Annotated in this window: 59 protein-coding genes and 2 tRNA genes (2 of these 61 cut by a window edge); 52 read left to right on the top strand and 9 right to left on the bottom strand. The window is 39.2% G+C overall.

The genetic code is table 11. The annotated features are described in order from the left end of the window. The 11 genes from rpsF to AXE83_RS07625 all read left to right on the top strand — a co-directional run. Positions 1 to 262, top strand: the 3' portion of a protein-coding gene (rpsF, locus tag AXE83_RS07675; protein ID WP_049530661.1) for a 30S ribosomal protein S6. It extends 29 nt beyond the left edge of the window; 262 of the gene's 291 nt are visible here — the last part of the coding sequence; its start codon lies off the left edge, out of view; its stop codon occupies positions 260 to 262. 11 nt (positions 263 to 273) lie between these two features. Next, positions 274 to 744 carry a single-stranded DNA-binding protein SsbA gene (gene ssbA, locus AXE83_RS07670; RefSeq protein WP_049549356.1) on the top strand — a complete coding sequence of 157 codons (471 nt, stop codon included), beginning with the start codon at positions 274 to 276 and terminating at the stop codon, positions 742 to 744. Positions 745 to 775: 31 nt separating this feature from the next. After that, positions 776 to 1,015, top strand: coding sequence for a 30S ribosomal protein S18 (gene rpsR / locus AXE83_RS07665; RefSeq protein ID WP_000068664.1), 240 nt, complete (start codon positions 776 to 778; stop codon positions 1,013 to 1,015). A gap of 293 nt (positions 1,016 to 1,308) precedes the next feature. After that, entirely contained in the window at positions 1,309 to 1,812 is a 504-nt protein-coding gene (locus AXE83_RS07660) for a GNAT family N-acetyltransferase (RefSeq protein WP_060956393.1), read from the top strand. An 80-nt stretch (positions 1,813 to 1,892) separates the two neighbouring features. Then, positions 1,893 to 3,293: a bifunctional Cof-type HAD-IIB family hydrolase/peptidylprolyl isomerase gene (locus tag AXE83_RS07655; protein ID WP_060956021.1), complete on the top strand. Its 1,401-nt coding sequence runs from the start codon at positions 1,893 to 1,895 to the stop codon at positions 3,291 to 3,293. Between the two features lies 1 nt (position 3,294). Then, positions 3,295 to 3,657, top strand: coding sequence for a S1 RNA-binding domain-containing protein (locus AXE83_RS07650; RefSeq protein WP_060956020.1), 363 nt, complete (start codon positions 3,295 to 3,297; stop codon positions 3,655 to 3,657). Positions 3,658 to 3,706: 49 nt separating this feature from the next. Beyond that, a complete protein-coding gene (locus AXE83_RS07645; RefSeq protein ID WP_049549354.1) occupies positions 3,707 to 4,453 on the top strand; it encodes a tRNA1(Val) (adenine(37)-N6)-methyltransferase in 747 nt (248 codons plus the stop codon). Then, positions 4,443 to 4,727 (top strand): GIY-YIG nuclease family protein, encoded by a 285-nt coding sequence (locus AXE83_RS07640; RefSeq protein ID WP_060956019.1) that lies wholly within the window; start codon positions 4,443 to 4,445, stop codon positions 4,725 to 4,727. Before AXE83_RS07645 ends, AXE83_RS07640 begins: the two co-directional genes overlap by 11 nt. An 84-nt stretch (positions 4,728 to 4,811) precedes the next feature. Further along, positions 4,812 to 5,747 carry a manganese-dependent inorganic pyrophosphatase gene (locus tag AXE83_RS07635; RefSeq protein ID WP_060956018.1) on the top strand — a complete coding sequence of 312 codons (936 nt, stop codon included), beginning with the start codon at positions 4,812 to 4,814 and terminating at the stop codon, positions 5,745 to 5,747. A 63-nt stretch (positions 5,748 to 5,810) separates the two neighbouring features. Then, on the top strand, positions 5,811 to 6,323 hold the full coding sequence (locus AXE83_RS07630) for a YiiX/YebB-like N1pC/P60 family cysteine hydrolase (protein ID WP_060956017.1): 513 nt from the start codon (positions 5,811 to 5,813) through the stop codon (positions 6,321 to 6,323). Next, the gene (locus tag AXE83_RS07625; protein ID WP_060956016.1) at positions 6,307 to 6,954 is read left to right on the top strand and encodes a DUF1803 domain-containing protein; all 648 of its coding nucleotides are present in this window, start codon (positions 6,307 to 6,309) and stop codon (positions 6,952 to 6,954) included. The genes AXE83_RS07630 and AXE83_RS07625 overlap by 17 nt, the downstream gene beginning before the upstream one ends. A gap of 41 nt (positions 6,955 to 6,995) precedes the next feature. Here the strand turns inward: AXE83_RS07625 and AXE83_RS07620 are convergent, their stop codons facing one another. Continuing rightward, positions 6,996 to 8,441, bottom strand: a complete 1,446-nt coding sequence (locus AXE83_RS07620) for a UDP-N-acetylmuramoyl-L-alanyl-D-glutamate--L-lysine ligase (protein WP_060956015.1) — start codon at positions 8,439 to 8,441, stop codon at positions 6,996 to 6,998. Positions 8,442 to 8,544: 103 nt separating this feature from the next. Between AXE83_RS07620 and AXE83_RS07615 the strand changes: the two genes are divergently transcribed. From AXE83_RS07615 to AXE83_RS07530, 18 genes are all read left to right on the top strand, one after another. After that, positions 8,545 to 10,167, top strand: a complete 1,623-nt coding sequence (locus tag AXE83_RS07615) for a putative polysaccharide biosynthesis protein (protein ID WP_060956014.1) — start codon at positions 8,545 to 8,547, stop codon at positions 10,165 to 10,167. A 189-nt stretch (positions 10,168 to 10,356) separates the two neighbouring features. Further along, positions 10,357 to 12,315, top strand: a complete 1,959-nt coding sequence (locus AXE83_RS07610) for a peptide ABC transporter substrate-binding protein (protein WP_060956013.1) — start codon at positions 10,357 to 10,359, stop codon at positions 12,313 to 12,315. Between the two features lie 145 nt (positions 12,316 to 12,460). Further along, the gene (locus tag AXE83_RS07605; RefSeq protein WP_060956012.1) at positions 12,461 to 13,555 is read left to right on the top strand and encodes a cystathionine gamma-synthase; all 1,095 of its coding nucleotides are present in this window, start codon (positions 12,461 to 12,463) and stop codon (positions 13,553 to 13,555) included. A gap of 4 nt (positions 13,556 to 13,559) precedes the next feature. Then, on the top strand, positions 13,560 to 14,726 hold the full coding sequence (locus AXE83_RS07600; protein ID WP_060956011.1) for a MalY/PatB family protein: 1,167 nt from the start codon (positions 13,560 to 13,562) through the stop codon (positions 14,724 to 14,726). Positions 14,727 to 14,817: 91 nt separating this feature from the next. After that, the gene (locus AXE83_RS07595) at positions 14,818 to 17,904 is read left to right on the top strand and encodes a DEAD/DEAH box helicase (RefSeq protein WP_060956010.1); all 3,087 of its coding nucleotides are present in this window, start codon (positions 14,818 to 14,820) and stop codon (positions 17,902 to 17,904) included. Between the two features lie 58 nt (positions 17,905 to 17,962). Next, positions 17,963 to 18,559 (top strand): hypothetical protein, encoded by a 597-nt coding sequence (locus AXE83_RS07590; protein ID WP_060956009.1) that lies wholly within the window; start codon positions 17,963 to 17,965, stop codon positions 18,557 to 18,559. An 11-nt stretch (positions 18,560 to 18,570) separates the two neighbouring features. Further along, positions 18,571 to 19,905: a UDP-N-acetylmuramate--L-alanine ligase gene (gene murC / locus AXE83_RS07585; protein WP_060956008.1), complete on the top strand. Its 1,335-nt coding sequence runs from the start codon at positions 18,571 to 18,573 to the stop codon at positions 19,903 to 19,905. An 8-nt stretch (positions 19,906 to 19,913) separates the two neighbouring features. Then, a complete protein-coding gene (locus AXE83_RS07580; protein ID WP_060956007.1) occupies positions 19,914 to 20,429 on the top strand; it encodes a GNAT family N-acetyltransferase in 516 nt (171 codons plus the stop codon). After that, the gene (locus tag AXE83_RS07575) at positions 20,426 to 20,920 is read left to right on the top strand and encodes a GNAT family N-acetyltransferase (protein WP_060956006.1); all 495 of its coding nucleotides are present in this window, start codon (positions 20,426 to 20,428) and stop codon (positions 20,918 to 20,920) included. The genes AXE83_RS07580 and AXE83_RS07575 overlap by 4 nt, the downstream gene beginning before the upstream one ends. A gap of 81 nt (positions 20,921 to 21,001) precedes the next feature. Then, positions 21,002 to 22,726: an endolytic transglycosylase MltG gene (gene mltG / locus AXE83_RS07570; protein ID WP_060956005.1), complete on the top strand. Its 1,725-nt coding sequence runs from the start codon at positions 21,002 to 21,004 to the stop codon at positions 22,724 to 22,726. Between the two features lie 354 nt (positions 22,727 to 23,080). Further along, entirely contained in the window at positions 23,081 to 23,563 is a 483-nt protein-coding gene (greA, locus tag AXE83_RS07565; RefSeq protein ID WP_000818756.1) for a transcription elongation factor GreA, read from the top strand. 82 nt (positions 23,564 to 23,645) lie between these two features. Beyond that, complete coding sequence (locus tag AXE83_RS07560; protein ID WP_060956004.1) at positions 23,646 to 25,019, top strand: amino acid permease; 1,374 nt, start codon at positions 23,646 to 23,648, stop codon at positions 25,017 to 25,019. Positions 25,020 to 25,118: 99 nt separating this feature from the next. Next, entirely contained in the window at positions 25,119 to 25,529 is a 411-nt protein-coding gene (locus AXE83_RS07555) for a GNAT family N-acetyltransferase (protein ID WP_083501005.1), read from the top strand. A gap of 146 nt (positions 25,530 to 25,675) precedes the next feature. Then, entirely contained in the window at positions 25,676 to 25,885 is a 210-nt protein-coding gene (locus AXE83_RS07550) for a helix-turn-helix transcriptional regulator (RefSeq protein WP_001107501.1), read from the top strand. Beyond that, positions 25,875 to 26,363, top strand: a complete 489-nt coding sequence (locus tag AXE83_RS07545) for a DUF6773 family protein (RefSeq protein ID WP_060956003.1) — start codon at positions 25,875 to 25,877, stop codon at positions 26,361 to 26,363. Before AXE83_RS07550 ends, AXE83_RS07545 begins: the two co-directional genes overlap by 11 nt. 107 nt (positions 26,364 to 26,470) lie before the next feature. Continuing rightward, positions 26,471 to 27,931, top strand: a complete 1,461-nt coding sequence (locus AXE83_RS07540; protein WP_060956002.1) for a nicotinate phosphoribosyltransferase — start codon at positions 26,471 to 26,473, stop codon at positions 27,929 to 27,931. Beyond that, the gene (gene nadE / locus AXE83_RS07535; RefSeq protein WP_060956001.1) at positions 27,928 to 28,752 is read left to right on the top strand and encodes an ammonia-dependent NAD(+) synthetase; all 825 of its coding nucleotides are present in this window, start codon (positions 27,928 to 27,930) and stop codon (positions 28,750 to 28,752) included. Before AXE83_RS07540 ends, nadE begins: the two co-directional genes overlap by 4 nt. A gap of 207 nt (positions 28,753 to 28,959) precedes the next feature. Further along, positions 28,960 to 29,502, top strand: coding sequence for a GNAT family N-acetyltransferase (locus AXE83_RS07530; RefSeq protein ID WP_060956000.1), 543 nt, complete (start codon positions 28,960 to 28,962; stop codon positions 29,500 to 29,502). 46 nt (positions 29,503 to 29,548) lie between these two features. Here the strand turns inward: AXE83_RS07530 and AXE83_RS07525 are convergent, their stop codons facing one another. The 4 genes from AXE83_RS07525 to AXE83_RS07510 all read right to left on the bottom strand — a co-directional run bounded on the left by AXE83_RS07525 (position 29,549) and on the right by AXE83_RS07510 (position 34,287). Next, positions 29,549 to 30,631, bottom strand: coding sequence for a M24 family metallopeptidase (locus AXE83_RS07525; protein WP_060955999.1), 1,083 nt, complete (start codon positions 30,629 to 30,631; stop codon positions 29,549 to 29,551). Positions 30,632 to 30,746: 115 nt separating this feature from the next. Continuing rightward, on the bottom strand, positions 30,747 to 31,529 hold the full coding sequence (gatD, locus tag AXE83_RS07520; protein WP_060955998.1) for a lipid II isoglutaminyl synthase subunit GatD: 783 nt from the start codon (positions 31,527 to 31,529) through the stop codon (positions 30,747 to 30,749). Beyond that, positions 31,529 to 32,872, bottom strand: coding sequence for a lipid II isoglutaminyl synthase subunit MurT (murT, locus tag AXE83_RS07515; RefSeq protein ID WP_060955997.1), 1,344 nt, complete (start codon positions 32,870 to 32,872; stop codon positions 31,529 to 31,531). The genes gatD and murT overlap by 1 nt, the downstream gene beginning before the upstream one ends. Before the next feature lie 98 nt (positions 32,873 to 32,970). Next, entirely contained in the window at positions 32,971 to 34,287 is a 1,317-nt protein-coding gene (locus AXE83_RS07510) for an FAD-containing oxidoreductase (protein WP_060955996.1), read from the bottom strand. Positions 34,288 to 34,625: 338 nt separating this feature from the next. On the opposite strand from AXE83_RS07510, the gene AXE83_RS07505 reads away from it, so the two are divergent. From AXE83_RS07505 to AXE83_RS07405, 21 genes are all read left to right on the top strand, one after another. After that, a complete protein-coding gene (locus AXE83_RS07505) occupies positions 34,626 to 36,203 on the top strand; it encodes a DEAD/DEAH box helicase (RefSeq protein ID WP_060955995.1) in 1,578 nt (525 codons plus the stop codon). A gap of 270 nt (positions 36,204 to 36,473) precedes the next feature. Next, positions 36,474 to 37,262, top strand: a complete 789-nt coding sequence (gene codY / locus AXE83_RS07500; RefSeq protein WP_060955994.1) for a GTP-sensing pleiotropic transcriptional regulator CodY — start codon at positions 36,474 to 36,476, stop codon at positions 37,260 to 37,262. Beyond that, a complete protein-coding gene (locus AXE83_RS07495; protein WP_060955993.1) occupies positions 37,262 to 37,837 on the top strand; it encodes a cysteine hydrolase family protein in 576 nt (191 codons plus the stop codon). The genes codY and AXE83_RS07495 overlap by 1 nt, the downstream gene beginning before the upstream one ends. A gap of 80 nt (positions 37,838 to 37,917) precedes the next feature. After that, a tRNA-Leu gene (locus AXE83_RS07490) sits at positions 37,918 to 38,003 on the top strand. A gap of 133 nt (positions 38,004 to 38,136) precedes the next feature. Further along, the gene (locus AXE83_RS07485; RefSeq protein WP_060955992.1) at positions 38,137 to 39,414 is read left to right on the top strand and encodes an ABC transporter permease; all 1,278 of its coding nucleotides are present in this window, start codon (positions 38,137 to 38,139) and stop codon (positions 39,412 to 39,414) included. A 13-nt stretch (positions 39,415 to 39,427) separates the two neighbouring features. After that, positions 39,428 to 40,060, top strand: a complete 633-nt coding sequence (gene vex2 / locus AXE83_RS07480) for an ABC transporter ATP-binding subunit Vex2 (protein WP_060955991.1) — start codon at positions 39,428 to 39,430, stop codon at positions 40,058 to 40,060. Between the two features lie 258 nt (positions 40,061 to 40,318). Beyond that, positions 40,319 to 41,698, top strand: coding sequence for an ABC transporter permease subunit Vex3 (gene vex3, locus AXE83_RS07475; protein WP_060955990.1), 1,380 nt, complete (start codon positions 40,319 to 40,321; stop codon positions 41,696 to 41,698). A 70-nt stretch (positions 41,699 to 41,768) separates the two neighbouring features. After that, complete coding sequence (gene vncR, locus AXE83_RS07470) at positions 41,769 to 42,425, top strand: response regulator transcription factor VncR (protein ID WP_060955989.1); 657 nt, start codon at positions 41,769 to 41,771, stop codon at positions 42,423 to 42,425. Continuing rightward, positions 42,422 to 43,741, top strand: a complete 1,320-nt coding sequence (gene vncS / locus AXE83_RS07465; RefSeq protein ID WP_060955988.1) for a sensor histidine kinase VncS — start codon at positions 42,422 to 42,424, stop codon at positions 43,739 to 43,741. The genes vncR and vncS overlap by 4 nt, the downstream gene beginning before the upstream one ends. 147 nt (positions 43,742 to 43,888) lie before the next feature. Next, a complete protein-coding gene (locus tag AXE83_RS07460; protein WP_060955987.1) occupies positions 43,889 to 44,770 on the top strand; it encodes a class II fructose-bisphosphate aldolase in 882 nt (293 codons plus the stop codon). An 85-nt stretch (positions 44,771 to 44,855) separates the two neighbouring features. Next, the gene (locus AXE83_RS07455; protein WP_060955986.1) at positions 44,856 to 45,224 is read left to right on the top strand and encodes an inorganic diphosphatase; all 369 of its coding nucleotides are present in this window, start codon (positions 44,856 to 44,858) and stop codon (positions 45,222 to 45,224) included. 48 nt (positions 45,225 to 45,272) lie between these two features. Next, entirely contained in the window at positions 45,273 to 45,791 is a 519-nt protein-coding gene (locus AXE83_RS07450) for a hypothetical protein (RefSeq protein ID WP_223299855.1), read from the top strand. Between the two features lie 37 nt (positions 45,792 to 45,828). Next, on the top strand, positions 45,829 to 46,227 hold the full coding sequence (locus AXE83_RS07445; protein ID WP_021154464.1) for a hypothetical protein: 399 nt from the start codon (positions 45,829 to 45,831) through the stop codon (positions 46,225 to 46,227). A 53-nt stretch (positions 46,228 to 46,280) separates the two neighbouring features. Beyond that, positions 46,281 to 46,688 (top strand): hypothetical protein, encoded by a 408-nt coding sequence (locus tag AXE83_RS07440; RefSeq protein ID WP_060955984.1) that lies wholly within the window; start codon positions 46,281 to 46,283, stop codon positions 46,686 to 46,688. Positions 46,689 to 46,907: 219 nt separating this feature from the next. Next, a complete protein-coding gene (locus tag AXE83_RS07435; protein WP_060955983.1) occupies positions 46,908 to 47,900 on the top strand; it encodes an ABC transporter ATP-binding protein in 993 nt (330 codons plus the stop codon). Between the two features lies 1 nt (position 47,901). Continuing rightward, positions 47,902 to 48,720, top strand: coding sequence for an ABC transporter permease (locus AXE83_RS07430; RefSeq protein WP_060955982.1), 819 nt, complete (start codon positions 47,902 to 47,904; stop codon positions 48,718 to 48,720). 1 nt (position 48,721) lies between these two features. Then, positions 48,722 to 49,507, top strand: coding sequence for an ABC transporter permease (locus AXE83_RS07425; RefSeq protein ID WP_060955981.1), 786 nt, complete (start codon positions 48,722 to 48,724; stop codon positions 49,505 to 49,507). A gap of 37 nt (positions 49,508 to 49,544) precedes the next feature. After that, positions 49,545 to 50,006 (top strand): GNAT family N-acetyltransferase, encoded by a 462-nt coding sequence (locus tag AXE83_RS07420; RefSeq protein ID WP_060955980.1) that lies wholly within the window; start codon positions 49,545 to 49,547, stop codon positions 50,004 to 50,006. Positions 50,007 to 50,053: 47 nt separating this feature from the next. Beyond that, a tRNA-Thr gene (locus AXE83_RS07415) sits at positions 50,054 to 50,126 on the top strand. 340 nt (positions 50,127 to 50,466) lie between these two features. Beyond that, complete coding sequence (locus tag AXE83_RS07410; RefSeq protein ID WP_060955979.1) at positions 50,467 to 51,330, top strand: DUF6287 domain-containing protein; 864 nt, start codon at positions 50,467 to 50,469, stop codon at positions 51,328 to 51,330. Between the two features lie 168 nt (positions 51,331 to 51,498). Further along, the gene (locus AXE83_RS07405) at positions 51,499 to 51,804 is read left to right on the top strand and encodes a hypothetical protein (protein ID WP_060955978.1); all 306 of its coding nucleotides are present in this window, start codon (positions 51,499 to 51,501) and stop codon (positions 51,802 to 51,804) included. Between the two features lie 46 nt (positions 51,805 to 51,850). Here AXE83_RS07405 and AXE83_RS07400 read toward each other — a convergent pair whose 3' ends face one another. Beyond that, a complete protein-coding gene (locus AXE83_RS07400) occupies positions 51,851 to 53,512 on the bottom strand; it encodes an N-acetylmuramoyl-L-alanine amidase (protein ID WP_060955977.1) in 1,662 nt (553 codons plus the stop codon). A 110-nt stretch (positions 53,513 to 53,622) separates the two neighbouring features. Beyond that, entirely contained in the window at positions 53,623 to 53,976 is a 354-nt protein-coding gene (locus tag AXE83_RS07395) for a DUF3397 domain-containing protein (protein WP_060955976.1), read from the bottom strand. Between the two features lie 251 nt (positions 53,977 to 54,227). On the opposite strand from AXE83_RS07395, the gene AXE83_RS07390 reads away from it, so the two are divergent. Both AXE83_RS07390 and AXE83_RS07385 read left to right on the top strand, forming a co-directional pair. Then, a complete protein-coding gene (locus AXE83_RS07390) occupies positions 54,228 to 55,478 on the top strand; it encodes a dicarboxylate/amino acid:cation symporter (RefSeq protein ID WP_060955975.1) in 1,251 nt (416 codons plus the stop codon). Positions 55,479 to 55,492: 14 nt separating this feature from the next. Next, complete coding sequence (locus tag AXE83_RS07385) at positions 55,493 to 56,443, top strand: ATP-grasp domain-containing protein (protein ID WP_060955974.1); 951 nt, start codon at positions 55,493 to 55,495, stop codon at positions 56,441 to 56,443. A gap of 164 nt (positions 56,444 to 56,607) precedes the next feature. On the opposite strand, the gene AXE83_RS07380 is transcribed toward AXE83_RS07385, so the two are convergent. Both AXE83_RS07380 and AXE83_RS07375 read right to left on the bottom strand, forming a co-directional pair. Beyond that, a complete protein-coding gene (locus AXE83_RS07380) occupies positions 56,608 to 57,471 on the bottom strand; it encodes a YihY/virulence factor BrkB family protein (protein ID WP_060955973.1) in 864 nt (287 codons plus the stop codon). Between the two features lie 31 nt (positions 57,472 to 57,502). After that, positions 57,503 to 57,671: the 3' end of a cation:proton antiporter gene (locus AXE83_RS07375; protein WP_060955972.1), read on the bottom strand. 1,886 nt of this gene lie beyond the right edge of the window; the window shows 169 of its 2,055 coding nt (coding positions 1,887-2,055); its start codon lies off the right edge, out of view; it ends in the stop codon at positions 57,503 to 57,505.

The following is a 57,671-nucleotide window of genomic DNA, read 5'->3' as shown; positions in this document are numbered from 1 at the left end:
TCGTCCAAACATTGAAGAAGAAGCGAAAAACGCTTTGGTAGCACGTTTTGACTCTATCTTGACTGACAACGGTGCAACTGTTGTTGAATCAAAAACATGGGAAAAACGTCGTCTTGCATACGAAATCCAAGATTTCCGTGAAGGACTTTACCACATCGTTAACGTTGAAGCAAACGACGACGCAGCTCTTAAAGAGTTTGACCGTCTTTCAAAAATCAACGCTGACATTCTTCGTCACATGATCGTCAAACTTGACGCGTAAGAAGGTAGATTATGATTAACAATGTTGTACTTGTAGGGCGTATGACTCGTGACGCTGAGTTGCGTTATACCCCATCAAATGTAGCAGTTGCGACTTTTACTCTTGCAGTAAACCGTACATTTAAGAGTCAAAATGGTGAACGTGAGGCTGATTTTATCAATGTCGTTATGTGGCGCCAACAGGCTGAAAATCTTGCTAACTGGGCTAAAAAAGGCTCGCTTATCGGGGTGACAGGTCGTATCCAGACTCGTAGTTACGATAACCAGCAAGGACAACGTGTCTACGTAACAGAAGTCGTGGCTGAGAATTTCCAAATGTTGGAAAGCCGTAGTGTGCGTGAAGGACATACAGGTGGAGCTTATTCTGCACCAAGTTCAAACTACTCAGCACCTACACAATCAGTACCTGACTTTTCACGTGATGAAAATCCATTCGGAGCAACTAATCCTTTGGATATTTCAGATGATGATTTACCATTCTAATGGACAATTAATACTATAAAGGAGAAAAAACATGGCTCAACAACGTCGTGGCGGATTCAAACGCCGTAAAAAAGTTGATTACATCGCAGCAAACAAAATTGAATATGTTGATTACAAAGATACTGAGCTTCTTAGCCGTTTCGTTTCAGAACGTGGAAAAATCCTTCCTCGTCGTGTAACTGGAACTTCAGCGAAGAACCAACGTAAAGTAACAACAGCTATCAAACGCGCTCGCGTAATGGCTTTGATGCCTTTCGTAAACGAAGATTAAAAAAGAGGTCCGGGGGACCTCTTTTTCAGACCCCAATGGGTCTTTTTTTCACGAGCATGGAAATGGGATAGCGAGTTGAGGTCCAGTGGACCTCTTTTTCATGATCTTGAAAACAAGAAAGTGAATTAAGATCCCGACGGTTTTTTTTCACGAGCTTTGAAATGAGAGAGGGAGTTTGGGTCCGAGTGGACCTCTTTTTCAGACCCGAGTGGGTCTTTTTTCACGAGATAGTTTTTTTCTGACCTTGGCATGCTATAATGGTAATAGAAAGAGTAAAGGTGGGTAAGTCAAAGATGAATTGTACGATTAGAAATATGATTAAGTCTGATATTGAATCCTTATCTCATGGATTTATGAATCAAGGTTGGCCTGGTAGAGAGGAAATTTTGGCTAGATATTTTCTGGAACAGGAAAGTGGGGAGAGAGAAGTCTTAGTTGCAGAGATTGATGGTGCTGTAGCGGGCTACGTTACCATTTTGCCCTCTGCTAAACATGGTCCTTTTGCAGAAGTCTATCCAGAATTATCAGATTTTAATGTGTTTGAGCCTTTTCGAAATCAAGGAATTGGGAATCAACTGCTAGAAGAAGCAGAAAAACGAGTCAAGTTTGTTTCGAGTAAGGTCACTCTTGGTGTAGGTTTGCACTCAGGCTATGGACCTGCCCAGAGATTGTATATCAGAAGGGGCTACATTCCAGATGGTTCAGGTGTCTGGTATCGAAATCAACCCTTGGAAATGAATGCAACTAGCCAAAATAATGATGATTTGGTTTTGTATCTAGTAAAGGAATTCGGATAAGAGACAAGGATTTTATTGGGGATGTGGGATTTCTCTACTTTATGGTATAATGGAAAGAGTGAATTGAAGGAGGAAAGGTGATGGATGCGAAATTAAGATATAAGGCAAAAAAGATAAAGGTTATTTTTTTTGATATTGATGATACGTTGAGAAACTCAAAGACTGGTTTTATCCCCACCTCAATTTCAACAGTATTTCAACAATTGCGTGAAAAAGGTATTTTGACTGGGATTGCGACTGGTCGTGGGATTTTCGGTGTCGTGCCAGAGATTCGCGAGCTTAAACCTGACTTTTTTGTTACCTTGAATGGTGCCTATATTGAGGATAAAAAAGGCAATGTGATTGATAGTAACAAAATCGCTAAAGATAAGGTTGAAACCTATATTGCTTGGACTAAGGAAGTGGGGATTGACTATGGTTTAGTTGGTAGTCATACTGCTAAACTCTCCACTAGAACTGAGTTGATTAGTGAGGCCATTGATCCAATTTATCCTGACTTGGATGTTGATCCTGATTTTTATGAAAAAGAAGACATCTATCAGATGTGGACTTTTGAGGATCAGGGAGATGACCTGACTTTGCCTGAAAGTTTAGCATCGACTTTGCGTATGGTACGCTGGCATGAACATTCGTCAGATGTGGTACCAATTTCAGGTTCAAAAGCAGCTGGTGTAGCAAAAGTTGTAGAATATTTAGGTCTTAAACCTGAGAACGTGATGGTTTTTGGGGACGGACTTAACGATTTAGAGCTCTTTGATTATGCAGGCATTAGTATTGCTATGGGCATTTCTCATGACAAAATCAAAGAAAAAGCAGATTATATTACAAAAACATTAGAAGAAGATGGCATTTTCGATGCCTTAGAAGGATTTGGTATGGTAGAAAAAGAATTACAGTTTCCACAAGTAGACATTGAAGCAGTAGAAGGTCCGATTGCGACTATTAAGACCAATCACGGAGACTTGCGTATTAAGCTCTTCCCTGAACATGCTCCTAAAACAGTAGCTAACTTTGTAGCTCTTTCAAAAGATGGTTACTATGATGGTGTCATTTTCCATCGTATTATCAAGGACTTTATGATTCAAGGTGGAGATCCAACTGGTACTGGTATGGGTGGCGAATCAATCTATGGTGAGTCATTTGAGGACGAGTTTTCAGAAGAACTTTACAATATCCGCGGAGCCCTTTCTATGGCTAATGCTGGACCAAATACAAACGGTAGCCAGTTCTTTATCGTGCAAAATCAACACTTGCCATACTCTAAGAAAGAAATTGCTCGTGGTGGTTGGCCAGAACCAATTGCGGAAATTTATGCAGAACAAGGTGGAACTCCTCATCTAGACCGTCGTCATACTGTATTCGGTCAACTTGCGGATGAAGCTTCTTATGAAGTTCTGGATGCAATTGCAGGTGTAGAAACAGGTGCAATGGACAAGCCAGTTGAAGATGTCGTTATCGAAACGATTGAAATCGAGGACTAGGATGAAAATAGGTGATAAGCTAACAGGGCGAATTACAGGGATTCAGTCTTATGGAGCCTTTGTGGAGTTAGAGACTGGTATTACAGGCTTGATTCATATTTCTGAAATTCGTACAGGATTTATTGAGAATATCTATGATATACTGAAAATCGGTGAAGAAGTTCAAGTCCAAGTTGTCGATTTGGACGAATATACAGGGAAAGCAAGTCTTTCTATTCGGACTTTGGAAGAAGAGAAACATCAATTACCGAGACGGAGACGTTTTTCAAGTGACCGTGTCAAATACGGATTTGCTCCTTTGGCTCGCATGATGCCTATCTGGACCAAGGAAGCTATCTCTAATCTAAATAAGAAAAAGTCTTAATTGATTTTTTCTCTCTTGAAATGTTAATATAGTTTGTTATAATAGAAGTATGGTAGAAGAATTATTAAAATCAGGAGAGAGAATCAATCAGCTCTTTTCTACAGATATCAAGATTATTCAAAATAGAGAGGTTTTTAGCTATTCGGTGGATAGTGTACTTTTGTCACGCTTTCCTCGCTTTCCTAAAAATGGCTTGATAGTGGATTTTTGTGCGGGTAATGGAGCTGTTGGACTTTTTGCCAGTAGTCGTACTAAGGCGAAAATTCTGTCTGTTGAAATCCAGGAACGATTGGCGGATATGGCAGACCGGTCAGTCCGATTAAATGGCTTAGAAGAACAGATGCAGGTCATTTGTGATGATTTGAAAAATATGCCTGCTTACATTCAGGGGAGTAAGGTTGATTTGATTTTATGCAACCCTCCCTATTTTAAAGTGGATCCAAATTCTAATCTGAACGAGAGTGAGCACTATTTGTTGGCTCGGCACGAAATTACGACCAATCTTAAGGAAATCTGCCGTAGTGCCCAAAGTATTCTCAAATCCAATGGGCGTTTAGCCATGGTTCATCGTCCAGATCGATTGTTAGATATTTTAGAAACGCTTCAACAACACAATTTGGCTCCAAAGCGTCTGCAATTTGTTTACCCTAAACGGGAGAAAGAAGCCAATATGCTTTTGATCGAGGCTATCAAGGACGGCTCCACTAGTGGTTTTAAGGTTTTACCACCACTCATTGTTCATAATAGTGATGGTACTTATACACCAGAAATTCAAGAGATTTACTATGGATCATAAGGCTTATATGTATGTGGTAGAGTGCCGTGATGGTTCCTACTATACAGGCTATACAACAGATGTGAAGAAACGGATTGCCGTTCACAATAGTGGTAAGGGAGCCAAGTACACACGAGCTCGGTTGCCAGTAAAACTTATTTATGCAGAAGGTTTCGATAGTAAAGAAGAAGCCATGTCAGCCGAAGCGCTTCTAAAACGTAAGAAGAGGCCACAGAAGGAAAGATTTTTATCTGACAACCAAGAAAAAAATTTAATCAATCATTTTGAAGAGTAGAGGGGAGTTCTTTGACTCCTCTTACTTTTGTCAAAAATTGAAAAAAATGCTACAATAGAGTGAATAAAGAAACGAGGTATTATCATGTCTAAGATTCTAGTATTTGGACACCAAAATCCAGATTCAGATGCTATTGGTTCATCTGTAGCCTTTGCTTATCTTGCAAAAGAAGCTTATGGTTTGGATACAGAAGCGGTGGCTCTAGGAACTCCAAATGAAGAAACAGCTTTCGTATTGAACTATTTTGGTGTGGAAGCACCGCGCGTGATCACATCTGCTAAAGCGGAAGGTGCAGAACAAGTTATCTTGACTGACCACAATGAATTCCAACAATCAGTTTCAGATATTGCTGAAGTAGAAGTTTACGGTGTGGTGGACCACCACCGTGTGGCTAACTTTGAAACTGCAAGCCCACTTTACATGCGTTTGGAACCAGTTGGATCAGCATCTTCTATCGTTTACCGCATGTTCAAAGAACACGGTGTAGCTGTTCCAAAAGAAATTGCAGGTTTGATGCTTTCAGGTTTGATTTCAGATACCCTTCTTTTGAAATCTCCAACAACACACCCATCTGATAAGGTGATTGCGCCTGAATTGGCTGAATTAGCTGGTGTGAACTTGGAAGAATACGGTCTTGCCATGCTCAAGGCTGGTACAAATTTGGCAAGCAAATCTGCTGAAGAATTGATTGATATCGATGCAAAGACTTTTGAATTGAACGGTAACAACGTACGTGTTGCCCAAGTGAATACAGTTGATATTGCTGAAGTCTTGGAACGCCAAGCTGAAATCGAAGCAGCCATCCAAGCCGCAAATACAGCAAATGGCTACTCTGACTTTGTCTTGATGATCACAGATATCGTTAACTCAAACTCAGAAATCCTTGCTCTTGGATCAAACATGGACAAGGTAGAAGTAGCTTTCAACTTCAAACTTGAAAACAACCACGCTTTCCTTCCAGGTGCTGTTTCACGTAAGAAACAAGTAGTGCCTCAATTGACAGAAAGCTTTAATGCATAATCATAGATGGGGAAACCCATTGTTAAAAAGGAGTCTTGACTCCTTTTTTGCTAGGAGAGAAAGATGTTAGAAATTGGCGATTTGATTTTTGTGAAAGATGATTCGGATATAGGACAGGCCATCCAGGAATCTACTGGTAACTATAGCCATGTGGCCATCTTTTTGGACGGACAGGTCTATCATGCTACGGTGGAAGGTGGTGTCCTTGCCCAGTCCCCTGAAGATTTCTTTGAAGCTGAGAAAGTATATGACCTTTATCGCTATCCAAAAATGGATCAAAAAGAAGTCAAAAAGCTGGCAGAGAGCCTTTTAGGGGCTCCCTACAATGCTTCCTTTTATCCCGACGGAGCTGGTTTTTACTGTTCTCAGTTCATTACTGAACTACTCCCTATTTTTGAGACCATTCCCATGAAGTTTGGGGATGGGACGAAGGAGATTAGTGATTTCTGGAGAGAATATTATCGAGATTTGGGGCTTCCTGTACCTCTGAATCAGCCTGGCACTAACCCGAGTCAATTAGCAGCATCACCACTTTTAGTTTGTAAAGAAAGGAATCTTCATGATTCAGATTTTTAATCCATCTCGTTTGACGCGACAACCATTCTTTAGAGATTTGGTAGACTATCTTTATCAGCATGATGATGTTATCCTCCGTGAAATCAAGGCTCAGTTTACAGAGGTCGCAGTTGACAAGCTCTTGGAGGAATACATTAAGGCGGGTTTGATTTTGAGAGAAAATAAACGCTATTATCTCAATCTTCCCTTTCTAGAATCTACAGAATCTCTTGAACTGGACCAAGAAGTCTTTGTGAGAGATAATAGCCCAATCTATCAAGAAATCCTGGAGAAACATTTTCAGACCGAATTGCGCAATCAAACCAATGCAGCAATCTTAAAAGAATATACCGATTTTGCAAGAGAAAAGATGACACTGTCTAATTATTTTTATAAGGTCAAGCATCAGTATCCTTTGACGGAAGAACAGCAGGCGCTCTACGGAATTTTAGGGGATGTCAATCCTGAGTATGCCCTCAAGTACATGACTACCTTTTTACTCAAGTTCCTCAAAAAAGATCAACTCATGCAGAAACGACGTGATATCTTTGTTGATAGTTTAGTCTTATTAGGTTATATCGTTCAAAATGAAGATGGAAAATATGAGTTGACTGTAGAATTTGATAAAGAAAGACTCATCTTTATAAAATAATAGAAGAAGACTAGGAAATTTCCTAGCCTTCTTTAAATTTACTATAGATAACGTTCAGCGATGGCTGCATCACCTGGATAGTCTTCTTTCTTACCTTGGATGATTTGGTAGCAGTCAGCTCCTTTACCAGCGATAATGACAGCATCCAGTTCTTGATTTGTGATAGACATCGCAGCCTTGATAGCTTGCTCACGGTCAGCAATCTTTTCAACAGGATGATGGATATAGCTACTGATTTCATCTGCAATGGCCATCGGATCTTCATAGTTTGGATCATCAGCTGTTAGAAAGACTTGAATTTCAGGATGTTGATCGAGGAGAAGTCCGAAGTCCTTACGACGGCTTTCTCCCTTGTTTCCAGTTGAACCAAGTACTAAAGCAATCTTTCCAGTTTGATGAGTTTCAACGACAGAAATAAGTTTTTTAAGACTGTCACCATTGTGGGCGTAGTCGATGAAAACTTTTGCACCATTTTTCTGAGTGAGAACTTCCATACGACCAGGTACGCGAGTAGTCGCAATCCCTTTTTTGATGTCTTCAAGACTAGCACCTAGACGAAGACAAGCAAGTCCTGCAGCAACAGCATTCTCTTGGTTGAAATGTCCAATTAGTTGGATGTCATAATCTCCTGCTAATTTACCAGTAGCTGAGAAGTTAAAGGCTTTGGAGTTTTCAATCTGGTTATTTGACTGGCTACCGTAGAAGTCATGCTCTTGGTTCACAACTTGTTCTTTCAGAATAGAGAAGTGGTCCATATCGCTATTAATGACAACTGCTCGGCTATTTTTCATTAAGAGGCGTTTATGATAGAAGTAATCTTCAAAAGTCGGATGTTCAATAGGACCAATATGGTCTGGTGTGATGTTGAGAAAAACTCCCACGTCGAAAGTTAAACCATACACTCGATTTACCAGATATGCTTGGCTGGAAACTTCCATTACCAGATGGGTTCTTCCATTCTTAACTGCTTGAGCCATCATATCAAAGAGGTCGATATTTTCAGGTGTTGAGAAGGAAGATTTGAAGAAAGTCTTGCCATCTAAAGTGGTATTCATTGTCGATAAGAGGGCTGTTGGGTAGCGTTGGGACAAGATATGATAGGCAAAGTAAGCCGCTGTTGTTTTTCCTTTAGTGCCAGTGAAAGCAAGGATTTTCAGTTTCTCCTGAGGGTTGCCATAAAATTCCATGGCAATCAAACTCATGGCCTTTTTGATATTGTTAACAACAATAACAGGAATACCAACTTCATAATCCTGTTCAGCCACGTACCAATTAAGCCCTTGTGCGATAGCTGAAAATAGATATTCTTTTTTAAAGGCAGCTCCTTTTGCAAAAAATAGAGTATTTTCTTTGGTTGTTCGGCTATCGTAACTGATGCTGTCAAAAATAACATCGTTGTAGTTGTAGTGGTAATGTCCTTGGTCGATAATCTCACGGAAGAGACCATCTTTCTTTAAAATATCTAATATAGTTTCAATCTTTATCATACTTTCTATTGTAAACCGAAAGTCTGAATTTTACAAGTAACAAGGAAAAGTTTATAATGGAAGATAAGGAACATTTCCGTTATTAAAATTAAATGAGGAAGTTATGTCTAACGAAAATAATCATCAGCAGGCCCAGATGTTACGCGGAACTGCCTGGCTAACGGCTAGTAACTTTATCAGTCGCCTGCTCGGGGCCATTTACATCATCCCTTGGTATATCTGGATGGGGACTTATGCTGCTAAGGCTAATGGTCTCTTTACTATGGGTTACAATATCTATGCTTGGTTCTTGTTAATTTCGACAGCGGGTATTCCTGTTGCAGTCGCTAAGCAGGTCGCTAAATACAATACCATGCATGAGGAAGAGCATAGTTTTGCCCTGATTCGAAGCTTCTTAGGCTTTATGACGGTATTGGGACTTGCCTTTGCTTTGATCTTATATCTCTTTGCACCTTGGTTGGCAGATCTTTCGGGTGTCGGGAAGGATTTGATTCCCATTATGCAGAGTCTAGCTTGGGCTGTCTTGATTTTCCCGTCTATGAGTGTTATCCGTGGATTTTTCCAAGGGATGAATAATCTCAAGCCTTATGCCATGAGTCAAATCGCTGAGCAAGTTATCCGAGTTATTTGGATGCTCTTAGCAACCTTTATCATCATGAAGCTTGGTTCGGGAGACTATCTAGCAGCAGTCACCCAGTCTACCTTTGCAGCCTTTGTGGGAATGGTAGCTAGTTTTGCAGTCTTACTTTATTTCCTCTATAAAGAAGGAATGCTTCAAAAAGTCTTTGAAACACGAGATAAGATTGATAGCAAACATCTGTTACTGGATACGATTAAGGAAGCTATTCCTTTTATCATAACAGGTTCAGCTATTCAACTCTTCCAAATCTTAGACCAGATGACCTTTATCAATAGTATGAAGTGGTTTACCAACTACAATAATGAAGATTTAGTTGTCATGTTTTCTTATTTCTCTGCCAATCCTAATAAAATCACCATGATTCTCATTTCTGTTGGAGTTTCGATTGGTAGTGTGGGATTACCACTTTTAACTGAGAACTATGTCAAGGGGGATTTGCCAGCAGCTTCTCGCTTAGTGCAAGATAGTATTACCATGCTTTTCCTATTCCTCTTACCTGCAACGGTTGGAGTAGTCATGGTAGGTGAACCACTCTATACAGTCTTTTACGGTAAGCCAGATGGCTTGGCTATGGGCTTATTTATCTTTGCGGTCTTGCAATCAACAATTCTAGGCTTGTACATGGTCTTGTCACCAATGCTTCAGGCTATGTTCCGTAACCGTAAGGCAGTCTTGTATTTTGTTTATGGCTCAATTGCTAAGATTGTTTTACAATTACCATCAATAGCGCTTTTTCATAGTTATGGTCCTCTCATTTCAACGACTATCGGTCTTATCATTCCAATTGTTTTGATGTATCGCGAAATCTGTCAGATTACAGGAGTTCGTCGAAAGATCATCCTTAAACGAACCATCCTAGTGACTATTTTAACTCTTGTCATGTTTATTCTGGTAGGCTTCTTACAATGGATGATAGGATTTGTCTTCCAACCAACTGGACGTTTCTGGAGTTTCATTTATGTCGCTCTAATCGGAACAATCGGTGGAGGACTCTACGGATTCATGAGTCTCTATACTCGTCTCTTAGATAAGGTTATTGGACAGGCAAAAGCTGACCAGTTACGAGCACGATTAAAATTATCATAATGCTTTATAAATAAAATGAACAGTTTGAACTTTTAAGGGAAAAAAGTTTAAATTGTTCATTTTTTATTTAAAAAAGAGAGAAAAAAATAAAAATTGTAGAAAAATATAAATTTTTAACACATAAACGCTTGACTAAAAAAAACTTTAACTGTATAATGATACAAATATTTAATTTTGGAGGTTCTGGAAATGAAAAAGTCTAAGGCAAAATATCTGACGCTAGCAGGCCTTGCCCTAAGTGCCGGTCTACTATTGGCGGCTTGTAGCAACTCAGCTAGTTCAACTAAAACATACAACTATGTCTATTCTAGCGATCCGTCTAGTTTGAACTATCTTGCAGAAAACCGTGCAACAACCAATGACATCGTTACCAATTTGGTAGATGGGTTGATGGAAAATGACCAATACGGTAACTACGTTCCATCCTTGGCAGAAGATTGGACTGTTTCTCAGGACGGTTTGACATACACTTATAAACTTCGTAAAGATGCTAAGTGGTATACCTCTGAAGGTGAAGAATATGCTCCAGTAACTGCCCAAGATTTTGTAACTGGTTTGAAATATGCTGCTGATAAAAAATCCGAAGCTTTGTACCTGGTTCAAGATTCTGTAGCAGGTTTGGATGACTATATCAACGGGAAAACAACTGACTTTTCAACTGTCGGTGTTAAGGCGATTGACGACCAAACAGTTCAGTACACTTTGACACGACCAGAATCTTATTGGAATTCTAAAACAACATCAACCATTCTCTTCCCTGTCAATGCAGACTTCCTGAAATCAAAAGGGGATGATTTTGGTAAGGTAGACCCTTCTAGTATTTTGTACAATGGACCTTTCTTAATGAAATCTTTTGTTTCAAAATCTGTTATCGAATTCAAGAAAAATCCCAACTACTGGGATGAAAAAAATGTCTTTGTGGATGATGTGAAATTGGCCTATTATGATGGTAGTGACCAAGATGCACTAGCACGTAACTTTGTAGAAGGAGTCTATAGCTACGCGCGTCTCTATCCAAATAGCTCAAGCTTTGAAGGAATTAAAGAGAAGAACAAGGATAACATCATCTATAGTATGCAAAATGCAACTTCTTATTACTTGAACTTCAACTTGGACAGAAAATCTTATAACTTCACGTCTAAGTCCTCAGATATCGAAAAGAAATCAACCCAAGAAGCAGTTCTGAATAAAAACTTCCGTCAAGCCTTCAACTATGCATACAACCGTACAGCCTATGGAGCACAATCTCAAGGGGAGGACGGAGCAACGAAGATTATTCGTAACCTAGTTGTACCTCCAACATTTGTAAGTATCAACGGAAAAGACTTTGGCGATGTTGTTTCAGAAAAGATGGTCAACTATGGCCAAGAATGGCAAGGAATCAACTTTGCAGATGCGCAAGACCCATACTACAATCCTGACAAGGCTAAGGCTAAATTTGCGGAAGCCAAGAAAGAATTGGAAGCTAAGGGTGTGCAATTCCCAATCCACTTGGATGTAACAGTTGACCAATCAGCTAAAAAAGGTGTACTTGAAGCAAGCTCTTTGAAACAATCCATCGAATCTGTTCTAGGAGCTGAGAATGTGGTGATTGATATCCAACAATTATCAACAGACGATTACGATAATTCTGGCTACCTCGCTCAAACTGCAGCCCAAAAAGACTTTGATATCTATAATGGTGGTTGGAGTGCAGACTACTTAGATCCGTCAAGCTATCTTGATATCTTAAATGTCAATAACGGTGGTATGTTGCAAAACATTGGTCTAGAACCAGGTGAGGTCAATGACAAGGCTAAGGAAGTTGGTCTGGATACTTACACTCAAATGTTGGAAGAAGCGAACAAGGAGCAAGATCCAGCAAAACGTTATGAAAAATATGCTGAAGTTCAAGCTTGGCTCGTTGATAGCGCCCTTGCTATTCCAAACGTTTCTCAAGGTGGAACACCGACCTTGAGAAAGACAGTTCCATTCTCATCGCCATTCTCACAAGCTGGAAATAAGGGTGTCGAATCATACAAATATCTCAAGTTGCAAGATAAAACTGTAACGGCTGATGAGTATGAAAAAGCTAAAGAAAAATGGTTAAAAGAAAAAGAAGCATCTAATAAAAAAGCCCAAGAAGAATTAGCAAAACATGTTAAATAATCAGTCTATTCAACAGGAAAAACGATAGTTTCTCAGGAAGCTATCGTTTTTATATAGTTTGAAACTATAACTAGCTCTTGAAAACAAGAAAACGAAGGATACAAAATAAGTGGTACAATAGTTACTATAGATTTGGAGGTATTGTATGAGTAAATCATTTCACATCAACACAATTTTAGCACAAGCAGGGATTAAGTCTGATGAGGCAACAGGTGCTTTGGTTACACCAATTCACTTTTCAACGACTTATCAGCACCCAGAATTTGGTCAATCAACGGGATTTGACTATACCCGTACCAAAAACCCAACTCGTAGCAAGGCAGAGGAAGTCTTAGCAGCTATTGAATCAGCCCATTATGCTCTAGCAACTAGTTCAGGTATGTCTGCGATTGTGTTGGCCTTTAGCATTTTTCCAGTAGGAAGTAAGGTTTTGGCTGTCCGTGACCTTTATGGTGGTTCTTTCCGTTGGTTCAATCAAGTTGAGCAGGAAGGACGTTTCCACTTTACCTATGCTAACACAGAAGAAGAACTAATTGCCGAGCTAGAAAAGGATGTGGATGTACTCTATATCGAAACGCCAACCAACCCTTTGATGTTGGAATTTGATATTGAAAAATTGGCTCAATTAGCTCATGCTAAGGGTGCTAAAGTTGTCGTCGACAATACCTTCTATAGCCCGATTTACCAACGTCCAATTGAAGATGGAGCAGATATTGTCCTTCATTCGGCGACAAAATACCTTGCAGGCCATAATGATGTTCTAGCTGGTGTAGTTGTGACAGATAATGCTGATTTGTACGAAAAACTCTTTTACAATCTCAACACGACAGGGGCTGTCTTGTCACCATTTGATAGTTATCAATTGATTCGTGGTCTCAAGACCTTGTCACTTCGTATGGAGCGCTCAACAGCTAATGCTCAGGAAATCGTAGCCTTTTTGGAACAATCACCTGCAGTCAAAGAAGTTTTGTATACAGGTCGTGGGGGAATGATTTCCTTTAAAGTGGCAGATGAGAAGCGCATCCCTCATATCTTAAATACTTTGAAAGTATTCTCTTTTGCTGAAAGTCTGGGTGGTGTAGAAAGTCTAATTACATATCCAACCACTCAAACCCATGCAGACATTCCTGCAGAGGTTCGTCATTCTTATGGACTGACCGATGACCTCTTGCGCTTGTCTATTGGTATTGAGGATGCTAGAGATTTGATTGAAGATTTGCGTCAAGCCTTGGAAGGATAAGACTATGGGAAGATATGATTTTACGACCTTGCCCAATCGTTTTGGACATCATACTTATAAATGGAAAGAAGCAGAGACTGACCGAGAAGTATTACCAGCCTGGATTGCTGATATGGACTTTGAAGTGTTACCTGAGATTCGTCAGACTGTCCATGACTATGCGGAGCAATTAGTTTATGGCTATACCTATGCTAGTGATGGCTTGATTGAAGCTGTTCAAAACTGGGAGGAAAAACACCATGGTTATCGCTTTGAAAAGGATGCTATAGTCTTTATCGAAGGAGTAGTGCCAGCTATTTCAACAGCCATTCAAGCCTTTACCAAAGAGGGTGAAGCAGTACTCATTAATACACCCGTTTATCCACCTTTTGCTCGGAGCATTAAGCTCAACAATCGTCGATTAATCACCAACTCTCTAGTAGAAAAAGATGGACTTTTTGAGATTGACTTTGTCCAACTAGAAAAAGACTTTGTCGAAGAAGATGTGAAGCTCTACGTTCTCTGCAATCCTCATAATCCTGGTGGACGCGTTTGGGAAAAGGAAGTCTTAGAGAAGATTGGACAACTGTGTCAAAAACATGGAGTCTTGCTGGTATCTGATGAGATTCACCAAGATTTAGCTCTATTTGGAAACAAGCACCAGTCATTCAACACGGTAAATGAAGATTTTAAAGAATTTTCACTAGTTTTAAGCAGTGCGACCAAGACCTTTAACATTGCTGGAACGAAAAATTCTTACGCCATTATCGAAAATCCCAAGTTGAGAGTGGCTTTCCAAAAACGCCAGCTGGCTAATAATCAACATGAAATCTCAGGTTTGGGATATTTAGCAACAGAAACTGCCTATCGCTATGGGGAGGATTGGTTGACAGAACTCAAAGAACTGATTGAGAAACACATCAATTATGTAGTGGATGTATTTGGCAAAGAAACTAAAATCAAGGTCATGAAACCTCAAGGGACCTATCTCATTTGGCTTGATTTTTCAGCCTATGATATTAGCGATGAAGAATTAAAAGGACTCTTAAGAAATGAAGCCAAGGTTATCCTTAATAGAGGCTTAGACTTTGGTGAAGAAGGAGCTCTACATGCTCGCTTAAATGTAGCTATGCCGACATCTGTCTTGGAAGAAGTTTGCCAACGAATTCTAACCACTTTCGCTAACCTTTAACAAGCTAGCCTTCTGGGGGAAAAGTACCCTAGAAGGCTATTTTCATAGGAAGAAATGTGGTATAATTAGGAGATAAAGAAAAGGGGAACATATGGCTAAATTGATTCCAGGGAAACTTCGGATGGAGGGAGCTCAACTCTACGAAACTAGTCAGATTGAAATTATCAAAGAGAAAGACCATCGTCTCTATGCGCGTGTAGCAGATGAAGAAATTCGCTATAGCCTGGATGATGATTTGGTTTTTTGTGCTTGTGATTTTTTCCAAAAAAGAGGGTTTTGTGTACATTTGGCAGCACTAGAACATTACCTTAAAAATGATCCGATTGGTCAGGAACTCTTAGGAAATCTGGAAAATGTGCACGAAAAGAAAGAAGAAGTTGAAACTCAGGTTACTTTTGGAGGAAAGTTTTTAGAATCCGTCCAAATTCCGAAACTTTCTGAAATCTATCAGTTGTCTGCTCAAGGGCAGGTTGAAGCAGGGACTAATCGTATTATTTGGACTTTGAGAGTCGGTCTTATTCAGACACAGAAATTCTATGTAATCCGAGATATACCCCTTTTTCTGAAGGTTTTAGAAACTAGCAAACCCTATATGATTGGGAAGTTATATGAAACTTCCTTGAATATTCGTCAGTTTGATGAAAGTAGCCAATTTGTTCTAAATTTCCTTCAGGGAATTGTAGAAGATGAGGCTGAAAATGCCCTCTTTTTCCAGAATCAAGGTCGTCATCTCTATTTCCCGTTGTCTTTTTTTGAGCAGGGTGTTAGTTTGCTGATGGGTTTAGATGAATTTCAATTTGACCATCAGATTTCGAATTATCACCACCTTGTATTTCAAGATTTTGATGGTCAAGCAGGTTTGTTTACCTTTCAAATTGAAGAAAAGTCCAACTATTTTGAGATGGAAATTGTTCAACAGGTAGGGCTTAATTCGTTTTATAAGGGGCAAGTCTTGTTTACTAAAGGTACATTTTATCTTCTGTCTAAAGAACAAGCTAGACTTATAGAAAAATTAAAAAAAGTAACTATCGATAAAAGTGGTAGAAAGATTTTACAATTTGATACCAGTGATCGAGATCTTCTAGCTTCGACCTTATCCCAGTTCAAAAACGTAGGAAATGTAGAGGCTCCTGATGGGCTTCGAATTCAGTCTTTCCGTCCTTCTTTCTACATGGAAGGAGAAGAGGATGGCTCTATTCGCTTGGATATGCAGTTTCAGTATGAAACTTGCCTAGTAAGGAATCGTAATGAACTAGAGAATCTTCCTTTTGCTAGCGATATTCAACTAGAGAAAGAGATTTTTCAACTAGCTCTATCAGCTGGATTTGAAGCAGATTTTCGTTCATGGCGTCAAAGTTTGAAAGCTGATGCAGTCCATGCCTTCTTCCATGAAGTTTTGCCAGCCTTTGCAGCACTTGGAGAATTAAAGATTTCTGAAAGCTTGCAAGACCTTTATCAGGTTCAGAAGCCTCAAGTTCACATCTCATCCAAGGGAAGCCTATTAGAAATTCAATTTGATTTTCAAGATATAGATCAAGAAGAAATCGATCGAGCGATGAAAGCGCTAGTTGAGAAGCAGGATTATTATATTTCGTCCTCTAACCAGGTTTACTATTTTGATGATCAGACCAAGCGTATCCGTCAGGATTTAGAAGAATTAGGGATAGAGGACCTACAAGATGGAGCTTTTCGAGCTCGTAAATCCCTAGCTTATACCCTATCTCATCTATTTAAGGACCAGGATCAAATTTCTTTCACCGAAGAATTTCGCAATTTGGCCCATGATTTGACGCATCCAGAAGATTTTCCGATGAAAGTGCTGAATATCAAAGCAGATCTCAGGGATTATCAGAAAAAGGGAATTCAGTGGTTTCAGATGCTTCACCATTATGGATTTGGTGGGATTTTAGCAGACGATATGGGACTTGGGAAGACCTTGCAAACCATCGCCTTTTTAAGTAGTCAGGTTCAAACAGATACTAGTGTCCTGATCCTTGCTCCATCTGGCTTAATCTATAACTGGGCTGATGAATTTCAAAAGTTTGCTCCAGATTTGGATGTAGCGGTTGTGCATGGCTTAAAATCTCATCGAGAGTCAATTTTGGCAGAAAATCATCAGATTTATGTTACAAGCTATGCAACTTTCCGTCAGGACAGTGAGATTTATCGAAACCTATCTTTTGATTTTCTTTTTCTAGATGAAGCTCAAGTGATGAAAAATGCACAAACGAAGATTGCTCAAAGTTTGCGACGATTTGTGGTTCCATCTGTCTTTGCACTATCAGGAACACCGATTGAAAACCATCTGGGAGAACTATGGTCGATTTTTCAGATTGTCTTACCAGGCCTCTTACCTGCTAAGAAGGAGTTTATGAAACTATCAACTGAGAGAGTGGCTCAATTTATCAAACCCTTTGTCATGAGACGCAAGAAAGAAGAGGTTTTGACAGAGTTGCCTGACTTGATTGAAGTCGTCTATAAGAATGAACTGGAGGATCAACAAAAAGCTATCTATCTTGCTCAACTGCAACAGATGCAGGAGCGTCTGGGACAGGTAAGCGATTCGGAATTTCAACGAAATCGCGTCGAAATTTTGACTGGTCTCATGCGTCTGCGTCAGATTTGTGATACACCTGCGCTCTTTATGGATGACTACCAAGGAGAGAGCGGGAAGCTGGATAGTTTACGAGATTTGCTGGTTCAGATTGCTGAAGGTAGACACCGTGTACTTATCTTCTCACAATTTAGAGGTATGTTGGATCGGATTGAGCAAGAGCTACCTGACTTAGGCTTGACTTCCTTTAAAATTACGGGCTCAACTCCTTCTCAAGAACGTCAGGAAATGACTAAGGCTTTTAACCAAGGAGAGCGCGATGTATTCTTGATTTCTCTAAAAGCTGGTGGGGTTGGACTAAATCTCACTGGTGCGGATACGGTCATTCTAGTAGACTTATGGTGGAATCCTGCAGTTGAATCTCAGGCTATCGGTCGAGCTCATCGTATGGGACAAGAGCAGGCTGTTGAAGTTTATCGCCTTGTGACTCGAGGTACAATTGAAGAAAAGATTCAAGAATTACAAGAGAAAAAGAAAAATCTTGTTTCTGAAATCTTGGATGGAACAGAGTCTCGAGGAAGTCTGAGTCTAGCTGAAATACGAGAAATTTTAGGGATTTCATGAGCCTATACTTGAAAAATCAAGACATTACGCTATAATGGAGTATTGAAAGGAAATAAATATGACACAAAAACGATTTCCAATAGTGGCAGATGATGAAGTCATGTTGACAGAAATGCCAGTTATGAATCTCTACGATGAGTCTGATTTCATCAGTAATATCAAAGGTGATTATCAAGATAAAAACTACTTAGAATGGTCTCCAATCACTGAAGAAAAAAAGCAAGAGAAAGCCAAGCCTCTTGTAAAACCGATTGAGAAAAAAGAAAAATCCTATGCTGAATTAGCGCGTGAAGAAGCTCGTGCGGATTTGAAAAAGAAGCGCTCGGCTCGATATTTGACTCAGGATGTGAGTCATACGAGACGTCAAACGAAAACAAGCCAGGTGCGTTCAGCAAATCAACCGACAGCACCTTTTCAAAAAGAAAATCCAGGAGAATTTGCGAAATATAGTCAGAAGTTAGGTCAATCTCACTATATTTTGGCAGAAACAGTTTCTCAAGTGGAACATCCAATTTCAGACGGTGAAACAAGTCGTTCCAAGAAAAACAATTATGACTTTTTAAAGAAAAGTCAAATTTATAACAAAAAAAGTAAACAAAAAGAACAAGAACGTCAAGTGGCCCAAGAGCTTAACTTGACTAGAATGAGCGAATAGAGGGGAAGAAAATGGCAAAAACCTATCATTTTATCGGAATCAAAGGATCAGGTATGAGTGCCTTGGCTTTGATGTTGCATCAAATGGGGCACAAGGTGCAAGGTTCTGATGTTGAAAAGTACTACTTTACACAACGTGGACTAGAGCAAGCAGGAATTACAATTTTACCTTTTGATGAAAAAAATCTTCAAGGTGATTTAGAAATTATCGCTGGTAATGCCTTCCGTCCAGATAACAATGTTGAAATTGCTTATGCAGACCAAAATGGTATCAGCTACAAACGTTACCATGAGTTTCTTGGTAGCTTTATGCGTGACTTTATCAGTATGGGAGTTGCAGGTGCACACGGTAAGACGTCAACGACAGGGATGCTTTCTCACGTCTTGTCACACATCACTGATACAAGCTACTTGATCGGAGATGGTACAGGTCGTGGTTCTGAAAATGCCAAGTATTTTGTCTTTGAATCAGACGAGTATGAGCGCCATTTCATGCCGTATCACCCAGAATATTCTATTATTACGAACATTGACTTTGACCATCCTGACTATTTCACAAGCTTGGAAGATGTCTTCAACGCCTTCAATGATTATGCTAAACAAATTACCAAAGGTTTGTTTGTCTATGGTGAAGATGCTGAGTTGCGTAAGATTACAGCAAATGCCCCAATCTATTATTACGGTTTTGAAGCAGACAACAATGACTTTGTAGCCAGCGATTTACTTCGTTCTAGTACAGGTTCAACCTTCACCATTCACTTCCGTGGTCAAGAGTTGGGCCAATTCCACATTCCAACTTTCGGCCGTCACAATATCATGAATGCCACTGCAGTAATTGGTTTGCTTTATACTGCTGGCTTTGATTTGAATTTGGTGCGTGAACACTTGAAGACTTTTGGAGGAGTGAAACGTCGCTTTACAGAAAAGATTGTCAATAACACGGTTATCATCGATGACTTTGCGCATCACCCAACTGAAATCGTAGCGACTCTTGATGCTGCACGTCAGAAATATCCAAGCAAGGAAATCGTGGCTATCTTCCAACCGCATACTTTTACTCGTACAATCGCCTTGTTGGACGATTTTGCCCAAGCCTTGAATCAGGCTGATGCAGTTTATCTAGCACAAATCTATGGATCTGCTCGTGAGGTGGACCATGGTGATGTCAAAGTAGAAGACCTTGCCAATAAAATCAACAAGAAACATCAAGTTATCACAGTTGAAAATGTTTCTCCACTCCTAGACCATGACAATGCTGTCTATGTCTTCATGGGAGCTGGCGACATCCAAACGTATGAATATTCATTCGAACGTCTCTTGTCTAATTTGACAAGCAATGTTCAGTAAGGAAGATCATGGAATTTCCAATTAAAATCAGGGAAGCTCAGCAATCAGATATTGATCAGATTTGCTTGATACAAGAAAGTATTTCAAGCTCCCTAGAAATAATGAATAAAGAAATAATAGAAGAACGTATCCGCAACCATGCGGGTACGTTTCTCTTAGCTAGCCTGGATGATCAGGTGATTGCTTATATTTTAGCGACAGATTTTGCTACATCCTCAGTAAGTAGATGGATAGTAGAGATGGCAGATGGAGAAGCTATTAGTAATAGAAATCTCGTTATTGATGCTTTATCTGTTCATCCGAATTATCAGAGGCAAGGGTTTGGAACCTTGTTGCTAGCAGCTTTGAAGGAAGTTACTCGTCAGCAAGATAGACCAGGTATTTATCTGCTTTGTGAGGATGAGTTGCTGGCCTACTTTGAAATGAATGGATTTGTAGAACAGGGGATCGTAGATGGAGAAAGGGGCAGTGAAGTTGCCTTTCTCATGCGTTGGCAGAATCCCTATTTTCAGGAGGAAATATGATTATTAGACCAGCGAGATTGACAGATTTAGATCGTATCTTTGAAATTGAACTAGAGAACTTTTCAATTGAAGAAGCCATTCCTCGCCCTGTTTTTGAAGCTCATCTGAAGGAAATTAAGACTAGTTTTTTAGTGGCTGAAAAAGAGGGGGAAATACTAGGCTATATTGAGGGACCAGTAGTCCCTCATAGACATTTACAAGACCAGTCCTTTACAGAAGACATTAAAGATTATAGCCATCAAAAAGGTGGCTATATCTCTGTGACTTGTCTATCCATTGCTAAGAAAGCTCAAGCTTTAGGTATCGGACGAAAATTATTGACCGCCTTAAAAGAGATCGCTCTTGAGCATGAGCGTGAGGGAATCAATCTGACCTGTCATGACTATCTCATTGGTTATTATGAGAAACATGGTTTTGTGAATGAAGGAAAATCTAAGTCGACTTTTGCTGGGGAAGAATGGTATGATATGATCTGGGAAAACACGAATTAGGCATCAGAAAGGCATCTATGGTTGCTTTTCTTTAGTTTTTAAGATATAATATTATGGATTATCAACAAGGAGGTAACACCTTTGAGCGAAAATTCTCGAGAAGAAGAAAAGTTAAGTTTTAAAGAACAAATTTTAAGAGATTTAGAAAGATTAAAAAGAGAAGACGGCATCGCGAATACTAAAAGTAGTAACGATGATTTGTTTTCAAATTTAAGTAATAGTTCAGAAGCGGAAAAACCAGTGGAAGAACCTTCTGTAGAAGACTTGATGGCCAATTCTGTTTCACTAGTGGATGAATTGCTTGCTAATGCTCCAGCAGTTCCACCACGTCCAGTTTTACAAGATGATTCAGTTGAAACTTCTGTAGCTTCAGAGCCAACTGTAGCTCCAGATCCTCTACCATCAACGGAAGCTGTTGAATCCGTCAAGCCTCTTGAACCTGCTCAACCAGCGGAAGAAGAGAAAGAGTTCAATGCTATTTCGACAAGGATTCCAGTTTCTTATCGTACGAATCAGGCCAAACCAAGTCCTGCTAGAAAGAATATTAAACCTCAACCGAAACCAACAGTTCTTGCAAAAGAAACTCCAAGTCAAGAACCAGTTGCTCCAGTTGAAACTGGAACTGAACTTCCTAGAAGAAGTCGTAAAGAGTCAGTGAAACCAATCAAGAAAAAGAAAAAATCACGCTTGAAAGGATTTTTCGTAACAGTATTTGTTTTATTGGTTTTACTAGGTGTGGGTGGTTTCTTTGGTTACCGTTATGTCGAATCTGCACTCCAACCAGTTGATGCAAATTCAAAACAGTATGTCACGGTTCAGATTCCAGAAGGAGCTAATCTTCAGCAAATTGGTGATACATTAGAGAACTCTGGATTGGTAAAACACGGGTTTATCTTTAGCCTTTATGCTAAGTATAAAGACTATTCTGATTTAAAATCTGGTTACTACAATTTGCAAAAGAGCATGAGTACAGATGATATCATCAAAGAATTACAAAAGGGTGGAACTCCTCAACCTCAAGAGGTTGCACTTGCAAATCTTACAATCCCTGAAGGTTATACCCTTGATCAAATCGCACAAACGGTTGGTCAGCTTCAAGGAGAGTTTAAAGAACCCTTGACTGCGGATGCCTTCCTGGCAAAAGTTCAAGATGAAACCTTCATCTCTCAATTAGTTGCTAAATATCCAACCCTTCTCGAAAGTCTACCAACTAAAGAAAGTGGTGTTCGTTACCGTTTAGAAGGTTATCTTTTCCCAGCAACATATAGCATCAAAGAAAGCACAACTGTTGAAAGCTTGATTGATGAAATGGTGGCAGCTATGGACCAAAACTTGTCAGGGCATTATACTGCAATCAAAGAAAAGAATTTGACAGTGAATGAACTCCTCACCATTGCATCACTTGTGGAAAAAGAAGGGTTGAAAACTGATGATCGTAAGCTAATTGCTGGAGTTTTCTATAATCGTTTGAACCTTGGTATGCCACTTCAGAGTAATATTGCTATTCTCTATGCAGAAGGTAAGCTAGGACAAAATATTAGCTTGGCAGATGATGCAGCAATTGATACAACAATCAATTCACCATATAATGTTTATACAAACCTTGGCTTAATGCCTGGCCCAGTAGACAGTCCAAGTCTTGATGCAATTGAAGCAAGTATCAATCAAACTAAGAGTGACAATCTCTACTTTGTAGCCAACGTACAAGATGGCAAGGTTTACTTTGCAACGACACGAGAAGAACATGATCGAAACGTTGCAGAGCATGTCAACAGTAAACTAACACAATCAAGTAGTTCAAACTAACTCTTGGAACAAGATTTGCTATTAAAGCCGTGAATGTAGAAGAGAATCTCTTCTTTTTACAGGAATAGCAAGTCACACCAGTCTTTCCTCTATGATCAGAAACGCCTGAAATCTATAAGTTTTAGGCGTTCGGAAATTGCGAAAGTAAAAACTTACCTCTTATTTGAACCTGAGTCTAGAAGTGATAGAATCATTAGGTTTAGGCACAGGTTTTAAAAGATCGATACTGACTAAAATCATTTAAGGAAAGCTCTAAAAAGACTTTGTCTTCATTGTAAAATTATGTGGTTTACCACATAATTTTGCTTTACTACCTAAAGAAATTTAAATTTATTCAAAAGAAAGTTGAGAAAAATGGCAGAAAAAACATATCCAATGACCCTTGAAGAAAAGGAAAAACTCGAAAAAGAATTAGAAGAGTTGAAACTAGTTCGTCGTCCAGAAGTTGTAGAACGCATCAAGATTGCGCGTTCATACGGTGACTTGTCAGAAAATAGTGAGTATGAAGCAGCTAAGGACGAGCAAGCCTTCGTTGAAGGACAAATCTCTAGCTTGGAAACAAAAATTCGTTATGCTGAAATTGTCAATAGCGATGCGGTTGCTCAAGATGAAGTTGCTATCGGGAAAACAGTCACTATCCAAGAAATTGGTGAAGACGACGAAGAAGTATATATCATCGTGGGATCAGCGGGTGCCGATGCCTTTGCAGGTAAAGTATCAAATGAAAGCCCAATTGGGCAAGCCTTGATTGGTAAGAAAACAGGTGATACTGCTACAATTGAAACACCTGTAGGAAGCTATGATGTTAAAATCTTAAAAGTAGAAAAAACAGTTTAATAGGAATGAAAAGAAGGAGTAGATATAGGGAAAGCGCTTCCCATCGCTCCTTTTCTTAATTCTAAAAACTAGAGGAGACTATATGAATTCAGAAAATAAGTACAAAAAGAAAAATAAAATGGAACGTGGGTTAACCAATCGCCATGTTCAGGTTATGGCCATTGCTGGTACAATCGGGACAGGATTATTTCTCGGGGCAGGTCGCTCCATTAGTTTAACAGGACCCTCGATTGTATTGGTATATATGATTACGGGTGGCTTCATGTATCTTATGATGCGCGCTATCGGGGAAATGTTGTACCAAGATCCGGAGCAACACACCTTTATCAACTTTATTACGCGTTATCTTGGTCAGGGATGGGGTTACTTCTCAGTCTGGTCATATTGGCTCTCAGTAGTCTTTATAGGAATGGCCGAGATTACGGCTATTGCTCACTATGTTCAGTTTTGGTTTCCATCTTGGCCATCTTGGTTGATTCAGGTTGTATTTCTGACAATACTCGGATTGGTGAACTTGATTGCTGTTAAAATCTTTGGTGAGGTGGAATTTTGGTTTGCTATGATTAAAATTGTGGCCATTCTTGCCATGATTGCAACAGGTGTTTTTCTAGTTTTGACTGGCTTTGAAACGCCTTATGGTTCAGCAAGCCTTGCCAATATCAGTGATCATTTCTCCCTTTTCCCAAATGGAGGTATGAACTTTGTCATGGCCTTTCAAATGGTTTTCTTTGCTTACTTGATGATTGAGTTTATCGGTGTTACAACATCTGAAACCAAGGATCCTCGAAAAGTATTGCCTAAGGCTGTTAAGGAAATTCCTTTGCGAATTATCTTTTTCTACGGTGGAGCTCTCTTAGCCATCATGTCTATTATTCCTTGGCGTGAACTTTCTGCAACAGATTCACCATTTGTGACAGTGTTTGAACTTGTTGGTCTTAAGTGGGCTGCAGCTTTAATTAACTTTGTAGTTTTGACTTCAGCAGCGTCAGCCTTGAATTCAACCCTTTACTCAACAGGTCGTCACTTGTACCAAATTGCCCATGATTCACCAAATCGTTTCTTGAAAGCTATTAAGGCAGATACACTTTCACGCCACAACGTTCCTCAGAATGCTATCATTGCTTCTGCCGTATTGATTGGTTTTGCTGCCTTCATCAATGTACTTCCTGGCGTATCAGACGCCTTTGCTTTGATTACAGCTTCTTCATCAGGTGTTTATATCGCCATCTACATCTTGATTATGGTAGCCCATCTCAAGTATCGCAAGTCTAAAGACTTTATGGCAAATGGCTATCTCATGCCTCAATACCGCTTGCTAAATCCTCTGACCATGCTCTTCTTTATCTTTGTATTCGGAACACTCTTCTTACAAGAATCAACTGTAATGGGAGCTAGAGGTTCAGCTATCTGGATTGTCGCATTTGGTATTTATAGCCAATGGAAATTTAGAAAATAAGTTTTACTCTCATCAACCTAGGTTGGTGAGTTTTTTTAGTTTGACAGTTCTTCAAAATAGGAATATAATCAAGGCGTGAGTGTCTTTGAGGAGGTTTTGATGCACATTAGATTGGATAATACAGAGTCTCAGAAAGCGCAGGAAATAGGGGATTTGATTCGCTCCTATAATCGTTCTAAGAGAGAAGCAGCTGATAGTGAGCCACTAAACCTTTATGTCGAAAATGATCATGGTCAACTTATGGCTGGCTTAGTAGCAGAGACTTTCGGGAATTGGTTAGAAATTGAGTATTTATTTGTGAAAGAGGATTTGCGAGGACAAGGAATCGGCTCCCAACTATTGCAGCAAGCAGAGAGTGAAGCTAAGAAGAGAAACTGTCGCTTTGCTTTTGTGAATACATATCAGTTTCAAGCGCCAGCCTTTTATCAAAAGCAGGGCTACAAGGAAGTCTTTACCTTAAAAGATTATCCCTACACTGGACAAAGACACTATTATCAAAAAGATTTGTAAACATAGAACTCTCTATCATGTAAGTGGTAGAGTTTTTTTGTAAAAAAAAACACAAAATGACATATATATATTGCATAATGTAAAATATATGATATAATAAAGTTGAAAAAGAAGCGCGACTTTTAAAATTAAGGAGGAGGTAAGAAGTGGCTAAGAATTTAAAATTAAAACTCGCTCGAGTAGAGCTTGATATGACACAAGGTGACTTGGCAGAAGCTGTGGGTGTCACTAGGCAGACTATCGGCTTGATAGAAGCTGGAAAGTACAATCCTTCGCTTTCACTTTGCCAATCCATTTGTAGATGCTTAGGGAAAACTCTAGATCAATTATTTTGGGAGGAAGAAGATGAAAAATAGATTTTATTATTATCAATTACTAGACGAAAGAGAAGAACAACTGATGAATAAAGCATGGGCAGAGAGTTTTCATATCTCTATCGGATTGTTGTTTCTAGCTTATATCATATCGGTGTTAGCACCAAGCCTTTTTAATCCCAGCATGCTTCTCGTTATTATCATCATAGGGAATTTTTACTTTTTCGGCCGTGCTCGAGATTTGGGTGTGACCTACTATAGTCGCTTTCATTTTAGGATTTTGGGATGCCTGTTATTAACTCTAGTGATTACAGCTATCTTAATGCTACAAAACTACCAGTTCAACATAGAAATTTATCAGCACAATCCTTTGAACGTTAAATACCTTTCTGCTTGGGTATTTACTTATATCTTTTATCTTCCTTGGGTCTTTATTGGAAATTTAGGCTTGAAAAGCTATGGTCAATGGGCTCAGAAGAAGTATGAAAAAGATATGGATGAGCTCGAGAGCATAGAGTAGCTTGTTAGCTTTTTATCAATATCGATAAAATGTGTTATAATAGTACTAATTTATGAGAAAAGAAGAAACATTTTCATCTTTTTACAAATAAGGAAGAAGGACAGTATATGTACCCAGATGACAGTTTAACATTGCACACAGATTTGTATCAGATTAACATGATGCAGGTTTACTTCGACCAAGGAATTCATAACAAGAAAGCAGTTTTTGAAGTTTATTTCCGCCAACAACCGTTTAAAAATGGTTATGCTGTATTTGCAGGTTTGGAACGAATTGTAAAATACCTTGAAAACTTGCGTTTCTCAGATAGCGATATAGCTTATTTGGAATCACTTGGTTATCATGGCGCCTTCTTGGAATATCTGCGTAGTCTCAAGTTGGAGTTGACGGTACGTTCTGCTCAGGAAGGGGACTTAGTATTTGCTAATGAACCGATTGTTCAAGTGGAAGGACCTTTGGCGCAGTGTCAGTTGGTTGAAACAGCACTTTTAAATATCGTCAACTTTCAAACCTTGATTGCGACCAAGGCTGCTCGTATTCGTTCAGTCATTGAAGATGAACCTTTGATGGAGTTTGGTACACGTCGTGCGCAAGAGATGGATGCAGCTATCTGGGGAACTCGTGCCGCTGTCATTGGTGGTGCCAATGGAACTAGTAATGTACGTGCTGGTAAGCTCTTTGGAATTCCGGTTTTAGGGACTCATGCTCATGCTTTAGTTCAAGTTTATGGCAATGATTATCAGGCTTTCAAGGCATATGCCTCAACTCACAAAAACTGTGTCTTCCTAGTGGATACCTACGATACTCTTCGGATCGGTGTTCCAGCAGCAATTCAGGTTGCGCGTGAACTTGGTGACAAGATTAATTTTCTTGGTGTTCGTATTGACTCTGGAGATATCGCCTATATTTCTAAAAAAGTTCGTCAACAACTGGACGAGGCAGGATTTACTGATGCTAAGATTTACGCATCAAATGACCTTGATGAAAATACCATTCTTAACCTCAAGATGCAAAAAGCTAAGATTGATGTCTGGGGTGTAGGAACTAAGCTCATCACAGCCTACGACCAACCAGCACTTGGGGCAGTATATAAGGTTGTTGCCATCGAAGATGAGAATGGTCATATGCGCAATACAATTAAACTTTCAAACAATGCAGAGAAGGTTTCAACACCAGGTAAGAAACAAGTTTGGCGCATCACCAGCCGTGAAAAAGGCAAGTCTGAAGGTGACTACATTACATACGATGGTGTAGATGTTACTAGTATGACAGAGATTAAGATGTTCCATCCGACCTATACTTACATCAAGAAAACTGTCCGTAATTTTGATGCTGTTCCTCTCTTGGTAGACATTTTCAAGGAAGGTAAGCTAGTCTATGATTTACCAAGTTTACCTGAAATTCAAGCCTATGCTCGTAAGGAATTTGACAAGCTTTGGGACGAATACAAACGTGTTCTTAACCCACAACATTATCCTGTCGACTTGGCTCGTGATGTATGGCAAGATAAGATGGACTTGATTGATAAAATGCGTAAGGAAGCTCTAGGTGAAGGAGAAGAAGAATGACCTTACAAGAAAGTATTATTCAACAATTAGGAGTAAAACCTGTGATTGATCCACAGGAGGAAATTCGTCGTTCTGTTGATTTTTTAAAGCGATATCTAAAAAAGCATCCCTTCCTTAAAAGTTTTGTATTGGGCATTTCTGGTGGTCAAGACTCGACTTTAGCTGGTCGCCTTGCCCAACTAGCTATGGAAGAAATGCGAGCAGAAACTGGAGATGATTCTTATAAATTTATCGCTGTTCGCCTGCCGTATGGAGTGCAAGCTGACGAGGATGATGCGCAAAAAGCACTAGCTTTTATCCGACCAGATGTGAGCTTGGTCGTTAATATCAAGGAATCTGCTGATGCTATGACAACAGCAGTGGAAGCAACAGGCAGTCCTGTTTCAGATTTTAACAAGGGAAATATCAAGGCTCGTAGTCGTATGATTGCCCAATATGCACTCGCAGGAGCTCATAGTGGAGCAGTTATCGGGACTGACCATGCTGCGGAAAATATCACAGGTTTCTTTACCAAATTTGGTGACGGTGGTGCAGATATTCTCCCACTTTATCGCCTCAATAAACGCCAAGGAAAACAACTTTTGAAGGAGCTTGGAGCTGATCCAGCCCTCTATGAAAAAATCCCAACAGCAGATTTGGAAGAAGAAAAACCAGGTATTGCAGACGAAGTAGCATTAGGAGTTACTTACGCAGAAATTGATGACTACCTCGAAGGTAAACAAGTCAGCCCAGAAGCCCAAGCAACCATTGAAAAATGGTGGCACAAAGGCCAACACAAACGCCATCTACCAATCACAGTGTTTGATACGTTTTGGGAGTAAAAAGGTCCGGGGGACCTTTTTACCTTCTTGCCTAGAAATTAGAAAGCAAGAATAACCTCTGGGGGAGGTTTTTACCCCGAGCCTGAAAATAGAAAAGCGAGGAGAGTCCAGTGGACCTTTTTACCCTCTCATCTAGAAATGAGAAAGAGAAGAAGGTCCAGTGGACCTTCTTAGCTTGAACATTCAAATAGAAAGCGAGTTACGATTATGAAAGCACTAGGTACACAAACTATAGAAACTGAACGATTGATCTTGAGGAGATTTGTGGAAGGTGATGCTCGAGCCATGTTTGATAATTGGGCTTCACGCTCAGAAAATCTAACTTATGTGACTTGGAATCCACACCTGAATATCGAACAGACTCGAAACTCTATTGGCAATTGGGTAGCATCCTATGACAATCCTAACTATTACAAATGGGCCATTTGTCTCAAAGAAAATCCAGACTATGTCATTGGAGATATTAGTCTGGTCAGTGTGGATGAAGAAAACTCTAGCTGTGAGATTGGATATATCTTAGGGATGGACTACTGGGGACGAGGACTCATAACAGAAGCTTTGAAGGCAGTTTTATCATACTGTCTAGATGAGATTGGATTTGAAGAGGTTGATGCTTGCTATGTAAGTCTAAACCCAGCATCTGGTCGTGTTATGGAAAAGGTGGGTATGACTTTTTGGAAGACGATTCCAAATGCAGTTGAACGAAAAGATTATATAGCTGATAAAATTTATTATCAAATCAAAAAATAAGATGGAAAAGAATAACTTTTCCATCTTATTTTTTATAATATACTTTTTAATCAAAATAAAGCAAATCTTTGCTGGTACTTGTAAAGAGGTCGAAGCCATCCTTAGTTACAACACCACAATCTTCGATGCGGACACCAACTTTACCAGGAATGTAGATACCAGGTTCAACTGAGAAGCACATGCCTTCTTCGATGACCATGTCGTTTCCTTCCATGATAGATGGGAATTCGTGGACATCCATACCGATCCCATGACCGAGACGGTGGTTGAAGTACTCACCGTAGCCAGCTTTTTCAATCACTTCACGAGCTGCACGGTCAACCTCATGGGCTGTTACGCCAGGTTTGATAAAGTCAAGAGCTGCTTGTTGGGCCTCAAGAGTTAGGTTGTAGATATCCTTCTTGAACTGGTCAGGTTTACCAACAGCGACTGTACGAGTCATATCTGATGCATAGCCGTTGACCATAACTCCGAGGTCAAAGAGGAGAAGGGCATCTTTTTCAACCTTGTTAGCTCCAGGGATACCATGCGGATTTGCAGCGTTATCTCCTGTTAAGACCATGGTGTCAAAGCTCATTTCATAACCTTCACGTTTCATAGTAAAGTCAATCTGCGCGATGATATCTGTTTCCGTATTATCAAGAGAGATATTGTCAAAACCAACCTTGACAGACTTATCAGCATAGACACCTGCAACCATCATCTTTTGCACTTCATCTGCTGATTTGATCAAGCGCATGCGTTGGATCAATGGAGTTAAGTTCTCAAACTCAGCACTTTCAAAGACAGTTTTCAAACCGTGGTATTTAGTCAAGATGAGATTGTCAAACTCAACTGCTACACGTTTGAAATCAAGCTGTGGCAAGGCGTTTTGGATCTTCTTCCAAGGATTTTCAGAGTCCACGTAGCCCACTACTGGGAAAGAGACAGTGCTAGTCGCACGTTCAACCTCAAGTGCTGGAACGAAGAGAAGCGGTTCCTGATCTGCAAGGACAAAAAGGAACATTTGACGTTCGTGTGGATCACTGTAAAAGCCAGTGAGGTAATTAATAGTGACGGGGTCAGATACGACAGCGACGTCTAGCTTTTCTGATTCAAGATAAGTTAAGATTTGTTGTAATTTAGACATATGCTACCTTCTTTCTACCCCTCTATTTTTGCAAAAATTAGTAGAAAATGCAAGGGAGAAGGGGAAAAGAGCCTAAAAAAATTCCAACAGCTAATAGCATGTTGGAAATGGAAGTTTAGTTAAATTCTGCCTTGCTTTTCACATCGCTGTATTCTTCAGCGACTTCTTGGCTCAGAATATCCTCATAAGCTGGAAGGACGATGTCCTGACCGTATTTTTTCTTGAGGGCAGTAGTGACCAAACGATAGGCAAGGTTGGCATTACGAGATAGGATAGGCCCGTGGAAATAAGAACCGAAAACATTTTTATAGTGAACACCTTCACCGACCTTTTCTTCGTTGTTGCCATTTCCATAGACAACCTGGCCGAGTGGTTTTTGGTCATCTGAGAGGAAGGTGCGGCCTTGGTGATTTTCAAATCCATAATAAGTTTCATTAAACTCTTCATTATGAATCTTAATGTCACCGATAAAGCGGTTGTTGGTTTGATTAAGGGTATAGTGTCCCATGACACCTAGACCTTCTATGCGTCTTCCGGAAGCTTCAATATAATACTGACCCAATAGTTGGAAACCACCACAGATAGCAAGGACGACACCATCATTTTGGATAAAGTTGTTAATGCTTTCTTTTTTTGCAGGCAAATCACCAGCAATGATACTTTGTTCAAAGTCTTGGCCACCACCGAAAAAGGCGATATCGTAATGATTTTCATCGAAATCATCATGAAGTGAAACGATATCAACTGTTACATGGGCCCCAAGTTTTTCAGCTACGTACTTGAGCATAAGGATATTCCCGTTATCTCCGTAGGTATTCATGAGGTTACCATAGAGGTGGGCGATATTTAGCTGGTAAGGATAGTTGCCGTCTTTTGAGGAAAGTGAAGTATAAACCATTAATTCATCTCCTTTCTAACAAGCTGACGATTGGCTAGTAATTCTCGGAATTCCAGCATGGCCGTATAAGTCGCAAGGATATAAGCATGCTTGCAGTCTTGAGCTTCAATCGTTTTAAGAACTTGTTCCAGACTGCTTGTTTCAGTGATTTTATCAGCTGGATAACCAGTTACTCGAAGACGACGAGCAATTTCAGAATGACGAACGCCACCGGCGTTGATTTCTGGGATATCCATCTCAGTAATTTGTTCAAAATCAGCATCCCAAATCCAGCTGGTATCAATCCCGTCTGCATAATTCGCATTGAGGAGAACAGATAGAATAAATGGATAAGGAGCTAGTTTTATCATTTCAATAGCTTGGGTAGCACCAACAGGATTCTTGATGAGAACCAGTGTGCATTCCTTGTCACCGATATGGAATGTTTCTTGGCGTCCAAAAACAGCTCGACTCTTGTCAAAACCTTGTTTGATCAGTTGAGAATCAGCGCCTAGGTAACGGGCGATAGCAACTGCAGCCAGAGCATTGTAGATGTTGTAGAGACCACCGATTTGAATACCATATTCCTGACCATCGATAACGAAGCGAGAACGATTGTTGGTTAACTCAACCAATTCTGTCAGACGGTAGTCCAAGTCAGGACGTTTACATCCACAGTTTTCGCAGATATAAGCTCCTAAGTTGGCATATGTATTTAGCTCATATTTCAAAATACTTTGACATTCAGGGCAGAGGATACCTTCAGTATTGTAGTGAGCAAGCTTTGCTGGACCTTTTTCTAGATCAAAACCAAAATACTGAACAGGATTTGGAATTGTAGGTTTGTAGAAAAGAGGACTGTCACCATTCAGCAGAACAGTAGCAGTAGGAACTTTTCGAATAGCGTCCAAAATCATGTTGTAGGTCGTATAGATCTCACCGTAGCGGTCCATTTGGTCACGGAAGATATTGGTGATGACGAAAAGGCTAGGCTGGATATAGTCACAGATACGAGATAGACTGGCTTCGTCGATTTCTAGAACGGCAATATTTTTTCCAGTTTTTGAAGATTTTGCAGTCAAAAAGGTAGTTGTAATCCCTGTGATCATGTTGGCACCACTTGGATTGGTCAAAACTTGACCATAAATTTCCTTTAGGATACCAACAGTGAGAGCGGTCGTCAAGGTTTTTCCATTGGTACCAGTTACTACAACAATCTCGTAGTTCTTCGCTAAATGTTGTAAAATATCTTTATCAAATTGAAGGGCAAGTTTTCCAGGGAGCGTACTTCCACGTCCAAGACGACTCAAAATAAAATGAGAAGAACGCCCAGCAAGAAGACCCAAAGTAGTTTTTAATTTCATGTTTCTATTATATCATAAAAGCTGAAAAAGACAGATTTGAGATTTTAGAAAAAGAAAAACAGCCCAAGGAGGGCTGTTTGATGCGATGAAATTTCAACTTAAATCGCAAACAAGTCATTCAAGTTCTCAGCCAAGGTTGGGTGAGTGAAGATTTGTTTTGTGAAGTAAGTGTATGGGATTTTGTTGTCCATAGCAACAGTAATAATGTTGATGATTTCTTGTGATCCTTCAGAGAAGATAGTTGCACCGAGAATTTCTTTGGTTTCAGTATTAACCACAGCTTTGAAAGCTCCACGAAGGTCACCATTTACATGACCACGAGGCATAGCAGCAACAGGGATTTCCTTGACAGCGTATGGAAGTTTCAAATCAGCTGCTTGGCTTTCAGTCAAACCAACTTGTGAAAGTGCAGGTGTGATGAACATGGTGTTTGGAACATTGAGACGGTTTTCAAGTGTGTAGCTGCCATCACCAGCAAGGTAGCTGTAGACAACACGGAAGTCATCAAGTGAAATGTAAGTGAATTGAAGTCCACCATTGACATCTCCAACTGCAAAGACACCAGGAACGTTTGTTTGACAGTGTTTGTCCACCTTAATCGCACCACGTTCAGTTAGTTCAATATCTGTATTTTCAAGTTGAAGTGGTTCAACATTTGGTTTACGTCCTGTTGCATAGAGAAGGGCATCGAAACGATAGGTTTCATTTTCAGTCACAACAAGAACTTGGTCACCATCGTTTTTGATTTCAGTAGTATGGATGTTTTGAAGTAATTCGATGCCGTCTTCTTCCATGTATTGTTTAGCAAGAGCTGCGATGGAAGGTTCTGCACGAGGTAAGAAGGTGTCCATTGCATCTAAGACTGTTACCTTGCTTCCGAGTTTATTGTAGAGACCAGCAAACTCAAGACCGATATTTCCACCACCAAGAATTCCAAGTTTTTCTGGCAATTGTTCCAAGTTTTGGATGCCTGTTGAGTCAAAGACATTCTTACTAGTTGCAAGACCTGGAATTGGCAAAACGTTTGAAACAGCACCAGTATTGATAACGATAGTTTCAGCAGTTAGTTCTTGTTTTTCATCTCCAGCTTGAATTTCGATTACCTTGTTTGAAACAAAGTGGGCTTCGGCATCAATGATATCAACTCCAGTACCAGCGATCGTAGCATAGTTTTTACCATTGAGGCGGCTGGTAATCGTATTTTTTGTTGCCATAACCTCGTCAAATGACAAGTCCTTTTCTGCAGCAACTAACAAGGTTTTAGTTGGAATACAACCGATGTTGATACAAGTTCCACCGTACATTGCTTTGTTGCGTTCGATAAGGGCAACTTTTTTACCAGCTGAAGCTAGTTTGGCAGCAAGAGTTTTACCTGCCTTACCAAATCCAATAACAATTAAATCGTATGTTAACATTTTTAAATCCTCCTGTTTGATTTCATTCTAGCATAAGAAAAAATTTTTTTCACAATTCTGCTACGGAAAAAAATATTGGACTAAATTAGTCTCACGAAGCTTTTGAGAATTAAGTTCAAAAAATAGAAAAATCGTTTACATGATTTAATCAAGTGGTTAGACTATCTTTTGGTCCTCTCTTGTGTTATACTAGATAAGTTGCAAAGAAAGCAGTACTTTTCTTTAGTGGAAAAGAAGCAACACGGTCTTTCATAAAAACTGAAAGTACGTCATGACAAGAAAAGTATAAACTAAGCGCTATAGGATGGCTTCGCACCATCTTTAGAAAGAAGAATAACGTGAAATTTAATGAATTTAATCTTTCTGCTGATTTGTTAGCAGAAATTGAAAAAGCAGGATTTGTAGAAGCAAGTCCTATCCAAGAGCAAACTATTCCTTTGGCTCTTGAAGGAAAAGATGTTATCGGTCAAGCACAGACTGGTACAGGGAAAACAGCAGCCTTTGGCTTACCAACCCTTGAAAAAATTCGTACAGAAGAAGCAACTATCCAAGCTTTGGTAATTGCCCCAACTCGTGAACTGGCTGTTCAAAGCCAAGAAGAGCTTTTCCGCTTTGGTCGAAGCAAGGGTGTAAAAGTTCGTTCAGTCTATGGTGGTTCAAGTATTGAAAAACAAATCAAGGCTCTTAAATCAGGAGCTCATATCGTAGTAGGAACACCAGGACGACTTCTTGACCTCATTAAACGCAAGGCCTTGAAATTGCAGGACATTGAAACTCTTATCCTTGACGAAGCAGATGAAATGCTCAACATGGGATTCCTTGAAGACATCGAAGCAATCATCTCTCGTGTACCAGAAAATCGTCAAACCTTGCTCTTTTCAGCAACTATGCCAGATGCTATCAAACGTATTGGTGTTCAGTTCATGAAAGAACCTGAGCATGTGAAGATTGCTGCTAAAGAATTAACAACAGAACTGGTAGACCAGTACTATATCCGTGTTAAAGAACAAGAAAAATTCGACACCATGACTCGTCTTATGGATGTTGATCAACCTGAGTTGTCAATCGTTTTTGGTCGTACCAAACGTCGTGTAGATGAGTTAACTCGTGGACTTAAAATCCGTGGTTTCCGTGCAGAAGGGATTCATGGAGATTTGGACCAAAACAAACGTCTTCGTGTCCTTCGTGATTTTAAAAATGGCAATCTTGATGTCTTAGTTGCAACAGACGTGGCTGCTCGTGGTTTGGATATTTCAGGTGTAACTCATGTTTACAACTATGATATCCCACAAGATCCTGAGAGTTATGTTCACCGTATCGGTCGTACAGGTCGTGCAGGTAAGTCAGGTCAGTCTATTACCTTCGTTTCACCTAATGAAATGGGTTATCTACAAATCATTGAGAACTTGACTAAGAAACGTATGAAAGGTCTCAAACCTGCAAGTGCAGAAGAAGCCTTCCAAGCTAAGAAGCAAGTAGCTCTTAAGAAAATTGAACGTGATTTTGCGAATGAGGAGATTCGTAGCAACTTTGAGAAGTTTGGCAAGGATGCTCGTCAATTAGCCTCAGAATTCAGCCCAGAAGAATTGGCTATGTATATCCTCAGCTTAACTGTTCAAGACCCAGATAGTCTTCCTGAGGTTGAGATTGCACGTGAAAAACCTTTACCATTTAAACCATCTGGTGGTGGCTTTGGTGGCAAAGGTAAGGGAGGTCGTCGTGGAGATGACCGTCGCGATCGAGATCGCCGTCGCGACAATCGACGTGGTGAACGTCGAGATGACTTCAAAAAAGGCAGTCGCAAAAACGACCGCTTTGAGAAGGAAAAACGTTACCGTAAGGATAATAAAAAACCACGCAATACTTCAAGCGAGAAGAAAACTGGTTTTGTAATCCGTAACAAGGGTGATAAATAATAAAAAAGCGGTTCGCTGAGGTGGAACGCTTTTATATATAAGGAGACCGAGAGTCAAGAAAAGTTTCATACGAGAAAATAGATTTATATATTTGTTATCTTGTAATATTATATTATCAAAAATTTAGGGACTTGTCAATAAGAAAATTTAAAAAACTAGTAAAAATTTTCGAACAGTCATGAATTGCAATTCAATAAACAATTTTCAGATAATTATTGAAATAATGGGCATTTTATGATATAATGGGAGCGATTAAATACGAGGTGAAAAATGGCACATTTATTAGAAAAAACGAGAAAAATTACGTCTATCCTGAAGCGTTCGGAGGAGAAATTACAAGATGATCTTCCATATAATGCCATCACACGCCAATTAGCGGATATTATTGATTGCAACGCTTGTATCCTAAATAGTAAGGGACGTCTTTTAGGATATTTTATGCGCTACAAGACTAATAATGATCGTGTAGAGCAATTTTTCCAATCAAAAATTTTTCCTGAGGACTATATTCAAGGTGCAAATATGATTTACGATACAGAAGCAAATCTGACTGTAGATCATGAATTAAGCATCTTTCCAGTTGAGAGTCGTGCAGATTTCGCAGAAGGTTTGACAACCATTGCTCCAATCCATGTTTCTGGGATTCGTTTGGGATCTTTGATTATCTGGCGTAATGATAAGAAATTCGAAGATGAGGATTTGATTCTTGTTGAGATTGCTAGTACGGTGGTTGGTATTCAGCTTTTGAACTTCCAACGTGAAGAAGACGAGAAAAATATCCGTCGTCGTACAGCCGTAACGATGGCAGTCAACACCCTTTCTTACTCTGAGTTACGAGCAGTATCAGCTATTTTGGGTGAATTGAAAGGCAATGAAGGACAATTAACTGCGTCAGTCATTGCAGACCGTATCGGTATTACGCGTTCTGTGATTGTCAATGCCCTTCGAAAACTCGAATCAGCAGGAATTATTGAAAGTCGTTCACTGGGGATGAAGGGAACTTATCTTAAGGTCTTGATCCCAGATATCTTTGAAGAAGTGAAAAAGAGGGACTATTAATGGCTAAGGCTTTAATTTCGATTGACTATACAGAAGATTTTGTAGCGGATCATGGAAAATTGACAGCAGGAGCTCCTGCTCAAGCAATATCAGAAGCAATCAATCAGGTAACTAGATTAGCATTTGATCGTGGAGATTATATTTTCTTTACCATTGATGCTCATAAGGAAAATGATGTCTTTCATCCAGAAAGTAAACTATTTCCCCCTCATAATCTGATTGGGACTAGCGGGCGTAATCTATATGGTAAGTTAGCTGAATTTTATCAGGAACAGGCCCAGGATAGTCGTGTTTTCTGGATGGACAAACGTCACTATTCAGCTTTTTCTGGCACAGATTTGGATATCCGTCTGAGAGAGCGTCGCGTGGATACAGTCATCTTAACAGGTGTTCTTACAGATATCTGTGTATTGCATACGGCTATCGATGCCTATAATCTTGGGTATCAGATAGAAGTTGTCAAGCCAGCAGTCGCATCCATTTGGCCTGAAAACCATCAGTTTGCACTTGGACATTTTAAGAATACATTAGGAGCGAAACTCCTTGATGAAAACCTAATTGAAATCAAAGAATAATGTATTCAAAAAAACTGAAAAAATCTGAAAAAAGTGTTGACAAAGTTTGTGAAAGTTGATATACTAGTAAAGTAATCGACGCGGGGATGGCGGAATTGGCAGACGCGCAGGACTAAGGATCCTGTGACCGCTTTAGGTCGTGAGGGTTCAAGTCCCTCTCTCCGCATAGGAAAAGAGTTAGCTTCGGCTAGCTCTTTATTTTTATATAAACAAGGGCAAAGATTTTGCTCTTTTTTTGTGATTTCATAAACATTTCATATTTGGATATTATAATAGTCTTACAAATATGGAGGTGCTATATGAATCCCACTCAAAGAGCCTGGGCTTACGTCAGCAGAAAACGACTGAGAAGTCTCATATTATTCTTGATTCTATTTGTCTTATTGGCAGGAATATCGGCTTGTTTGACGCTTATGAAGTCCAACAAAACAGTAGAAAATAATCTCTATCTCTCATTGAATACATCTTTTTCTATTAAAAGAATAGAAGCAGATCAGACTTTTCAATTGTCTCAACTAGACGAGCTTAAACAGATAAAAGGGCTTGAGAGGATTTCACCTGAACTAGAAACAATAGCCAAGTTAACTGACAAAGAAGTGGTAACTGGAGAACAAAGTATCCAAAGGGATGATTTGACAGAGGCTGAAAAAAATCTTATCAGTTTGATTGCATTAGAAGACTCTTCCAAGGATGTTTCTTTTACAAGTTCCGCCTTTACCCTTAAAGAAGGAAGACATATCGAAAAAGGGGATCGAAAAAAAATCTTAATCCACGAAGATTTAGCCAAGAAAAACAATCTAAAAGTAGGAGATAAGATTAGCTTAAATCCTGGTCAAGTAGAAGAAAATAGTGGACAAATGCTAGACTATGAAATCGTAGGTATTTTCTCAGGTCAGAAGCAAGAGAAATTCACCGGTCTATCATCAGACTTTAGTGAAAATATGGTCTATACAGACTACGAAAGTAGCCAAACTCTTCTTAGAAATAAGGAAGATCAAGTCACTGCAGCTCGTTTCTATCTCGAAAATCCAAAAGATATGGATGGCATCATTCAAGAGGTTGAAAAACTATCTCTGGGAAACCAAGGGTTCCAAGTTGAAAAGGAAAATAAGGTCTTTGAACAAATCAAGGATTCAGTTTCGACCTTCCAAACCTTCCTACAGATTTTCCTCTATGGCATTATGATTGCTGGTGTAGGAGCGCTGATCTTGGTCTTGTCACTTTGGTTACGAGAGCGAGTCTACGAGGTTGGTATTTTATTGGCACTAGGTAAAGGGAAAATAGCAATCTTTAGCCAATTCTGCCTAGAAGTCATCCTAGTTTCATTGGCATCTATTTTGCCGGCATTTGTAGCTGGGAATGCTATTACTTCCTATCTCTTGAAGACTGTACTTGCAAGCGGCGACCAAGCTGCATTACAAGATACGCTAGCAAAAGCAACGAATCTTTCAACAAGTCTTCTATCATTTGGAGAATCTTATATTTTCCTACTTATCATCAGCTGCTTGTCAGTTGCACTTTGTTTCCTATTTTTATTTAGAAAATCACCGAAAGAAATTTTATCATCCATCAGTTAATAAAGGAGAAATCATGACTTTACTACAATTACAAGATCTTACTTATCGTTATAAAAACACTGCAGAAGCAGTATTATATAAAATCAATTACGATTTTGAACCTGGTAAGTTTTATAGTATTATCGGAGAATCAGGAGCTGGGAAGTCAACACTCTTATCTCTCTTAGCAGGACTTGATAGCCCAGTCGAAGGTGCTATCCTATTCAAAGGCAAGGATATTCGTGAACAAGGATATTCTTATCATCGCATGCACCATATCTCGCTAGTATTCCAAAACTATAACCTGATTGATTATCTTTCTCCATTGGAAAATATCCGCTTGGTTAATAAAAAAGCTAGCAAGGATACCCTTCTTGAACTTGGTTTAGATGAAAGTCAAATCAAGCGGAATGTTCTCCAATTATCAGGTGGACAGCAACAACGTGTTGCCATTGCTCGTAGTCTGGTATCTGAGGCGCCAGTGATTTTAGCGGATGAACCAACAGGAAACCTGGATCCTAAGACTGCTGGGGATATCATCGATTTGCTCAAATCTCTCGCTGAGAAAACAGGCAAGTGTGTGATCGTTGTGACCCACAGTAAGGAAGTGGCACAGGCGTCAGATATTACACTTGAATTGAAGGACAAGAAACTGACTGAAAAATAGAGTCTACTTCTTAAACTTTTGGAATTGCTTTAGTAAACTATTAAGGAATTATAAACGAAGTGATTCTTAAACAGTTATTTCCCGCTATAGTGGTATCCTAGATAATAACTTTGTTATTATCTAGGACGGGATTTTTGAGACAGATGGCTCAAAAATTAGGGATGAAATTCTAAAATGAAGTTGCTCCCGTCCGCACTATTTAAGGGAAATAAAGAAATATAAAAACATATAAGCGAAGTAAATCTAGAAAGGAATCTTATGTTACACAACGCATTTGCCTACGTCACAAGAAAATTCTTTAAGTCTATTGTGATCTTTCTTATCATTCTCTTGATGGCTAGTTTGAGTTTGGTCGGCTTGTCTATCAAGGGTGCGACAGCCAAGGCTTCTCAAGAAACCTTTAAAAATATCACCAATAGTTTCTCCATGCAAATCAACCGCAGGGTCAATCAAGGAACTCCACGTGGTGCGGGGAATATCAAGGGTGAAGATATTAAAAAAATTACTGAGAATAAGGCTATTGAATCCTACATCAAACGGATTAATGCTATCGGTGATTTGACAGGCTATGAACTGATTGAAACGCCTGAAACCAAGAAAAATCTAACTGCAGATCGAGCTCAACGTTTTGGAAGTAGCTTGATGATAACAGGAGTCAATGACTCTTCTAAAGAAGACAAGTTTGTGTCAGGCTCTTACAAACTAGTCGAAGGTGAGCATTTAACAAACGATGACAAATACCAGATTCTCATGCACAAAGATTTGGCTGCTAAACATGGCTGGAAGGTAGGAGATAAGGTCAAACTGAACTCCAATATCTACGATGCAGATAATGAAAAAGGAGCCAAAGAAACAGTAGAGGTAACGATCAAAGGACTTTTTGATGGACATAACAAATCTGCTGTAACCTACTCACAAGAACTCTATGAGAATACAGCTATCACAGATATTCACACAGCTGCCCAACTCTATGGTTATACAGAAGATACAGCTATTTATGGAGATGCTACCTTCTTTGTGGCTGGAGATAAGAACCTAGATACTGTCATGCAAGAACTAGGGTCTATCAACGGCATCAACTGGAAGATGTATAGCTTGATTAAGAGTTCATCTAACTATCCTGCCCTTGAACAATCTATCTCAGGCATGTACAAGATGGCTAATCTGCTTTTCTGGGGTAGCTTGAGCTTCTCTGTTCTTCTACTTGCTCTCTTACTGACACTATGGATTAACGCCCGTCGTAAAGAGGTTGGAATTCTCCTTTCAATTGGTCTAAAACAAGCAAGTATTCTAGGACAATTTATCACAGAAGCAGTTATGATTGCGATTCCAGCACTTATTTCAGCTTACTTCTTAGCCAACTATACAGCTCGTGCCATTGGAAATACTGTTCTTGCAAATGTCACATCAGATGTGGCTAAGCAGGCTAGTAAGGCAGCCCAAGCCTCTAATCTTGGTGGTGGTGCAGAAGTCGACGGCTTTAGCAAGACACTTTCAAGTCTGGATATTTCCATTCAACCTTCTGACTTTGCTATCATCTTTGTACTTGGATTAGTTCTAGTGGTACTAGTTATGGCACTTGCTTCAAGCAATCTCCTCTTTAAACAACCAAAAGAACTCTTGTTGGATAGTGAATAAAAAACCTGCTACCTATTCTCACTCAAATGAGATATAATATAGGTAGCATTTTTGATAGAAAAGGATTTATATGAAAATTCTAATTGTAGAAGATGAAGACATGATTCGCGAGGGAATTAGTGATTATTTGACGGATTGTGGCTATGAAACCATTCAGGCAGCAGATGGCCTTGAGGCCTTAGAACAATTTTCCAATCACCAAGTTGCCTTGGTTCTCTTAGATATTCAAATGCCGAAACTCAATGGTTTAGAGGTTTTGTCAGAAATCCGAAAAAGTAGTCAAGTACCAGTCTTGATGTTGACAGCCTTTCAGGACGAAGAATATAAGATGAGTGCCTTTGCTGCATTAGCAGATGGTTATTTGGAAAAGCCTTTTTCTCTATCTTTGTTAAAAGTACGAGTGGATGCCATCTTTAAACGTTATTATGATACTGGTCGTATTTTTACCTATAGGGACACCGAGGTAGACTTTGACAGTTATAGCGCCAAAGTAGCTGGTCAAGAAGTTGCAGTGAATGCAAAAGAACTGGAAATTTTAGATTATCTGGTTAAAAATGAAGGACGGGCCTTAACTCGGTCGCAGATTATCGATGCTGTATGGAAGATGACAGATGAGGTCCCTTTTGACAGAGTGATCGATGTCTATATCAAGGAACTACGGAAAAAATTGGATTTAGACTGTATTTTTACCGTGCGCAATGTTGGTTATAAATTGGAGAGAAAATGAGACATTCAGGTTTATTTAAAAAGATTTTTATCTATACCTTCTCGGTATTTTCTACCTTGGTCATTTGTTTGCATTTGGCCATCTATTTTCTCTTTCCTCTGACCTATCTCAGTCACCGTCAGGAAAGCATCGGGCAAAAGTCTACAGAAATTGCCCAATCCCTCCAAGGAAAGGATAGTCAGTCTATCCAAGAAGTCCTTGAACTTTATTCTAAAAGCAGTGATATTAAGGGAGCTGTTAAGGGAGAGATGACTCAGGATAAGTTGGAAGTCAAGGACAATCTTCCCATTGATAAACAACGACAGACAGCTTCCTTGGTTATTGAGGAAAGAGAAGTTCAAACTAAGGATGGTCAGACCATGACCTTGCAATTCTTGGCATCTATGGATTTGCAGAAAGAAGCAGAAGACATCAGTCTTCAATTTCTGCCTTATACTTTATTAGCGTCTTTCATCATTTCGCTCCTCATCGCCTTTATCTATGCTAGAACCATTGTTGCTCCTATTTTGGAAATCAAACGAGTGACTCGACGGATGATGGATTTGGATGCAGAAGTGAGGTTGCGCGTGGATTCTAAGGATGAAATTGGCGATCTCAAAGAACAAATCAATAGCCTTTATCAGCATCTCTTGACGGTCATTGCAGACTTGCATGAAAAGAACGAGGCCATCCTCCAGCTGGAAAAGATGAAGGTTGAGTTTTTGCGAGGTGCTTCCCACGAACTGAAAACACCTCTAGCTAGTCTAAAGATTCTTCTGGAGAATATGAAAGCCAATATAGGACGCTATAAGGATCGGGACCATTATCTGGGAGTTTCTCTGGGTATTGTGGATGATTTGACTCACCACGTTCAGCAAATCTTATCCCTTTCTTCAGTGCAAGAATTGCGAGACAAAAAAGAACAAATCAACCTTCTTGAAATGACAGATTTTCTCTTAAAGGATTATGATTTATTAGCCAAAGAGAGGGGAATCTCAGTTGTGAATCAACTGACTGACCAACAAACTTATCTAAATCCTTCGGTACTAAAGCTGATTCTTTCCAATCTTATCAGTAATGCTGTGAAACACTCTGTTCAAGGAGGCTATCTAAAAATTGGGACAGAAGATGGCTGGGTTTTCATTGAGAACGCCTGTACACCTGAGGAGCAAGATAAGTTTGAACAATCCTTTACGGTTTCTAGTCGACAAAGTAAGGGAGCTGGCTTGGGACTATTCGTAGTTAAAAGTTTATTGGAAAACGAAGAAATTGACTATCGATTTGAACGCTATGAAGACCACTTAGCCTTTTATATGAATCTACCTAAAGACCTGTAAGATTAGGACTTTGAGGAGAGTTACATATTTTAAGATAGAAGAAATTCAATCTAAACTACAGGAAAAACTAGCTTTTTTTGTTAAAAAGTGATAAAATGAACAATGTAAATGGGATGTCCCATAAAAATATACAGGAGGCCTGATAAAATGGCAATCGTTTCAGCAGAAAAATTTGTCCAAGCAGCTCGTGACAACGGTTATGCAGTTGGTGGATTTAACACAAACAACCTTGAGTGGACTCAAGCAATCTTGCGCGCAGCAGAAGCTAAAAAAGCTCCAGTTTTGATCCAAACTTCTATGGGTGCTGCTAAATACATGGGTGGTTACAAAGTTGCTCGCAACTTGATCGCTAACCTTGTTGAATCAATGGGTATCACTGTACCAGTAGCTATCCACCTTGACCACGGTCACTACGAAGATGCACTTGAGTGTATTCAAGTTGGTTATACTTCAGTTATGTTTGATGGTTCACACCTTCCAGTTGAAGAAAACCTTGAAAAAGCTCGTAAAGTTGTAGAATTTGCTCACGCAAATGGTGTATCAGTAGAAGCTGAAGTTGGAACTATCGGTGGTGAAGAAGACGGAATCATCGGTGATGGTGAATTGGCTCCAATCGAAGACGCTAAAGCAATGGTTGCAACTGGTATCGACTTCTTGGCAGCTGGTATCGGTAACATCCACGGTCCTTACCCAGAAAACTGGAAAGGTCTTCACCTTGATCACTTGCAAAAATTGACTGAAGCTGTACCAGGCTTCCCAATCGTATTGCACGGTGGATCAGGTATTCCTGATGACCAAATCCAAGCAGCTATCAAACTTGGTGTTGCGAAAGTTAACGTTAACACAGAATGCCAAATCGCATTCGCTAACGCAACTCGTAAATTTGCTCGTGACTACGAAGCAAACGAAGCAGAATACGACAAGAAGAAACTCTTCGACCCACGTAAATTCTTGGCTGACGGTGTCAAAGCTATCCAAGCATCAGTTGAAGAACGTATCGACGTATTCGGTTCAGAAGGTAAAGCTTAATTAGGCTATAGATAGAAAATCTCGCTACGGCGGGATTTTTCTTGTATAATGAATCTAGGAAATGTCATACGGAGGCAATGAAAAGATGAAATTCAAAGAGAGAATATTTAGTGGTGTCATTGATCGGCCGGTGGGGTTTGAAGATTCTTTTGGGAATGTCTATCCGATTAACTATGGCTACATACCTGAACTGATGGGGGGAGATGGCGAAGAGCAAGATGTTTATATTGTTTCCCGTGATCAGCAACAGCCTCTGGAAGTCTTTACTGGAAAGTTGGTTGCTATCATTCGACGTCGTGATGATATAGAAGACAAGTGGGTTTTAGCGCCCTTGGATGAGAAGGTTAATAAAGGTTTGATTGCAGAGCAGACCTATTTTATGGAGCAGTATTTTGATTCTTGGATTGAAATGGTGGAGGAGAATAATGATTCAAGTAAGGGAGGTTATAAATAAGGATGAAAAATCTTTTCTTACGGCAGAAATTCTAACTGATTTGCAAAGTTGTTTGGAATTCATGAAACCTCCGGAGCATATATTGATGACTCTTTAATTGCAGTTTTAGCTACACTAGGTTCATTTGGAAAGCTTGTTGACATTGGATTGCTAGCGATTATAGGTTTTTCGATGTTTAGGTGTGAGAAGATTACAGTACTTGTGAAAGGAAAAATAGATATGATATTCGATCAGTCCTTGCAAGCCTACCTACATGAAGTAGATGATGTTCTTGTAGCTTGGGAAGAAAAACCAAGTGGAAATTTTGAGATAGAAGCTCAGTTGCTTGCAGCTAATTACCATAAAAATAGAACTCGTATTCTTGCTTTTATACTGCCTCATTTACAAGAATTTTATGGGTATTTCACAGATGAAGAAGCTACTGAAAAATTGGGTAAACCCATCATCGAGCCAGAAAGACAAACCGTTACTTTCTGCGATCAAACTTTTGATGATATTCATATCTTTTCTTTTGACTATCAGGGTCAGGCATTTGAGAGTCTGGAGAATTTTGCCATTGATGGTTAAGGTCTGTTTTCAGTTTTAAAAAGAAGGAGAGAGACTGATGAGTACTGCTGATTTTGTCTTTATTGAGAGTAAAGACCCCATATTCCTAGATTTACAAGCCTTTTGTACTGCTTTGAGAGAAAAATTCCCAGGTATTTTGATCAGAGAAAGGACGAATCCTGAAAAAGCTTACTCGCTTTCTTGGGATTATCAAAGTCCTCAGCTTACCTTGGAAAGTTCTTTAAGTAGCAAGAAAAATGTTTTTGTGATTGATTACTTTGATTCAACAAATAGATTACAAGATTATGCCTCCTATATCATCTGGCTTCGGAAATGGTTTCCACCTGAAGAGAAAGTTTCCTTTTGTGATGAAGGTTATGAGTATGTGTTTGAACTTCCTAGTGATTTATCCCAAAAGGAGTTGGAAAACTACTTACGAACAAGGTTTGATGAGTGAAGAAGAAGTTCAAAAACGAATAATGATATGGAAAAGTTGAAAAGGAGAATCAGATGCTTACCAAAGATGATATGTTAGTTGCTTTGCATGATGCAATTACTGAAGACCAAGAATTTGAGTTGGCAGACGAGATTGTAGATGCCATGGAGGCTTACCCTCAACCCTTTGATTTGGTTGACCCCGTCTTAGACTTTATTTCCAAGCATCCAGAAGTAGATTTTGGGGCTCCAGGTGAGTTGGTTCACTTTGTGGAGCGATTTTATCATCAAGGCTATGAGGAATTATTGATGGAGTCAGTTCTAAAAAGTCCAACTGTACATAACATCTGGATGCTTCATCGATGCTATAATCACAATGATCCAAATCTAGTCCGGCAAATTCAGACTTTGGTTGGAGAACTGAAGAAGGATAAGACTCTTGATTTACAAGTAAGAAGCATGATTGAAGACTTAACTTGGTAGAGGGAGGTGATGCAGCATCACCTTTTTATCTTTTCTTAGAGTTAAAAATTTTCAATTTCACAATCCATAAGCAAACGCTTGCATTCTAGTTTTTATTGGACTATAATAGGTTGGTATAAAGCCTTCTGTAAGAATAAAATGTAGAAGGTGTAGAAAGTAAGGATTTAGAATATTTGTAGTCAAAAATACAATGTTGTTTCTTACGATAGGGAGATAGATATGGCAATGATAGAAGTGGAACATCTTCAGAAAAATTTTGTGAAGACTGTTAAGGAACCGGGCTTGAAGGGAGCCTTGCGCTCCTTTATTCATCCTGAAAAGCAGACCTTTGAAGCGGTCAAGAATTTGACTTTTGAAGTTCCAAAAGGGCAGATTTTAGGATTTATCGGGGCAAATGGTGCTGGGAAGTCGACAACCATCAAAATGCTGACAGGGATTTTAAAACCCACATCTGGCTTTTGTCGGATTAACGGCAAGATTCCGCAGGACAATCGCCAAGATTATGTCAAGGATATTGGAGTCGTTTTCGGACAACGCACCCAGCTATGGTGGGATCTGGCCCTGCAAGAGACCTACACGGTTTTAAAAGAGATTTATGATGTGCCAGACTCGCTCTTCCATAAGCGTATGGACTTTTTGAATGAAGTTTTGGATTTGAAGGAATTTATCAAGGATCCTGTGCGGACTCTTTCACTGGGTCAACGGATGCGGGCGGATATTGCGGCTTCCTTGCTTCACAATCCCAAGGTTCTCTTTTTAGATGAGCCGACCATTGGCTTGGACGTTTCGGTCAAGGATAACATTCGTCGAGCCATTACTCAGATCAATCAAGAGGAAGAAACAACCATTCTCTTGACCACTCACGACTTGAGCGATATTGAGCAACTCTGTGATCGGATTTTTATGATTGATAAGGGGCAAGAGATTTTTGATGGGACGGTTAGCCAGCTCAAGGAAACCTTTGGCAAGATGAAGACTCTCTCCTTCGATCTGACGCCAGGTCAAAGTCATCTAGTCTCCCATTATGAAGGCTTGCCTGATATGATCATTGATAGACAAGGAAATAACCTGACTATTGAATTCAATAGTTCCCGCTACCAATCAGCTGATATTATCAAGCAAACCCTGTCTGATTTTGAAATCCGCGATTTGAAGATGCTGGATACAGATATTGAGGATATTATCCGTCGCTTCTACCGAAAGGAGCTCTAAGATGGTCAAATTGTGGAGACGTTATAAACCCTTTATTAATGCAGGGATTCAGGAGTTGATTAGCTATCGAGTCAACTTTCTACTTTATCGGATTGGCGATGTCATGGGGGCTTTTGTGGCCTTTTATCTCTGGAAGGCTGTCTTTGATTCTTCGCAAGAGTCTTTGATTCAGGGCTTCAGTATGGCAGATATCACCCTCTACATCATTATGAGTTTTGTGACCAATCTTCTGACTAGGTCAGATTCGTCCTTTATGATTGGGGAGGAGGTCAAGGATGGTTCCATCATCATGCGCTTGTTGAGACCAGTGCATTTTGCTGCCTCTTATCTCTTTACTGAGCTTGGTTCCAAGTGGTTGATTTTTATTTCAGTTGGACTGCCATTTTTAAGTGTCATTATTTTGATGAAAATCTTATCTGGTCAAGGTATTGTAGAAGTGCTGGGATTAACTGTCCTTTATCTCTTTAGCTTAACTCTGGCTTATCTGATTAACTTTTTCTTTAATATCTGCTTTGGATTTTCAGCTTTTGTATTTAAAAACTTATGGGGTTCCAATCTACTTAAGACTTCAATAGTGTCCTTTATGTCTGGAAGTTTAATTCCCTTGGCTTTCTTTCCGAAAATCGTTTCAGATATTCTGTCCTTCTTGCCATTTTCATCCTTAATTTACACTCCGGTCATGATTATTGTTGGGAAATACGATGCCAGTCAGATTCTTCAAGCTCTTTTGCTTCAGTTTTTCTGGCTCTTAGTGATGGTGGGCTTGTCTCAGTTGATTTGGAAACGAGTTCAGTCCTTTATCACCATTCAAGGAGGTTAGTATGAAAAAATATCAGCGTATGCATCTGATTTTTATCAGACAATACATCAAGCAAATCATGGAGTACAAGGTAGATTTTGTAGTTGGTGTCCTGGGAGTCTTTCTGACTCAAGGTCTGAACCTCTTGTTTCTCAATGTCATCTTTCAACACATCCCCTCGCTAGAAGGCTGGTCCTTCCAAGAGATTGCTTTTATCTATGGATTTTCCTTGATTCCCAAGGGCTTGGACCATCTCTTTTTTGACAATCTCTGGGCGCTAGGGCAACGCTTGGTGAGAAAGGGAGAGTTTGACAAGTATCTGACTCGTCCCATCAATCCCCTCTTTCATATCCTAGTTGAAACCTTTCAAATTGATGCCTTGGGCGAACTCTTTGTCGGTGGTATTTTACTGGGAATAACCGTAACTAGCATTGCTTGGACTCTCCCAAAATTCCTGCTTTTCCTAGTTTGTATTCCTTTTGCGACCTTGATTTATACTTCCTTGAAAATCGCGACAGCCAGTATCGCTTTTTGGACCAAGCAGTCAGGAGCCATGATTTACATTTTTTATATGTTTAATGACTTTGCCAAGTATCCGATTTCTATATACAATTCACTTCTTCGTTGGTTGATCAGTTTTATCGTGCCTTTTGCCTTTACGGCTTACTACCCTGCCAGCTATTTCTTGCAGGACAAGGATGGACTCTGGAATATTGGTGGTTTGATTCTGATTTCTCTTATCTTCTTTGGAATCTCTCTAAAACTCTGGGATAGGGGCTTAGATGCCTATGAAAGTGCGGGTTCTTAATAGCAAAAATTGGACCAAATCATGAAAGGATTTTATGATGTTTGTAATTGAAGAAGTGAAAGATGCCAATCAAAAAATGGCAGTTGTCGCTGAAGTTTTAAAGGATTTGCCAGAATGGTTTGGAATTCCAGAAAGTACGCAAGCCTATATCGAAGGTGCCAAGGACTTGCAAGTGTGGGCTGCCTATCAGGAGAGTGATTTGGCTGGATTTGTAAGTTTATCATATTCTAGTGAAGATTGTGCAGAGATTGATTGTCTCGGCGTAAAAAAAGCTTATCAAGGTAGAGAAATTGGGAGTCAATTACTTGCTACTTTAGAAAGTGAAGCCAACAAAAATGTTGATTTTTTGCAGGTGAAAACAGTGGCAGAAGGATCTAATAAAGATTATGACCGAACAAATGTCTTTTATCGCAGTCTTGGCTTTAAAAAGTTAGAGATTTTTCCTCAACTATGGAATCCGCAAAATCCTTGTCAGATTTTGATTAAAAAGATGGGTTAAGAATCCCTTGACATCCTTTCTTATAGTGCTATACTATAAGTGGAATCGCCGATTTAGCTCAGTTGGTAGAGCACCGCATTCGTAACGCGAAGGTCACAGGTTCGATCCCTGCAATCGGCATTTTTAGTAATGTAAAGAAACATAGAGAATATTTAATGTGTTTATTTACAGGCAATCATCATAATTTAGTTTTTTAAAATAGGATAGTATTTTTAGTTTTTTTGACCAAAACTTGACCGAATTTTGACCAAAAAGGGAAGATTGAATAAAGTAGATTAGATTGATTTACTCTTTAGTAATATTCAAAAAAGTTTCTATAAAATTTTTTATCTGTATTTGAAGAGTGGTATAATCTATGTGATAGATTACCTTTATACAAATATTATAGATTGGCATCAGAAAGAGTAAAACTCCAATAGCTGATTAGAATTATCAATATATTAAAAAGAGGAGGAGTATCATGAACAAGAAAGAACGGATAAAACATGTTGAGAAGACCCATGGTCGAAAAGGAACTTCATCTAGATTGGCAGAAACCCTTTCTACAATTAATAATATAAAAATGTATATCGGTCTTGCCATAACAGCTCTAGTTATAATCATTGTTGCTAGCATCTTTTTAAATTCACCTAATCTCAAGCAAGAAGCAAATCAAACTTCTTCCTCATCTAAGACTGAAGAGACGACAAAAAGTCAGGGGAAAGAGGATGATAAGGATAAGGTAAAGGAAGAGGAAATTCAAAAGCTAAAGGAGCAATTGGCTAACTTGGATACCAAGATCTCAGAAGCGGAGCAGCATGTTAGTCAATTAAAAAAAGAAGCTTCTGTTCCCAAATTAGATATTGAAGCCCTCAGAAATAATGATTTATCAAGTTTAGAGGGTACTTGGCGGACACAGTCTGGTAATGAATATATCATTAATGATTCAGGGGAAGTCCAATCTTCTTGGATATACAATGATCAAAAGCATGAGTCTATTGTTGAATTGAAAGTATCAAAAAGTCAGAATGATCGCAACCCAGAAACAGTAGCCCTTGGTGCTTGGGCAAAAGGTTCTCAGGCGGGAGGGTTTGTGGTAGTCGTTGTACCAAGTGCTGTTGTCATGGAACCTGGTGGTGATGGTAAAATAACAGACAATTCCAATCACACTGAGGATAGACTCTTTGCAGGACAACAATATGAAGGAATGTTGATGCATCCAGAAAATGTTTACTATCGTGTTAAACCGGATACGAGTCAATTAGAATCTGAAGAGAAAAATTTAACGAAATTGAAAGTTGACCGTGATGCCATCAAATCAGCTTTAGAGTCTAAAGAAAAATGAATGAAAAGAAGCCAGCAATGGCTTCTTTTTTAGAAAAATTCTGACCACATAGTCTATCATGTCTGCCACATAGACAAAAGCTATTGTTTGTGATTTTTATTTCTGTTATAGTTGTAATTGTTAAAGGGAGATAAAACTTCCTAACAAAATAGAAAATGAGGTCGTATCATGAAAAAAGTAGTAGGTATCGGATTTTTAGTCGTTGCAGCAGCAGTCTTGTATTTTGGTTTAGTTGGATGGCCAAGTTTGGATGTTAATATCTGGGCCCTCTTTCCAGTAGGTTTATTCCTATTTTTTACTCTTGAGAATTTGGTGAAAAAAGATTACAAGGCCAGTCTCATGAGCTTGATGATTGCCTTTATCATCGCCAATGCTATTCTTGATATCTTGCCACTTTCAAGCGGTTTGGTTATCGGTGCTGGAGTCTTGGCTTGCGTTGGAATTGGATTTCTTTTTCCTGAAGCCAACAAGTAAGAAAAATAATACAAAAAAATCTCGAGATTTCCTCGAGACTTTTTCTTTATTGACCTGCGTAATATTTTTGAATCCCTTTTACAATACCTGCAACCAATCTGTTTTGGTAGGCATCACTGCGGACTTGTTGATTCTCATTGAAATTGTCAATATATCCCAATTCCAATAGAACGGCTGGTTTATTAGTTTCTCGAAGGACAGCAAAGCTCCTTCGTAGACGACCTGCATCCTTAGCACCAGTTTCAGCTAATAGTGAAGAGTGGATGTCTGCCGCAAGTCGATTACTTTCACTGATACGGTCAGGATGGTTATGCCAGTATTGGTTAATCTTAGAAGGATAACTAGAGTCTGCTTCATAAGAATAAGTCTGAATCCCAGCCGTATTTGAAGCTGGATTTCCAGTAGCATTGAAGTGAATACTAATAAAGATATCTGAATCAGTCTTATTAACCATTCTTGAACGTTCGGTGACATAGTCTACAAAGACATCACTGTCTCTTGAAGAAAGAACTGTATAGCCAAGTCCCTCGAGTTCCTTGCGAAGTTTCTTGTAAACTAGCATAGTGAGGTCTTTTTCATTAGTGTTATAGTAAACGGCACCAGGGTCTTTACCACCATGACCTGGATCTAGGAAGATGATATTGTTGTATTTCCCTTTTTCAAACCCGTGGCTTGTAGAAGCTTCGCCAAGCCATTTTCCATCACTTTGAAATTGCTGGTTTTTTCCATCGATTTTATAGGTCCCTGTAACATAGACTCCATTTTCATCTACATAGTAACGGGCTTTATAGTAGCTGTCATCAATCCATTCGCTCTTAGCCATGTAGCCACCTGACTTGAGGTAGTAGGAGCCAATCCATTGACGCTCTGCATAAGCACCACCAGATTTTAAGTAGAACCAACTATCATAGTTATTATCGAAAATCCATTCTTTTTCAGCCATAGCTCCACTAGCTTTTAGGTAGTAGCTACCTTGCCATTGGTTGCTTGCCATAGTAGCATCTTTGTTAAAGTAGTACCAGGTACCACTAATTTTATCCCACTTATTTTTAATTAGCTTACCAGAAGCAAGGGCATAGTACCATTGTCCATCTTGTTTGACCCAAGAATTTTCAGCCATTGCCCCACTATTAGTAAACAGATAATCATCAAAAATTGTGTTGCTGAGCATGACACCTTCTTGATCAAAATAGTACCAGACCCCACCGATCTTTTCCCATTTTTGTTGGGAAATTTTTCCATAAGCGTTAGCGTAATACCATTTTTCTTGGAGTTTACTCCAACCAGAATCGACCATGGCCCCGCTACTAGTAAGGATATATCCGTCAAAAATAGTATCACTCAGCATGATTCCATTTTTGTTGAAGTAGTACCATTTTCCTTGAATTTTTTTCCAGTTAAGAACAGGGGCATTATTTTCATAGAAGCGCCAGTGGTTTTCCTCTAATACCCAACCTTCTTTTTGGACTTCAGGAGCCTTGTCTTCTTCTTTCTTAGCTGGATTTGTCGTTTGATTGGCATTTGCTTCAGTTGAAGGTTCAGCTTCCTTAGCTGGGAGACTGTTTTTCTCCACTTTGTCAGTAGAGGTTTCACTGTGTGTTGTTTCTACTGGGGTTGACTGTACTTTGTTCTCCTCAGCATAGCTAAGGTTGGTTGTTAGACCAAATACTGAAAGCGTAATGGCGCTTGCCAAGAGCGTTTTTTTCACTTGATTAATCTCCTATTTTTATTTTTTTATAATTTTATCAGAAAAGTGCCTCATATAGAACATTTAGTGACCAAGATTGAGGTGTTGGTGGGCTGTATTGCTATAGTTGACTATTTCATCACGAAAATTTGAACAATCATGATGATATAGATGAGCAGTGTTAGTAAAAATCCAGCTCGCCAAAAGAATTTAATAAATTTTGGATAATAAAAACTACGTTTTTTATTTAAGAAGAAAAAGACTAACACAATTGCTAGTATTGATAAGGCCGTTCCCAATACTGGAAGTTGATTGTGTGTGAACATCTTAGCCGTAATCAAATAGTATTCAAAAATTAGAAAAGGAAAAGCTAAATCAGCAGCATTGATGCCCCTTTTTTTTAACTTAAAGAGTCTGCTTAAAATAATCGCCAGAGCTAAGGTTAGTACCAAAAGCAAGATGGAAGCAAGTTTCATTAAAATCATACCATTATTGTATCATAAAATTTTGAGAATAGAAACGTAAATTCCTTGATTTATCACTGTTTTAGCAAAAAATCATTGATAAGAAACAGATTTTATAATTTCTGCTTGATCAGAATAAATCATGTGTTCGATACAATGATAGTTTGAGTCCTCAATATAAATCTTTTTTATGTTCACTATAGAAAATATATATTAGTCAGAAGTGAAGAATAGTAGTAGAATGAGTAGCAAATAAAACAAAGGAGTTTCTTATGAAATTAGTTACTTTATGGTCAAAACTCTCACTTGGTATCCAATTATTGGTGGCTTTGGTCTTGGGTGTGATTGCTGCGGTCATCTGGCCACAATTTGCAGGCTTTTATCAATTTTTAGGTCAAGCCTTTATTAAATTGATCAATATGGTTATCATTCCTTTAATCTTCCCAACCATCGTTGTTGCAGTAGCTGGAGTTATCGGGAAAAAATCTTTTGGAAAAATCTTAACCAAGAGTTTGGTTTACTTTTTCGCAGTAACAACTGCTATTACTCTTTTGTTTGTATTTGCTAGTTACTATTTAGGGTTTGGTCAAGGAGTGAATATCGGTCAAACTGGTGGTAACCTTGATGGAATTGCCAATAATGTAAAATTTAGCGAATTTTTGCTTGGTTTTATTCCATCAAATATCGTCAAGTCTCTTTCAGAAGGTGCCCTCTTACCAATTATCGTGTTTGCCATCTTTCTTGGTTATGGAATCGGTAATCTTAAATCAGAGAAATCTCAGAAAATTATCCAAGGTTTCCAAATCTGGATTGAAGCCATCTACAAGATTGTTGCAGTAATAATCAAATTATCACCGATTGGAATTTTTGGATTTATCGCCAAAGATGTTGCAACTACTGGCCTTGATAAATTGATTGGACTTGGTCAATTTGTCATTGGAACTTATTTGGTTTATGCTGTTTTGGTTCTCCTTATTTTCCCTTTGATTGCAGTCTTCTTTAAAGTTCCGTATTTGTCAGCCTTTCGTGAAAATTGGAGCCTCTTGGCCCTGGCCTTTGTTACGGGTAGTTCTAGTGTTGTCTTGCCATCACTACTTAAAGATTTGAAAAAACAGGGGCATGACGAGCATACAATTGATTTAGTTGTTCCTTTAGGATATACTTTTAACTTAGAAGGAGCAGCAGTTTATTTCTCAGTAGCGACAATCTTTATCGCCCACGCCTATGGCATTCAATTTTCTTTATCAAGTCTCTTGTTTACTGTTTTACTCTTGACCTTGATTGGAAAAACTGCAGCAACCGTACCATCAGGAGCTATCGTAGTTCTACTAGCTGCAGCACCTCAATTGGGCTTGCCAGTTGAAGGAGTGGCCTTGATTTTTGCAGTTGATTTCTTTGTCAATGCCGGCCGTACCATGATCAATGTTCTGGGTCAAATCTTAACAGTCAGCGTTATCGAAAAAACAGAAGGATATATTTTAGAAGAAGAAAAGGAAAGCCAATTATCAGTCAGCTTTTCTTAAGGAGTTTATAAGTAATGAGTGAAGCAAAAGTTTATGTAATCCATGAGAATCTTGAATGGACCCAGCATTTGGTCAAATGGTTGGAAGAACTAGAAGTCCCTTATGAACTGTGGGATTTGTCTAGTGGGATTTTAGATTTGCAAAGCCCACCGCCGCAAGGTATCTTTTACAATCGTATGTCTGCCTCTTCTCACACAAGAGGACATCGTTATGCGCCAGAATTTACAGAGCAAGTGATTACTTGGTTAGAAGCACACGGACGCAAAGTTGTGAATGGTACCGGTGCTATCAACCTTGAAATTAGTAAAATCAAACAATATTTGAAGTTAAACGAATCTGGTATCGAGACTCCTGCAACAGTTGCAGTTTTGGGTCAAGAAAACATCATTGAAGCAGCAAGAAAACTAAACATTTATCCTTTGATTACCAAGCACAATCGAGCAGGTAAGGGTTTAGGCGTTCAACTCTTCCAAAATGAAGAAGAACTTGAAGCCTATGTCAATAGTCCACTCTTTGAGCCTTCCGTGGACGGGATTACCTTGTTACAAGCCTACATCAAACCAAGTGATGGACGTATCCGTCGTTCAGAGTTTATCAATCAAAAGTTTCTCTACACTGTTTCAATCGACTCTTCAGATGGTTTCCAACTTTGTCCAGCAGATGGTTGTCAAATCGGCAAGAGACCAGAACAACTAGAAACGTCTGAGAAATTCCAGATTACAGAACCTCTACCAGATGACCGAAGAGAAGCTTATGAGAATTTCTTGAAAAATGCTCAGATTGAAGTTGCGGCGATTGAATGGGTTCAATCAGAGAGTGGAGATATTTATGTCTATGATGTAAATACCAACACCAACTACAATCCTACTGCAGAAAAAAATGCCAATATTTTTGCTCACCAACATTTGGCTCAGTATCTAAAAACAGAATTGCAAGCCCTGACTAGTGGACAAGAAAGTAACTAATTCAAAAATCCCCCAGTATCTGATGACTGGGGGATTGATTTGTTTATACTCTTCGAAAATCAAATTCAAACCACGTCAGCTTCGCCTTGCCGTACTCAAGTACAGCCTGCGACTCGCTTCCTAGTTTGCTCTTTGATTTTCATTGAGTATTAATCGATAAAAAATTATTGATTTGCTTTAAAGTCCGGGTCTTTTAGGCTTTGAACACTGGCATTGATCACAGCACCGATAATTAATATCTTGGCAATAATTATAAACCAGAACATCATAACAACGACGACGATTGAACTGAAAAATCTGACGTCAACGAGATAATTGACATAATTGTTGAAATAGGCTGCAAAGATGTTTAATAAAGCAATCGTCGTAACTAGTACAAAGAGACTTCCAGGTATGACGTAGCGAATCTTACTTACTTTAACATTTGGTAGGAAATAATAGAGCATGATTACGATTGCAAAAAGAAAGGCATAAATCAGCGGCCCCGTAAAATCTTGTAGATAAGAAAACAGAGCACTCTCAGATTTCCAGTAGTTTTTAAGCAAGTCCAATAACATATGGCCGAACATACTGAGGAATAAGGCAAGGGCAAAGAGAATTTGAAGGCCAAAGCTAACCAGGAGACTCATCAGCTGGTGTGAGATAATTCCTCTATTTTTTGCAACTCCATAGGCTTTATTAAAGGCCTTCTGAAGAAAATTCATGGATTTGGAGAAAGTCCAAAGAGCTGATAAGATAGCAAAACTTAGTAAACCTGTTGATGGTTGAGTCAGAACTTCTCTGACAATTTTTGCAACAACTTCATAGATTGTATCTGGTAAAAATTCCTTGATTGTTAATAGAAAGTTTGAGATTGGAATTTGAAAATAAGGCAAGATATTGACGGCTATCATAAGTAAGGGGAAGATTGAAATCAACCAATAATAGGCCACAGCTACACTGGTTAATTCAATATCTGAAACACGATAGTAGTGCAAAAAAGCTTTCAATAAAGGCCTATTGGTTAGTTGTTTCCACAACTTTTTCATTGCATAATCCTCCACAATAATAACCTAAATCTTAATTTCTGCGAACTAATTCCATCATATCATAAGGTAGTGTGTTAGCTGCTTCTTTTAGAGAATAGGTTTCTAGGTTGTTTACATTTTGTCGTAATTTTTTGGCATACTGGGCTGAGATGAGTTTTTGTTTTTCGTATTCAAAGATAGACTTACGCTCTAGATAGTAG

Origin of the sequence: Streptococcus sp. oral taxon 431 (genome assembly GCF_001553685.1) — a bacterium.
Classification (GTDB): domain Bacteria; phylum Bacillota; class Bacilli; order Lactobacillales; family Streptococcaceae; genus Streptococcus.
Note: the sequence above shows the minus strand (reverse complement) of the source record. Positions and strands in the feature narration are given on the sequence as shown.

Coding starts and splice junctions, on each gene's coding strand:
- AXE83_RS07555 (WP_083501005.1), top strand. CDS start 25,119: ATGCACATTAGATTGGATAATACAGAGTCTCAGAAAGCGCAGGAAATA.
- murC (WP_060956008.1), top strand. CDS start 18,571: ATGGCAAAAACCTATCATTTTATCGGAATCAAAGGATCAGGTATGAGT.
- AXE83_RS07410 (WP_060955979.1), top strand. CDS start 50,467: ATGAACAAGAAAGAACGGATAAAACATGTTGAGAAGACCCATGGTCGA.
- AXE83_RS07455 (WP_060955986.1), top strand. CDS start 44,856: ATGAAATTCAAAGAGAGAATATTTAGTGGTGTCATTGATCGGCCGGTG.
- AXE83_RS07560 (WP_060956004.1), top strand. CDS start 23,646: ATGAATTCAGAAAATAAGTACAAAAAGAAAAATAAAATGGAACGTGGG.
- AXE83_RS07395 (WP_060955976.1), bottom strand. CDS start 53,976: ATGATTTTAATGAAACTTGCTTCCATCTTGCTTTTGGTACTAACCTTA.
- AXE83_RS07655 (WP_060956021.1), top strand. CDS start 1,893: ATGGATGCGAAATTAAGATATAAGGCAAAAAAGATAAAGGTTATTTTT.
- murT (WP_060955997.1), bottom strand. CDS start 32,872: ATGAAATTAAAAACTACTTTGGGTCTTCTTGCTGGGCGTTCTTCTCAT.
- ssbA (WP_049549356.1), top strand. CDS start 274: ATGATTAACAATGTTGTACTTGTAGGGCGTATGACTCGTGACGCTGAG.
- rpsR (WP_000068664.1), top strand. CDS start 776: ATGGCTCAACAACGTCGTGGCGGATTCAAACGCCGTAAAAAAGTTGAT.
- AXE83_RS07575 (WP_060956006.1), top strand. CDS start 20,426: ATGATTATTAGACCAGCGAGATTGACAGATTTAGATCGTATCTTTGAA.
- AXE83_RS07630 (WP_060956017.1), top strand. CDS start 5,811: ATGTTAGAAATTGGCGATTTGATTTTTGTGAAAGATGATTCGGATATA.
- AXE83_RS07380 (WP_060955973.1), bottom strand. CDS start 57,471: ATGAAAAAGTTGTGGAAACAACTAACCAATAGGCCTTTATTGAAAGCT.
- AXE83_RS07625 (WP_060956016.1), top strand. CDS start 6,307: ATGATTCAGATTTTTAATCCATCTCGTTTGACGCGACAACCATTCTTT.
- nadE (WP_060956001.1), top strand. CDS start 27,928: ATGACCTTACAAGAAAGTATTATTCAACAATTAGGAGTAAAACCTGTG.
- AXE83_RS07390 (WP_060955975.1), top strand. CDS start 54,228: ATGAAATTAGTTACTTTATGGTCAAAACTCTCACTTGGTATCCAATTA.
- AXE83_RS07615 (WP_060956014.1), top strand. CDS start 8,545: ATGTCTAACGAAAATAATCATCAGCAGGCCCAGATGTTACGCGGAACT.
- AXE83_RS07595 (WP_060956010.1), top strand. CDS start 14,818: ATGGCTAAATTGATTCCAGGGAAACTTCGGATGGAGGGAGCTCAACTC.
- AXE83_RS07540 (WP_060956002.1), top strand. CDS start 26,471: ATGTACCCAGATGACAGTTTAACATTGCACACAGATTTGTATCAGATT.
- AXE83_RS07485 (WP_060955992.1), top strand. CDS start 38,137: ATGAATCCCACTCAAAGAGCCTGGGCTTACGTCAGCAGAAAACGACTG.
- AXE83_RS07545 (WP_060956003.1), top strand. CDS start 25,875: ATGAAAAATAGATTTTATTATTATCAATTACTAGACGAAAGAGAAGAA.
- AXE83_RS07430 (WP_060955982.1), top strand. CDS start 47,902: ATGGTCAAATTGTGGAGACGTTATAAACCCTTTATTAATGCAGGGATT.
- greA (WP_000818756.1), top strand. CDS start 23,081: ATGGCAGAAAAAACATATCCAATGACCCTTGAAGAAAAGGAAAAACTC.
- AXE83_RS07635 (WP_060956018.1), top strand. CDS start 4,812: ATGTCTAAGATTCTAGTATTTGGACACCAAAATCCAGATTCAGATGCT.
- AXE83_RS07525 (WP_060955999.1), bottom strand. CDS start 30,631: ATGTCTAAATTACAACAAATCTTAACTTATCTTGAATCAGAAAAGCTA.
- AXE83_RS07445 (WP_021154464.1), top strand. CDS start 45,829: ATGAGTACTGCTGATTTTGTCTTTATTGAGAGTAAAGACCCCATATTC.
- AXE83_RS07660 (WP_060956393.1), top strand. CDS start 1,309: ATGAATTGTACGATTAGAAATATGATTAAGTCTGATATTGAATCCTTA.
- AXE83_RS07385 (WP_060955974.1), top strand. CDS start 55,493: ATGAGTGAAGCAAAAGTTTATGTAATCCATGAGAATCTTGAATGGACC.
- AXE83_RS07420 (WP_060955980.1), top strand. CDS start 49,545: ATGTTTGTAATTGAAGAAGTGAAAGATGCCAATCAAAAAATGGCAGTT.
- AXE83_RS07600 (WP_060956011.1), top strand. CDS start 13,560: ATGGGAAGATATGATTTTACGACCTTGCCCAATCGTTTTGGACATCAT.
- AXE83_RS07580 (WP_060956007.1), top strand. CDS start 19,914: ATGGAATTTCCAATTAAAATCAGGGAAGCTCAGCAATCAGATATTGAT.
- gatD (WP_060955998.1), bottom strand. CDS start 31,529: ATGGTTTATACTTCACTTTCCTCAAAAGACGGCAACTATCCTTACCAG.
- AXE83_RS07460 (WP_060955987.1), top strand. CDS start 43,889: ATGGCAATCGTTTCAGCAGAAAAATTTGTCCAAGCAGCTCGTGACAAC.
- AXE83_RS07425 (WP_060955981.1), top strand. CDS start 48,722: ATGAAAAAATATCAGCGTATGCATCTGATTTTTATCAGACAATACATC.
- AXE83_RS07440 (WP_060955984.1), top strand. CDS start 46,281: ATGCTTACCAAAGATGATATGTTAGTTGCTTTGCATGATGCAATTACT.
- AXE83_RS07495 (WP_060955993.1), top strand. CDS start 37,262: ATGGCTAAGGCTTTAATTTCGATTGACTATACAGAAGATTTTGTAGCG.
- AXE83_RS07435 (WP_060955983.1), top strand. CDS start 46,908: ATGGCAATGATAGAAGTGGAACATCTTCAGAAAAATTTTGTGAAGACT.
- AXE83_RS07605 (WP_060956012.1), top strand. CDS start 12,461: ATGAGTAAATCATTTCACATCAACACAATTTTAGCACAAGCAGGGATT.
- vex3 (WP_060955990.1), top strand. CDS start 40,319: ATGTTACACAACGCATTTGCCTACGTCACAAGAAAATTCTTTAAGTCT.
- AXE83_RS07510 (WP_060955996.1), bottom strand. CDS start 34,287: ATGTTAACATACGATTTAATTGTTATTGGATTTGGTAAGGCAGGTAAA.
- vncS (WP_060955988.1), top strand. CDS start 42,422: ATGAGACATTCAGGTTTATTTAAAAAGATTTTTATCTATACCTTCTCG.
- AXE83_RS07645 (WP_049549354.1), top strand. CDS start 3,707: ATGGTAGAAGAATTATTAAAATCAGGAGAGAGAATCAATCAGCTCTTT.
- AXE83_RS07590 (WP_060956009.1), top strand. CDS start 17,963: ATGACACAAAAACGATTTCCAATAGTGGCAGATGATGAAGTCATGTTG.
- AXE83_RS07530 (WP_060956000.1), top strand. CDS start 28,960: ATGAAAGCACTAGGTACACAAACTATAGAAACTGAACGATTGATCTTG.
- vex2 (WP_060955991.1), top strand. CDS start 39,428: ATGACTTTACTACAATTACAAGATCTTACTTATCGTTATAAAAACACT.
- vncR (WP_060955989.1), top strand. CDS start 41,769: ATGAAAATTCTAATTGTAGAAGATGAAGACATGATTCGCGAGGGAATT.
- AXE83_RS07405 (WP_060955978.1), top strand. CDS start 51,499: ATGAAAAAAGTAGTAGGTATCGGATTTTTAGTCGTTGCAGCAGCAGTC.
- AXE83_RS07650 (WP_060956020.1), top strand. CDS start 3,295: ATGAAAATAGGTGATAAGCTAACAGGGCGAATTACAGGGATTCAGTCT.
- AXE83_RS07640 (WP_060956019.1), top strand. CDS start 4,443: ATGGATCATAAGGCTTATATGTATGTGGTAGAGTGCCGTGATGGTTCC.
- AXE83_RS07620 (WP_060956015.1), bottom strand. CDS start 8,441: ATGATAAAGATTGAAACTATATTAGATATTTTAAAGAAAGATGGTCTC.
- codY (WP_060955994.1), top strand. CDS start 36,474: ATGGCACATTTATTAGAAAAAACGAGAAAAATTACGTCTATCCTGAAG.
- AXE83_RS07610 (WP_060956013.1), top strand. CDS start 10,357: ATGAAAAAGTCTAAGGCAAAATATCTGACGCTAGCAGGCCTTGCCCTA.